Source organism: Streptosporangium sp. NPDC006930, from assembly GCF_040635605.1.
In the GTDB taxonomy this organism is placed as follows: domain Bacteria; phylum Actinomycetota; class Actinomycetes; order Streptosporangiales; family Streptosporangiaceae; genus Streptosporangium.
In genome coordinates this window covers 228,771-281,927 of record NZ_JBEYID010000001.1, presented here as the reverse complement: position 1 = coordinate 281,927, position 53,157 = coordinate 228,771, and the positions used below count along the sequence as shown (strand labels likewise).

The window sequence follows — 53,157 nt, the reverse complement described above, 5'->3', positions numbered from 1 at the left end:
CACCAACCCTCAGGGGCGGCTCCGCTTCACCCACGACCACTACCTGAAGATGTGGGCGCTCACCCGGCCCACCCTTCCCGCCGACCTGATCTTCCTCGACGAGGCGCAGGACGCGAACCCGGTCATCGCCGCGATCGTCGACGACCAGGACTCGCAGAAGATCCTCGTCGGCGACGAGTCCCAGGCCATCTACGGGTGGCGTGGCGCGGTGGACGCGATGGCCTCGTTCTCCGGGATGCGTCTCTCCCTGACCCAGTCGTTCCGGTTCGGCCAGCGCATCGCGGACGAGGCCAACATGTGGCTCGACCTCCTGTCCGCGCCCCTGCGCCTGACCGGCAACCCGGCCAAAGACTCCCGGCTGGAGCAGATTCCCGCCCCTCAGGCCGTCCTGTGCCGCACCAACGCGGGCGCCATCGGGCAGATCATCGCCGCCATCGGCGCGCAGCAGCGGCCCGCCCTCGTCGGCGGAGGCGACGACATCCGCCGTCTCGCTGAAGCGTGCCGGGACCTGCGCACCGGCCGCGGCACCATGCACCCCGAGCTGATGGCGTTCACGTCCTGGCAGGAGGTGAAGGACTACGCCGAGCACGACGCCGGCGGCCAAGACCTCAAGACGCTGGTGAAGCTCATCGACTCCTACGGGCCCGACGCCGTCATCAAGGTCGTCGACCAGCTCGTCGACGAGCACAACGCCACCATCATCATCTCCACCGCGCACAAGGCGAAGGGCCGCGAGTGGGGGACGGTCCGGCTCGCCGCGGACTTCGCGCCGCCGTACGACAAGGACGGGGACCTGATCCCGGCTGAGGCGATGCTCACCTACGTCGCGGTGACCCGGGCGAAGGACGGCCTGGACCCGATCGCGCTGCCCATGTATGGCGGTGGCGGACTCACCGTGCCTCTCCCGCCCGTCGACCAGCTGCCGTTCGACGTGCTCATCCCGGACCCGGAGCCCATCCCCACCGACCTCCCCCCGGCCATGGTCGGGTGGCTGGGCATCCGCAACGAGGCCGCCAGCAACGAGAAGCGATGGAAGGAGATCCGCGAGCAGGCCGAGGAGAAGCTCAAGGAGCACCTCGGCGAGCGGGAGGAAGCCACCGTCAACGGGCGGCCCGCGATCTCGTGGAAGACCTCCAAGCCCGGCACGCAGCTCAACAGCAAGGCGCTGGAGAAGGACCACCCCACCATCTACGCCGCCTACCTCGTCGAGAAGAAGCCCGCCAGGCCCTTCAAGATCCTGGGGGACCAGTGATCGACCCTTCCCGCATCGAGCGCCTCCTGGAGCAGTGCGATCGCGAGGACAAGCACAACCCTCCGGAGCGCCGATTCCTCTACACCTCCGAGATCCGCTACCTGCTCGGCGTCGGCCCCGGCCCCGACTACAGCGAGCTGGAGAAGCTCGTCACCGGGGACCAGCCGTGACGGCCTTCACGCAGCCCGCGGCCGGATGGGCAGCCACCCCGCTCACCGGCCTCGCCGGAGCCATCGCCACCAGCGTCGTCAGCACCGTCAAGCACGCCGGAGCCAACGCCCCCCGATCCCTGCAGAAGGTCATCGGCCCGTCCGGCATCGGCATGCCCTGCACCCGCCGCCTCGCCTACACCCTCACCGACCAGCCGCCCATCAACACCGGCGGCGACCCCTGGGCGTCCATCATCGGCACCGCCGTCCACGCCTGGATGGCCGACGTCTACGAAGCCGAAAACCGGCGCCTCGGCGCCGAGCGGTACCTGGTTGAAAAGCGGCTTCACATCCGCGGCAACATCTACGGATCCTCCGACCTGTTCGACCGGGGCACCGGGGCCGTCATCGACTGGAAAGTCGTCGGCCCCGACCAGCTGAAGAAGTACGCCAAGCAGGGCCCCGGCGACCAGTACCGCACCCAGGGCCACATCTACGGCCTCGGCCAGGAAAACGCGGGTGAGGTCGTCAACGACGTCGCCATCGTCTTCCTCCCGAGGGGCGGCCGGATCGACGGCCTGCACGTCTGGTCCGAGCCCTACGACCGCTCCATCGCCCTCGCCGCGCTGGAGCGCATGGACAACGTGCTCACCGCACTGTCCGCCCTCGACCCGCCCAACAACCCGGACGCGTGGGGCCTGTTCCCCGCCACCGAGTCCTACTGCACCTTCTGCGACTACTTCCTCCCCGGATCCACGGATCTCAACAAGGGGTGCCCCGGCACCTCCACCAAGTAAAGGATCATCATGTTCAAGCAGCCCAGCGCCGGTTCCGACTTCAAGGCCGCCGACCACATCGGCCACCTGATCATCTTCTACGTCCGTGAGCTCCGCGAGGGGATCGTCACCTCCTTCGGCACCTCGGACGCCATCAGCGTGGACCTCGTCGTCCTCACCGACCCCAAGGGGCCCCGGCCGGAGACGCAGGTGCTGCTGTTCCAGAAGCCCCTCATCGGGTCGCTGCGCACCAGCATCGGCGGCGAGCCCGTCCTGGCCCGCCTCGGCCAGGGCACCGCGAAGCCCGGCCAGTCCGCCCCGTACATCCTGCAGCCGTTCAACGAGCAGGACGCCGCGTTCGCCACCCAGTACCTGAACAGCGTCGGCGGCAACCCGTTCCAGTCCACGCCCACCTTCGCCGCCCCCGCCCCGGCGCCGGTGGCTCAAGCCCCGGTCGCGCCGCTCCCCCAGGCCGTCCCCCCGCAGGCCGCGTACCCGGCCCCTTCTCCGGCTCCGGCCGCCTACCCGGCCCCCCAGGCCGCCCCGATTCCGGTTCCGGCGCCCGCCGGTAACCAGCAGGCCGAAGCCATGGCCGCCATGCAGGCGCTCGGCATGACCGTCCCCCCGCCCGCCCCCGTCCCGGCCGCACCCCACGCGTAACCGGCCCCAGACCGGCCCCGGGCCCCGCTGTGGGGAAGCAGCAGCCCGGGGCCACCCCTCCAGCCCCCTCACGCGCGCCGATGGAAGCGACGCGACGTGAGGGGGCTGCCCCCATCCACACCACCAGCAGCGGGGACGATAGATCTTGAACGACAGCGGGATTCGGCAGGCAGCACGTGACCTCTACGAGGCGGGCCTGTGCGTCCTCCCCGCCGCGGCTGACGGCACCAAACGACCAGCCGGCAACTGGAAGCAATACCAGCACGCCCGGCCCGACCCCGTGCTCATCGAAGCGTGGTTCGCCGAAGACGCCCACGGCGTCGGCGTCGTCACCGGAGCCGTCTCCGACAACCTCGAAATGCTGGAACTGGAAGGCCGCGCCGTCCGCGAAGGCCTCCCCGCAGAGCTCACCGCGCTCGCCGACGCCTCCGGACTCGGCGACCTCTGGCGCAAAGTCACCAGCGGATACCTCGAGATGACCCCGTCCGGCGGAATCCACATCCTTTACAAAGTAGACGGACCCGTCGCCGGGAACACGAAGCTCGCCCGCCGCCCCTCCACCGCCGAAGAGCTCGCCGCCTGGAAAGCGGACCAGCAGGCCAGCATCGACACCGAAGACGACCCGGCCATCCGGGCGAAGCGGCAGGAAACCCTCGACCGCGTCACCCGGGGCGAGCAGGTCCCCCAGGTCCTCGCCGAAACCCGGGGGGAAGGCGGCTGGGTGGTGCTCGCCCCCTCGGCCGGCCCCGTCCACCCCACCGGCGGAGCGTGGTTCCTCGCGGCCGGTGGACCCGCCACCATCGCCACCGTCACCCCGGAAGAGCGCGACGCCCTCCACCACCTCGCCGGGGCGTTCGACCAGATGCCCACCGGCACGACACAGCCCCCGACGGCCCCTGCCGCACCCGCCCCGGCCGGGACACTGCTCTTCACGCAGCCCACCCCCTTCGACGACGGCAGCATCTCACCGGGCGACGACTACAACGCCAAGACGACGTGGGACGAGATCCTCACCGTCCGCGGCTGGACGAAGCTCTACACCGACTCGGCCGGAGTCACCTACTGGCGACGCCCCGGCAAGAAACTCGGCCTGTCCGCCACCACCGGGAAGAACGACGCCGACAACCTCTACGTGTGGACCACGTCGACGGAGTTCGAAGCTGAGCGGCCCTACGACAAGTTCGGCGCCTACGCCCACCTGGAACACGGAGGCGACCACAGCGCGGCCGCACGAGCGCTCCAGGCCGCCGGATACGGGCACCGGGTCGAACCCACCCGCGCCGCCCCCGCACTCGTCCCGCCGCCCCTCGTCGACGGCACCCTCGCCACCGTCCACCAGCTCCCCGCAGCCGCCCCGCACCTGACCGTGGTGGAGCAACGCACCTACGCCCAGTCCGACGACGGCCTGGCGCTCGACCTCGCCGACCACTTCGGCAACGTGGTGCGCTACTGCCCCGACCGCGGCCGGTGGCTCGCCTGGGACGGCCACCGCTGGGAATGGCAACCCCAAGGCGGCGGCCTCGTCCGCGAATACGGCAAGCAGATCGCCCGAGGCCTCCCCGAAGACGACAAGCCGTCCGTCAACCACAAGAAGAGGGCGCTGTCCGCGCTCGGCACCACCGCGATGCTCACCCAGGCCCAGACCGACGTGCGCCTCGTCGTCGCCTTCGACGAGCTCGACGCGCAGCCGTGGGAGCTCAACACCCCCGCCGGGATCGTCGACCTGCGCACCGGCACCCTCGGCCCATCCGACGCGTCCCGGCTGCACACGAAGGTCACCGCCGTCAGCCCCGACACCGGCGCCGACGTCTCCCGCTGGCAGGAGTTCCTCGCCGACACCTTCGGCGGCCACGAGGAGCTCATCGGCTACCTGCAACGCCTCGTCGGCTACTCCGCCACCGGATCCGTCGCCCGCCACGTCCTGCCCTTCGCCGTCGGATCCGGAGGCAACGGCAAAGGCGTGTTCCTCGAATCCCTCGTCGCGGTGCTCGGCGACTACGCCACCACCGCCCCGTCAGGTTTCCTTATGGCGAAATCCCACGCCGGACACGAAACAGAAATCGCGCGCCTCGCTGGAATGAGAATGGTCGTCTGCTCAGAAGTCGCGGACGATGACCGCTTTGATGAAGTGAAAGTCAAGCAGCTCACGGGCGGTGATTCTTTGACCGCACGATTCATGAGGCAGGACCATTTCACGTTCACTCCGACGCACCATTTGTGGCTGATGGGAAACCACCAGCCGTCGGTCCGGGCGGGCGGCCGGAGCTTCTGGAGAAGGTTGCGGCTCATCCCGTTCGAGCACGAGGTGCCTGAAGAGAAGATGGTCGATGACCTGCAAGGAATCCTCGCCCGCGACCACGGGCCCGCCCTGCTGGCCTGGATCGTCGCCGGGGCCGCCGAGTACGCCGCCCACGGCCTGATGGAGCCCGAAGAGGTCAAGGCCGCCACCGCCGGATACGCCGCTGACCAGGACACCGTCAGCCGCTTCGTGGCCGATGCCTGCCACCTCGGCGGCGGCGTCCACGTCCAGATCAAGAAGACCGCCCTGCGCGAGGCGTACGAGCGGTGGTGCTTCTCCGAAGGCGAGACCCCCGTCTCGGCGAAGAAACTCACCATGGAGCTTGTCCGCAAGCACGGTGTCGGGGAGGACCGGACGGGGGCGAGCCGGTTCTACACGGGCATCACACTCCTCCAGATCGAGGATGAGGATCCGTCATCCGGGGCCGCGGATCCGTCACAGGGCTTCACGCAACCGTCACACCCGACAACCACCCCCGAGAGCGATTCATCCGATAAGCCCGAATGGGAGTCGGACAAGATCGGCGGGCCAGGATGGTAACCAAGATCGCCGATGACAGATCGGTGACACATCCGTCATCACCCCGAAAAGCTGGGATGAGCTGGGAAAACTCTCCACAAGCGATCATGGTCCTGACAGATGACAGATTTTCTCCCATTCCCCCCTTACGCGTGTGCGTGCGCGCGCATACGTGCGCGCATCAACGGTGGAACCGGAGAAAAACTGTCATCTGTCACAACCGTCATTCGGCGGTGTCCCCATGATCGACATCCCGGCCGTCCTCGACCGCTGCCGCACCTGCGGAGCGCAGATCCTCGACGCCACGAGCGACGGCGTTCGTGTCCGAACCGACGTCGCCCCCCTCGACCTTAAGGAGGAGCTCGCCGCGATCCTCGACGGCCGCCTCACCTTCGACGTCCAACCCCTCGGCCTCCCGAAGAAACCGTTCCTCCACCACCGGTGCTCATTCCGAATCCAGGCCGGGCGGAAATGGTCCGTCGTCGCCACCCACCGATGCCCACCCGGCCCCCATTTCCCCCAGGTGCGACAAAAGCCAATCGCCCTCATCATTCCGTCCGGCGCCCCAATCCCCGACCAGCCACCATTCTGAGGAGACCGCATTGAAAAACGAAGTGGTGGCAGACCTCGAATGGTGCATGGCGTACTGGCCCGACCTCGTCGAGGCCCGTCTCCCCATGGCGACCAAACGCCCATGGCGGCAACCTCAGCTCTCGCCCGAGGCCAAGCTGAAGCGGGACTGGGACGCGCGCATCGACTGGGCGCTCCGCAGCCACAACGCGCTCGCCGAGGCGCCGGCCCCCGTCGACGTCACCGTGCTCCAGGCCGCGCTCGACATCCTCGTCGACGCCGACGACCTCGCCGCCCGCGTCGCCGAACATGTCGGGATCCCCGTCCTGCCGCCGCCGGACCTCAGCACGCTGGACGCCTGGCCGTACCTCGCCTACGCCGCAGCGCACATGACCTTGGCAGACGACTGGCTCGCCCGCTGGGCCGAACCGATCACCCGCCGAATGGTCGCCAAGATCGCTCAGAGCCTCTGCATGGTCTACGACGGGCAGACCCTCGCGGTCACCTGCCCCTGGTGCGCCGAGACCGGCGTATGGCGTGTACAGGAGCTCCCAGGCGGCCAGGTCGCGATCGTGTGCCACGGGGTGTGTGAGCCGCCCGCGAAGGAGGTCGGCACCTGGTGGGGCGGACAGCCCGTGTGGCCCCTGCCAGACTGGCCTCGGCTCGCGAAGCTGGTCCAGGCCGCCGATATCAAGCGCGCGAAGAAGGCGTCATGACCTGGCTTGACACGGGTTATCCACAGGCCCCATGATCGAGGCGCGCGAAGCATGCGCGCATACGGCCCCGCGAACACCTGCGGGGCCTTCGTCATTTCTCCGGGCGTACCGCAGCCTCCAGAGCCGCGAGCCGCCTCCGAACCTCGGCGAGCTCCTGGCGAAGCGCTGCCAGCTCCTCCGCAACCCCGGTTGGCCCATCCGCGGGCACCTGATGGACGAACACACCCTTGCCCTGCTGGCCGATCACCACGCCCTCGGTGCGCAGCACGCTGATCGCGGCCTTCACCACGCTCGCCGAGACTCCGAAGCGCTCGCACAGCTGGGCGATCGACGGCAACGCGGCACCAGGCGGCAGCTCACCGGCACGGATCTGTCCGCGCAACTCGTCGACGATCTGCAGGTAGGCCGGTCGGCCGGATTTCTCCACCATCATTCGCGTCACGGTATCGGCCAGGGGGTGAGCGCGTGTGCCTGCACCCTTGTCCGATGAGAAGCGCGCCGCGATCCTCGACGCCATCAAGGCCGGCGGGAAGCGCAACGAGATCGCCCGCGCGCACGGCGTCGGAGCAGGCACCGTCACGAAGATCGCCCAAGAAGCTGGGATCGCCTTCGACCGGTCAGTCACGAAGAACGCGACTGAGGCGAAGAAGGCCGACAACGCCGCGTTGCGCGCGTCGACGTCGCGCCGTCTGCTGGTGAAGGCCAACGAGTTCCTCGACCAGATGGACGCCGAGCACGTCGCGTTCAACTTCGGCGGCAAGGACAACACCTACAACGAGAAGCGCCTCCCCCGGCCGCCGGTGTCGGATCTACGGAACCTGATGACGGCCGCGGCCGTGGCGATCGACAAGCACCTCGTCATCGAGAAGCACGATTCCGGAACCGGAGCCGAGCAGGCCGCGAGTCTCCTCGGCGCGATGTTCGCCGACATGCAGGAGCGCCACGGTGCCACCCCGGCTGAGTGACCTCCAGGAACGCTCGATCGCTCACAGCACGGCGCGCATCAACATCTGGTCCGGCGCCGTCCGATCCGGCAAGACCATCTCGTCCCTGCTGCGCTGGCTCATGTACGTCGCCCAGGCCCCGCGCGGCGGCGCCCTCGTCGTGTCCGGCAAGACCCTCGACACCGTGGGCCGCAACATCCTCGGCCCCCTCCAAGACCCCGCCCTGTTCGGCGACGTCGCCCAGCACGTCCACTACACCCGCGGCGCCTCCACGGCCACGATCCTCGGCCGCCAGATCGAGGTCATCACCGCCAACGACGCCCGCGCCGAAGGACGCCTCCGAGGCCTCACCGCGGCCGGCGCCTACGTCGACGAGCTCACCCTGCTCCCCGAGGCGTTCTTCGCGCAGCTGCTCGCCCGCCTGTCCGTGCCCGGGGCCAAGCTGTTCGGCACCACGAACCCCGACGGCCCCTCGCACTGGGTGCGGAAGAAGTTCATCCTGCGCGCGGGCGAGCTCGACCTGCGCCACTGGCATTTCACCCTCGACGACAACCCCGCCCTCGACCCGGCCTACGTCGCCTCCTTGAAGCAGGAGTACGTCGGCCTCTGGTACCGCCGCTTCATCAAGGGCGAATGGTGCCTCGCCGAGGGCGCCGTCTTCGACGCGTGGGACGAAGCCCGGCACGTCGTCGACGCCCTGCCTCCCATCGAGCAGTGGATCGCCGCCGGTGTCGACTACGGGACCACGAACCCGTTCGCTGCCCTGATGCTCGGACTGGGCGCCGATGGCCGCCTGTACCTGACCCGCGAGTACCGGTACGACTCCAAGCTGAACAGGCGCTCGCTCACGGACGTCGAGTACTCCGCGCGGCTGCGGACCTGGCTAGACGGCGGCGGCCACGCGCGCCCCCAGTACGTCGTCGTCGACCCCTCGGCCGCGTCGTTCCGCGTGCAGCTCCACCAGGACGGCGTGACATCGACGCTCGGCGACAATGAGGTCCTCCCGGGGATCCGCACCGTCGCCTCGCTGCTGGCCACCGACCGCCTCAGGGTCCACCGCTCGTGTGCGGGGTGGATCGAGGAGGTTCCCGGCTACTCGTGGGATGACGAGAAGGCGGAGAAGGAAGGGATCGACGCCCCGATCAAGACGGCCGACCACTCGTTGGACGGTGGCCGGTATGCGATCCACACGACGCGTTCGATGTGGAGGTACCGGCTCGCTGAGCCTGTCCTTCTGGCGGCCTGAGCACTGCTCTACTAGTCGGTAACTTGTGGGAATAGTCATTCCCGGTAGTTGCAAAAGATGATCTACCTACCCCCTCAGGAGAGATCCGTGAGTCAGATTCCGAGCGTTGGTCGCATCGTCCACTACGTCAGCCACGGCACCCCGCCCCGGCCTGACGGTACGCAGGCGTTCACCTCGCAGTGCCGCGCCGCGATCGTCACCGCCGTGCAGGGCCAGCTCGTCAACCCCGCCGACGGCGAGAACACCGACACGTGGATCGCGGACCTCGCGGTAATCAACCCCACCGGCCTGTTCTTCCACGAGGGCTGCGAGCACCACGACGGCGCGGAGACTCCCGGCTCCCCCGACTGCCCCAACTCCGAGTCGCATGGCAGTCCGCACCGCTATTGCGCGTGCGGGTGGATGGAGGCGTCGCCTCGGGGCGGCACCTGGCACTGGCCGGAGCGTGTGTGATGACTCCGGAGCAGGCTGCCGAGCAGGCCGCCCACGTCCTCAAGCAGGCCACCGCATGGGCCGACAAACCCGAGACGGTGTCCGGCTTTGTGCAGGTAGCTGACGCCTGGACGCGGCTTCACACCGCGCTCGCCCACGCCCCCAAGACCATCGACCCCGCGCCGGGTGAGCCTGCTGAGATCGCCGGGCTGCCCGCCGAGGTACGCACCCTTGTCCACGCCGTCGACCGGATGCGCGAGGACTGGGCCGAGGCCAACGAAGCGGGGAAGCGGGAGTTGTGGCAACGCCTGCACGACGCCAACGACAAGGTGTGGAACCGCTGATGTCCGGCTTCCCGGGTCACATCGAGATCGATGGCTTTGAGGTTCTGCGCATCGAAGCGGCCAGGAGCAACATCGACCGGAGCACTGGCATTGGCCGTCTCACCCTCGACCTAAGGGTGCGCGAGACCGAAACCGCAGACGGCGAGCACATCCCCACCACCGCCGAGCGGGTGACCGATGCCCTGATCGCACTCGGCTGGACCCCACCCGCCCCCTGAGAGGACGACCTCATGCCGCTGCCGAGCGGCGGCACCTGGCCGCCCCACCACCTCACCCCCATCTACCAGGAGTACGCCGTCCACAACGCGTGGTACGTCGGCAACCCCGACGACCTCGCCCGCATCTACGAAGGACACACCGGCACCCGCCCCGCCAACCGGCCCAGCACCTACCGGGGCGGCGTGGTCGGCACCCTCGCCCGCATGTTCTGGGGCGCCCCCACCCCGCAGGGCGAGAAGAACACGAAACTCCACGTGGGCGTCGCCTCTGACATCTGCGCCATGTCCAGCGACCTCCTGTTCAGCGAACCACCCTCCATCACCGTGGAGAACACGGGCACCCAAGAGCGGATCGAGGAGCTCGTCGAGACCGGCCTCCAGGCCACCCTCCTCGAAGGGGCCGAAGTCGGGGCGGCCCTGGGCGGCTACTACCTGCGCGCCGTCTGGGACCAGGCCGCCACCAAGAAACCGTGGCTCGCGGTTGTCCACGCGGACGCAGCCGTCCCGGAGTTCCGGTGGGGCAAGCTCAGCGCGGTCACCTTCTGGCGCATCGTCGAACAGGACGACAACCACACGTTCCTGCGCCACCTGGAACGCCATGAGCCCGGCCGCATCCTGCACGGCCTGTACAAGGGCGAGTCCGGCACCCTCGGCCAACCCATGGCGCTCACCGCGCACCCGGAAACCTCCGGGCTGAAACCGGTCGTCGAGACGCGCATCGACAAGCTGACCGCGGTCTACGTGCCCAACATGAAGCCGAACCGGGAGTGGAGGAACGTCCCGGCCGGCGCCAATCTCGGCCGGAGCGACCTGGCCGGGGTGCTCGGCCTCATGGACGCCCTCGACGAGGTCTACACGTCGTGGATGCGTGACGTCAGGTTGGCCAAAGCGCGCTTGATCGTGCCGTCCTCCTATCTGCAGGGCAACGGTCCTGGCCGCGGCGCCTCCTTCGACTACGAGCGTGAGCTGTACGAGCCCATGTCGGTGCTCGGCGGCGATGACCGCATGGAAATCTCGGCCAACCAGTTCGACATCAGGACGGCCGACCATCGCGACACCGCGGCCGAGCTGCTCGCCGCGATCCTCCGCAGCACCGGCTACTCCGCGCAGTCGTTCGGCCTGGGCGGCGACGTCGCCATGACCGCAACCGAGGTGGCCGCGAAGGAACGCCGGAGTCTGATCACCCGCGGCCGGAAAGCGGTCTACACGGGGCCGGAGCTCGCGGACGCGGTCGAGATGCTTCTCCTCCTGGAGGCCACGCTGTTCTCCTCCGGGGTCGTGCCGGAGCGGCCTACTGTTGTCTTCGGCGACAGCGTCTCGGCGGACATTCAGGCGCTGGCCACCACCGTGGAGCTCATGCGGCGCGCGGAGGCTGTGTCGGATGAGGTCGCGGTTCGGATGCTGCATCCGGACTGGGATGAGCCCGCAGTCCTGGAAGAGGTGGATCGGATCGCGGAAGCCCGGCCGAAGCAGGTGATGGACCCGTTCGCGCTGCCCGGCGAGATGACCGGGTCTGGTGACGAGGATCCGGACGCCGAGCAGGACGACGGGCCACCCGAGGAGTAGGGCAACTATCAACTCTGAGTTGATAGTTCGGCGAGGAGGTCCCCGCCGTGGCTGTGGACCAGGACCTCCTCGACCAGATCGCCGGCACCGTCGCCGACCTCTACCGCGAAGTCGAATCCTCGCTGGTCAAGGTCATTGCTGACGAGCTCAAGAAGGACCTGCCCGCGCCGACGGCCGAGGTGAAGCTCGACGCAATCCGACGCCTGCGCGCGGCCGCGGTCGCTGTGCAGCAGCGCCTCGCGAAGACCAAGTCCGCGGCGGTGCGGGAGGCCATCCGCATGGCGTACCGATCCGGCACCGCCTCGGCGCTCACCTCGATCCCGACCGACGCCCTCACGAAGCTCCAGGCGAAGACGGCGATGGAGCAGGTGCCGAACGCCGCGCTCATGGAGAACCTCGCCCAGGCGCTGCACCGCGACCTGGGCCGCGTGGAAGGCAACATCCTCCGAGCCCCCGAAGACGCGTACCGGGCCGTTCAGGCAGCCACGGCCGCGCGCATCGCGACCGGTACGGCGACCCGGCGGCAGGCGTCTCAGGCGGCGTGGCAGCGGCTCATGGACCAGGGCATCACGAGCTTCACGGACACGGCCGGACGCCGGTGGAGGCTCTCCTCCTACGCGGAGATGATCGGCCGAACCAACGTGGCGCGCGCCGCGGTGCAGGGCCAGATGGACCGCCTCGCCTCGATCGGCCTCGACCTGGTCTACATCTCCGACAACTCGCAGGAGTGCAAGGTCTGCAGGCCGTACGAGAGCAAGGTGCTGCGCCGCGACTCCGGCCCCATCGGCAAGATCCGGGTCGAGCACAGCACCCGCGACGGGGAGCTCGTCACCGTCGACGTCCTCGACACGTTGGACGGCGCCAGGGCGAAGGGCCTATTCCACCCGAACTGCCGCCACAGCGCGAGCGCCTACCTGCCCGGGATCACGAAGCTCAAGGAAGCCACCGCCGACCCCGAGGGCGACGTCGCGAGGCAGAAGCAGCGCGCCCTGGAGCGGAAGATCCGCGCCGCGAAGGAGCAGGAGCTCGGCGCGCTCACCCCCGAGGCGAAGAAGGCCGCGAACGCGGACGTCCGAGCCGCTCAGGCCGCACTCCGCGACCACCTCGCCAAGCACCCCAAGCTGAAGAGGCTGCCATATAGGGAGCAGATCGGCGCCGGCAACCACCCGGGCAGCGGAGGTCCGAAGGGCGGACCCGTCGGCGACCTCACCCCGCCCGCACCCTCGGACGACGCCCCCAAGGCGAAGAAACCCGCTGTGGATCCGGCGAAGAAGGCCGCCGCGGCGAAGGCCAAGGCCGACAAGGCGGCAGCCGAGAAAGCCGCCCGGGAGGCCGCCGAGCGGGCCGAGGCCGAGCGGCTCGCCCAGGAGGCGGCCGCGCGGGAAGCTGCCGAGCAGGCCGAAGCCGAACGGCTCGCTCAAGAGGCCAAGAAGAAAGCAGAAGCTGCCACGGCTGAGAAGGCCGCCAAGAAGAAGCTCTCGGCCGCAGCGAAGCCCGGCAAGAAAGTCGGTGTAGACGCCCGCAACGCCGTGCTCCGCGAAGGTGACGAGGTCACCGTCTCAGGTAAGCCCGGCAAGGTCGTCGGCAAGGGCAAGTACGGCGCGATCCGGGTGAACGTGAACGGCCAGGAGCGGGATGTGTCCTCGGTGGACGTCCGTGCCGTGCACGGCGCCGAGGCCTCGAAGGCATCCGAAAAGGCTGCCGCAGCAGCTGCCACGGCAGCAAAGGTGAAAACGCTGGAAGACCTGTACGGCAACCGGCTGAGAATCCAGAAAGGCTCCCAGGCCGGACCGAAGCACGCTGAGGATTTCACCAAGATCCCCGACGCTTTCCACGACACGCTCGCCCAGCATGTGCGCGGCATAGACCTCGGCGACGGCGCCATCCCCGACTTCATGCCGGAACTACGTGGAGTGCAACCGCGCGGCTGGGCTCCGGGGAAAACCTGGGACGCAGTCACAGGCGCGTACGATCCGAAGTCGCGGCGCGTCATGGTCGGGAGCGGCCACGGACACGGGTCGACCTCGGTCTGTTTGCACGAGACGGGCCACGCGCTAGATCACGCACTAGGCCGTGCTGCTTCCAGTCCGGAGTGGCGCTCCCTGCACGCTGACGCGGTCTCTCATGGTGTCAGCCCGTACTACGCGCAGGCCGGTGAAGCGGGCCGACAGGAGATGTGGGCTGAGGCCTTCGCTGCGTGGACCATGCATCGAGACAAATCTCCCGCGATGCGAGACATGGAGATCGGCCTGGCTATGGGCCTTCCAAGCCGGAAAAGGGTCGAAGTGGGCGGTCGGTTGTCTGCGTACTTCGATAACCTGCTCGCCAAGGAGGACAGCTGATGGATGCTACCCGCAACGCCGATGGCACCATCACCATCCCCCGCCGCGCCGAAGGGCCTGGAGGGATCGTCGGCGACGGCATGGTGACCATCGGTCCGGACGATCCCGAGTACGCGGCTTGGGACGCTTGGCTCAACAGCCAAGAGAGCTGATCTATCTAGTTGGGGATCTTCGTCCGATGCCGGGGGCACAGGCCCACGATGGCCGCGCCCGCCACGTACGCGGACGTCTCCAGCCCGAACGCCTCCACCCCAGACGTTGCGACGGTGGTGAGGCTGTGGCCGTCGTCCAGCGCCTTGCACATCGACCGGCCCAGCTTCACCAGCTTCGCGCTGTCGGCGTTCCTCAGCGCGTCCTGCTGCTTCACGGTGGCCACGAACAGCGCCTCCCGGTCCGCACGCGTCAACCCTGTTGAGGTCGGCTTCGCGCTCGGCTTCTCCTCTGGCTCGGCTTCCCGGCTGGGCTCGGCGGACCGTACCGCGGAGCTCGCTGACGGCGTGGCCGTCGTCGTCCCTGATACTCCGCGCATCAGCATGGACAAGGCGACCATCATGGCGAACGCTCCGAGGATCCCGCCGAGCACGGCGAGGATCCGCCGGCCGTTTCGCGGAGGCTGAGGCGGGGGCGGGCCCATCGGCGGCCGCCACCCAGGAGGCGGCGGTCCCTGCCAGTTCTGCGGCGGCGGGCCCGGAGGCGGCGGCCTCCATCCCGGCGGCGGGCCGACTGGCTGCGTGTACTGCCGGGTCGGCTGACCGTACGGCCCCTGCTGGGGCTGCTGTGGAGGGTGCATCCGCGCACCATACGACGCAACCACGACACTTCCTCCCGCATCGCCGGGATGGACGCCCGAAAAGGCCTGCACAGGCCACCCCAATCCCGCACGGGAGACACCATGCAGCACATCTCGATCACCCCCGGCGCCATCATCGGCTGGACCCGACGCGGCCCCATCCGCATCCAGGCCGGCGGATCCGAGAACGCCCCGGAGATCACCCCCACCGCTGAAGGCACCCCGACCGACCCGGCCGCACCTCCTGCACAGGAGACGGAAACGGATTGGAAGGCCGAGGCCCGCAAGTGGGAGAAGCGCGCCAAGGACAACTCCACCGCTGCCGAGCAGCTGGAGAAATACAAGGCCGCCAGCATGTCCGAGCAGGAAAAGGCCATCGAGAAGGCCCGCAAGGAAGGCGAGAGCACCGCGACCATCGCGGCCGCTAAACGCCTGGCCAGGGCCGAGTTCAAAGCCGCGATCGCCGCGAAGGGACTCGACCTCGGCGACGCCCTGGAGCTCATCGACACGGCGAAGTTCGTGGACGACAAGGGCGAGGTCGACGAGGACGCCATCAAGAAGGCCGTCACCCGACTCGCCAAGATCGCCGCCGCGAAGGCTCCGCCTGGACAGTCCGGCGGCGACTTCACCGGCTCCGGCGGCACCCCGCAGGGCCGCCCGGCCAGCATCCACGAGGCATTCGCCCGCAAACAAACCTAACCAGTACGGAGAGTGAGCAATGACCATCACCCTCGCGGACGCCATGCGTAACGCCGCGTCGGACGTCGATTACGCGGTGATCGACGAGACCCGGCGCACGTCGTGGCTCCTTGACCAGATCCCGTTCGACGACACCGCGAACCCCACGGGTGGTGGCACGCTCACCTACACCTACAGCCGCCTCACCCAGACCCGCGGTGGCCAGTTCCGCGCGTACAACACCGAGTACACCCCGTCCGAGGCGAAGCGCGAGCAGATCACCAGCTCGCTCTACCCCTTCGGCGGCGCGTACAACCTGGACCGCGCGCTCGCCCACCTGGGCCAGGCCCGCACCAACGAGATGGCGTTCCAGACCTCGGAGCTGATCAAGGGTGCGCGGACCACGTTCGCCGACCAGCTCGTCAACGGCGACCACGCCAGCAACGTGCTCGGCTTCGACGGCCTCGACGTCGCCCTCACCGGCAGCGTGACGGAGTTCTTCCCGAACACGAGCACGTACTACACCGACTGGTCCGCGGCCACCGTGGACACCGCCGAGAAGTCCATCACCGTCAGCGACCAGCTCGACGAGTTCCTGTCGCTGCTGGACGACCAGCCGTCCGCGCTGCTCGGTAACCGGCTGATCCTCACCCGCATCAAGGCCATCGCCAAGCGGGCCGGCCTCTATACCAAGCAGTCCGACCAGCTCGGCCGCACCATCGAGATGTACGGCAACGCCGTCCTGGTCGACCTGGGCACGAAGAACAACGACTTCGGCGGTAACGACTACGTGATCCCGGTGGAGACGCGGGACCCGGACGGCGCGGGCGGCGGCAGCAACATCACGAACTTGACCGACCTGTACGCGGTGCGTTTCGGGCTCGACGCCCTGCACGGGGCCAGCGTGGCCGGAAAGCCGCTCATGCAGACCTGGGACCCGGACTGGACCACCAGCGGCGCGGTGAAGACCGGTGAGCTGGAGATGGGTCCGGCGACCCTCGTCCTCAAGCACGCCAGGAGCTGCGGCGTGTTCCGGAACATCAAGGTCAAGTAGGGAGACGGGCAGATGACCATGAGGTATTTCGAGATCCGGTCCCCGCGCGCGGACTTCACCGGCAAGGTCGGCGCCGTCGCGTTCGCCGACGGCGTGGCCCGGGTGTCGTTCGACGACACCCGCACCGACGGGGAATGCCTGGCCGACGAGAACGGCGTCCAGGTCGGCCGCAGCGCGGTGCTGTTCGCGCAGCGGCGGCCCGGCTACACCGTGACCGAGACCGACGAGCTCGGCCGGCCACTGCCCGAGCCGGAGGAGAAGCCGAAGCGACGCACCCCGGCCAAGCAGCAGACCCCCGCCAAGGAGTCCGAGCAGAAGCAGGGCGACAACACCAAGAAGGAAGGCGATCAATCGTGACTGTGCTCGGCCGCTACTACGAGGGCGTCCTGGCCGACGCCGCCGCACTCGACGCCCCGTTCAACGCCCTCCCCGGCACCGACCAGAGCGCGTTCGTGAGGAGCAACATCCCCGCCTGGGCCTGCACGAGCGACTTGGCCGCCACCGCTTCCGGGGTCGCGATCGGCACCCGCGTCTGGCTCCGCAAGGGCGACGTCGTCACCAACCTGGCGTTCGTCGCCGGGAACACGGCGGAGAACACGCCGACGCACCGGGCGCACGCCCTGTACGACCCGGACGGCAAGCTGCTCGCGCAGACCGCCGACCAGCTGACCGCGGCCTGGGCGGCCAACACCGCGAAGAAGCTGCCCCTCTCGTCGCCGGTGACCATCCCGAAGGACGGCTGGTACATCGTCGCCACCACCACGACCGCGACCACGACGGTGAACACCCTGATCGGGTGCGCGCCGATCGTCACCGCGTCCGCGGCGGCGGGCGGCAAGGCGCTCGGCTTCACCTTCGGGTCGGGCCTGGACGGTGTGTTCCCGGCCACGACCGGCTCTCAGACGGGCGTGGCGAAGTGCCCGCTCGCGATCGTGAGCTGAGCTGACCTATGGCGCGTGCTGCTCTCACCCCCGCCCCGCTCGGCGGCACCGGCGTCCTCCTCCAGGACATCGACACCGCCGCCGAACTCACCGACGGCAACAGCTTCCCGTGGCGGAAGGGCCGTCGCCTGTACGTCGCGAACGGCGACGACGCATCCCTCACCGTCACGATCCCGACCCCGGGCACGGTCGGCGCTCAGGCTCTCTCGATCGGCGACGCGACGTTCACCATCGGCGCCGGCAAGTCCTGGCTCAGCCCGGAGCTGGGCCAGGAGTACCGGCAGTCCGACGGATCCGTGCACTTCAACTACTCGGGAACCACGCCAACGAACATCATGGTCGCGGCGCTCGACCTCTGATCGCGCGGGCAGGCGGCTGGCACTGGAGGGGAGCCGGCTACCTGCCCGCGTACCAACGGACGGTGAGGAGGGGCGATGGCGCACGCAACCGCCGAGGAGTATGAGGACTACACCGGGGAGTCCCCGCCTGCGGACATCGGGCTCCGGCTCACCCGGGCGTCTCGGCTCGTTAACCGGGCCACCATCACCGCCCAGTACGACGTCGACGAGAACGACATCGCCACCGACCCGAAGATCCTGACCGCCTTCAGGGAGGCCACCATCGAGCAGGTCGCCGCCTGGGTCACCTCCGGCACGGAGGACGGCACCGGGGCCGCCCCCGTCTACCAGGACGTGCAGATCGGCTCTGTCCGGCTGGGTCGTGGGGCCACCAGCGGCGGGGCGGCCGGTGGAGGCTCGGCCGCCGACCGCCTCGCCCCCCAAGCCCGCATGGTCCTGGAGGAGGCTGGGCTGCTCGGCCAGGCCCCCCGAACGTATCCGGCGAGGTGCCCGTGAGCGCGCTCCCCGACGAGCTGCTCGTCCACACCGTGCTCGTCGAGCCCGCGCAAGGTGAGGGCCCGTTCGGCATGGAGTACGGCGAGCAGGTCCCTGTCCGCTGCTTCGTCGACGACAAGCGGCGCCTCGTCCGGGCCGCGACCGGCGCGGAGGTCGTCTCTGAGAGCACGTTCTACGCGCCGCTCGACACCGTGTGCCCCGTCGACTCCCGGGTCACCGTCAACGGCCGCACCACCACCGTCCTGGCTTCGTCCCGGCGGGACGGCGGCGGCCTTCCGGTCCCCGACCATCTCGAAGTCGCACTCCAGTGAGGAGGTGCTCATGCCGCAGCGCGCCGAGCTGAAGATGAACCTCGGCAAGATCCTGAAGTCCGAGCGTGAGGGCGCAGTCAAGGGGCTCCAGGTCGCTGTCGAGCACCTCCTACAGGTATCCCGTGAGCAGGTGCCACATGAAGAAGGCACCTTGGAGCGCTCTGGAGACCCGGACGAGCGCCCGGGCGCTGCGAGCGTGGACGAAGGGGAGTTGCGCGCGGCCGTCTCCTTCGACACTCCATATGCGGTTCGCCAGCACGAAGAGCTGACCTGGCAGCACGACGACGGCCGCAAGGCGAAATACCTCGAAGATCCGATGAACTCCGAGCAGAGCACGATGCGCGATCTCATCGCCGCGGAGATCCGGCGGTCCCTCCGGTGACGCTCCTGGAAGAGTTCGCGCAGCTCGCCGCAGACCTTGGCCTCGGCACCTACCCGGGCAGCATCTTCCTCACGAAGATGCCGACCGCTCCGGATACCTGCCTGGTGGTCGCCCGCTACGGCGGCCCCGAATCGTCCCTGGGCGACGACTACGACGAGCCCAGCATCCAGGTGCGGGCGCGCGGGCCCGCGACCGACGTCCGCGTCGCCGAGCGCAAAGCCGAAGACGTCTACACCGCATTCAACGGTCTCGGCCGCCGCTACCTGGCTGACGGCACGTGGCTACAGCTCATGGTCGGCAACCAGGCAGGCCCCATCTTCATCGGCGTCGACCAGAACGGTCGCCCGGAGTTCACCGTCAACCTCCGCGCCGAAGTGCGCCGGACCAGCACGAACAGGAGCTGAACAGTATGGCTCAGGCGAAGGTCAACGCCCGGGACCTCATCGTCGAGGTGCTCGACGATGACGACACCACGTGGCACCGCATCGAGAACCTCAAGAACGCGACCCGCAACCCCGGCGAGAACGAGGCGGTCGCTGAGACGACCGACTTCGACAGCGAGGGCGCCTACGAGGAGGAGGTGATGCAGCGCGGATCGTCCCTCACCCTCGTTGGCGACGAGATGGAGGACGACGCGACCGGCGCGGTTCCGGTCGGCCGGGCCCGCATCGAAGCGCTGGCCGGCGAGGACGCGTTGGGCTCCGACAGCGTCGGCAAGATCCGGTTCCGGTACCCGACGCACACGAACTGGAAGGTGTGGAACTGCACCGTACGTCTCACCGGGACGGGCGGCGACACCAACGTCAAGTCGGCGTGGGGTGCGACGATCCGTAAGTGCGGTAAGACCACTCTGGTGGCGGTGAGCTGACGTGACGATCTCCGAGCCGATCGACCACGACGACCTGAACGACGCTGGCTTCGACCAAGAGCGAGCCCTCGGCTACATCGACGACGAGGAAACTCAGTCCTGGGACTCCTTCTGGTCGGAAATCCAGGCCGAGGAAGCCACCGAGCGCGGCGAGCAGGCCACCGAGGTCATTCGCGGTGTCACCGTCGCCATCCCCCACGACCTGCCTCTGCGCTTCGACCGCCGCCTGGAGCAGCTCTCCGGCTCCAGCACGGGCGAAAGCGTCAAGACCCTGGTGGCGGACCTGTTCGGCGACGACGTCCTGGAGCAGTGGATCAACGCCGGGATGACGCAGCTGGAGTTCCGCGTCGTGCTCATGTGGGGCATCGCCCACGGCCGCGGCAAGCCATTCAGTTTCCGTGAGGCGTACGACATCGTCCGGGAGCAGAACCAGGGAAAAGCGAAGCCGGACTCGACGCCCACGAGCAGCAAGTCCGCCGGTTCTGGTGGGCGATCGAAGCGGACTTCCGCCGCGAATACCGGCTCACGCCAGGCGAGATCGCGGACCTGAACCACCGGCAGTTCACCGTCCTCCTGGTCGGCCTGTCCCGCGATTCCGTGTACCGGCTCGCGGTCGCGAACTACGTCCCCGAACTGACCTCCGAGCAGGCTGAGGCCGCGATCGACACATGGTGAGAGGCAGGTGACCTCTCGTGTCTCTCACCATTGGCGAGCTGGTCGGTTTCATCGACCTGGAGGACAAGGGCTTCGCGGCGGGGCTGGCAGGTGCGGGCCGGGACATGTCCCAGCTGCAGTCGAAGACCTCCTCCTCGATGGCGTCGATGGAGTCTTCGGTCGTCAAGAGCCTCGCGGAGATCGAGAAGTCCATCAGCGACGGCCTCGATCCCACCGAAGCGATCCGGGACCTCGACCGGCTGGAGCGCGAACTCGACGCCGGGCTGGACGAAATGCTGGCCGAGGCCGACCGGTTCGCCGCCGAGCTGGAGGCGACGATCGACGAGGCGTTCGACCGGCTCGACGACGACGCCCAGCAGTCCGGGAAGCGCGCGGGTGACGAGCTCGTCGACGGCCTGCGCGCCGGGGTGCGTGACGCTGAGCGGGTAGCGCGCGACGCGGGCGAGGACGCGGGTGATTCCTTCGGCGACGGCGTCGAGTCCGAGGGCCGCGGCCGCATGTCCGGCGTCGGCGACACCCTCATGTCCGGGCTGAAGAGTGCCGGCATCGGGCTCGCCCTGGCGGCCGGGGCCGCGATCGGTGCGGCGCTTGTGTCGGGCATCCAAGGAGCCCTGGAGAAGGAATCCCTCGTCGCGAAGCTCGGCGCGCAGATCGGCGCGTCCGAGGCGGAGATGGGGCGGCTCGGCAAGGTCGCCGGATCCGTTTACGCCGACGGGTACGGCGAAGGCCTCGGCGACGTCACCGAGGCGATCCGTGGCCTGGTGCAGAACGTCGACGGCATCCGAGAGGCCAGCGATGAGGCACTCGGCAGCATGTCCAAAAGAGCGCTGGACACGGCGACGATCCTGGATGAGGACGTCTCCAAGGTCACCCGCTCCATCGCGAAGATCCTCAAAACCGACCTGGCCAGCAGCGCCGACGAAGCGTTCGACATCCTCGTCCGCGGCGCCCAGCTCGGCGGCAACGAAGCCGAAGACCTCCTCGACACCTACAGCGAGTACTCCACCCAGTTCCGAACCCTGGGCCTGTCCGGGCAGCAGGCCATGGGCCTCATCGTCCAAGGCCTCCAGGCCGGGGCGCGGGACGCCGACGTCGTCGCCGACGCGATCAAAGAATTCACGATCGAGGCCGTTCAGGGCGGCGACCGGGTCCGCGGCGGCTTCAAATCCTTGGGGCTGGACGCTGACGAGATGGTCGGCAAGTTCGCCAAGGGCGGGCCGACCGCGGCGAAAGCCTTCGATCTGGTGCTCGACAAGCTCCGCAACATCGAGGATCCGGCCAAGCGGAACGCGGTCGCGGTCGAGCTGTTCGGCACGAAAGCGGAAGATCTTGGTCAGGCCTTGTTCGCGCTGGACCCGTCAGCCGCGGTCGCGAAGCTGGGCGACGTCGGCGGGGCCGCACAGAAGGCCGGCGACACCCTGCACGACACCGCAGAAAACAAGCTCACGTCCTTCAAGCGGTCGCTGGAGACGAACGTCGTCGACTTTCTCGGCGGGACGGTCATCCCGGCTGTGGAGACCTTCGCGGACGACTTTTCCCGCGGCTTCGAGCTCACAGGGGTCTCCGAGAAGGTGCAGGAGTGGAGAGACGAGCTCGGCGAAATCTGGGATTCGATTGTCGCCGACGTCCAGGAATGGGTGGCCGCGAACGGCGAGATGATTGACGAGTGGAAGGGAAAACTCGAAGAGGGTTTTGAATCCGCGAAGACGACCGTCGATGACGCCTTGGCCCTCATCAAGGAATTGTGGGACGAGTACGGTGACGACGTCATCGAAACCGTCACCTGGCTGGTCGACACTTTCCTCAATATTTGGAACACCTTCTGGGGTGTCGTTGGTGGTGCCGTAAAAGTCGCGAAAGGCATCCTGACCGGTGATTTCGAGGAAATAAAAGAAGGGCTCACTCAGATCTGGGATTCCCTCTGGCAGGGAATCGAGGACCAGATCACCAGCACCCTCGATCTGGTCAAAAAAATCGCGTCGGAAACCTGGAACAATCTGAAGAAAGACGCCGAGGCAGCCTGGGATCGACTGTCAAAAGCGGTCTCGGACAAAATTGATGAAGTCGTACGCGATGTAAAAAACCTTAAAACCGGTATCGAAACCGTTTTCGCCAGTGCGAAAACCTGGCTTCTGCAGGCCGGAAAAGATTTGATCCTCGGCTTCATTAATGGCATTAATGCCATGGCGCAAGAGGTCGTTGACACCGTTTCGGGCATTTCGAAAAAAATGGTGGATGCGGCGAAACGGGTCATCGATTCTCACTCGCCGTCGCGGGTGTTTGATCAGATTGGCCGTTGGACGATGCAGGGCCTGATCCAGGGCCTCACTGCAGAAGGCGCGAACGTCACCTCCACGGTCGAGAAGATGGTCACCGACATCAAGAAGGCTTTCGAGTCACGGCCCGATGTGGCTGACGGGCTGATCGATTTCGTCAAGGTCGGCAACAAGAACCTCGAGGATCTCGCTCTGCAGCGTCAGGCGCTTGTCCAGGCCCTGGCGGACGCCAAGGAAATGGCTAAGCGTGTCGCGGGCACCGCACAGGAGTGGGCGGACATTACCGGGTTGAAGCCGGAGGACATCACCGGCGCCGGGGACATGGCGTCCGAACTCCAGGGGAAAGCCCGCGCGATCAACGATTTCGCGAATAACATCCAAACCCTCGCCAAGCGTGGCCTGAATAAGAAAATCATTCAGGACATCATTGACGCCGGGGTGGAGAAGGGCGCTTCTTTCGCGGAAATGCTGGTTGGCTCCGACGGTTCGGAAATCAAAGCCTTGAATAAGGCGCAGGCTGCTGTGGACAAGGCGTCCAAAAAACTCGGCAAGGCCAGCGCGGATGCCATGTACGACGTCGGCAAAAAGTCGGGCGAGGGATATCTGAAGGGGCTCGAAGCGAGCCTCAAGGATCTCGATAAGGAAATGAAGAAGATCGTCGATGCCCTGGTGAAGGCGATCAAGAAGGAACTGAAGATCAAGTCTCCGTCGCAGGTGATGGCGGAGATCGGCCAGTTCACCATGGCGGGCTATATCGAGGGCATCCAGTCCATGGAGTCCAGCACCCTGGCGGCGATGACCGGCCTCGTCGGCAAGGCGGTTTCCGCGACGTCGGACGCGGCGATCGGCTCCGTGGGTAAGGCGGCGACGTCCACCATCGGCAAGCAGCAGATCCTGAATGCCACGTCGGGCACTGCGGGCGTGGCGTTCGATGGTCCGCTCTACGGCGGGCCGAAAGCCGGCGCCCAGGCCGCGCCTCCGGCTGGCGTCACCGTCAACGTCGACATGTCCGGCTCCACCATCCGCGACCCCGTCGACGTGGCCCGGGTCGGCCAAGAGTTCGGTTACGAGCTCGCAGTCCTCAGCTGACAGAGAGGTGAACCATGCCCCACAACCCCGAGACGGACGGCACGTTCGGCGCGTACCTGCGTGGCGGTGCTCCGCTCGGCGGCCGCGGCCCGGACGTCATCGTCGACGAGCCGACCTGGCGCACCCGCGACCAGATCGACGAGGGCCGCACCCCGGAGGGCGGCAAGTACAAGGCGACCACGGACGGCAACGGCCACACGGTCACCGAGGAAACCACGCCGAGCGGCCATCAGCGCAAGCACGTCAAGATCCGGATCCGGAGCGGAAGATAGGAGCGCTGGCGAGTGGCGATCACGCGCAGTTTCCAGTTCGTCTGGCCCCAGGTGCAGCTCTATAACGGCGAGCTCACTCTCGACTATGGGGACACCACCCCGGGGGCGTGGATGGGCGCCCTGTGGACTGGCGCCGTCACTCCCCTCCCCAGCCAGGCCACCCCCACCTACGGGGTCGCGCCGTGGGACTCCGGCGAGGTGAGCGGGTCCGCGCCCGGATACGACACCGGCGGCGTGCCGTTGGATGTCATCAGCTTCGGCGAGCTCGCCGGCACCCCGGGCAAGTCGGCGTGGCTCGTCGACCCGATCCTGCTGACCGAGGCGACCCTGTCCGCGGAGGGCCTCCTCGTCTACCGGTCGTCTGACGACCTGGCCGTCGCGCTCTTCGCGTTCGGCGGCCTCTACGACAGCTCCGACGGGGACTTCGAGATCGAGCCGGATCCCGTCGAGGGGCTGCTCAGGCGTTCCCACCTCGGCCCCACCTTCTGACCCGACCCGACCCGACTTCGCCCCCGCCCTCGGTGGGGGCTTTCGCATGCAAGGAGAGTGAGCCGGTGTCGAGCAGGTACACCGTGGAGACCAACGGCGACATCGCCCTGAGCGCGGCGACCGCGAAGACCATCATGAACGCGATCAACGGCAGCAACAGCGTGACCAGGCTGATCGAGCTGGGAGTGTTCGCCGATGGCACGACCGCGAACGCCGAGCCTCTCACCATCGAGCTGTGCAAGAGCACCCAGGCCGGTGCGGGCTCGAACACGGGCCACACGATGGCGCAGTCCGGCGGGCCGACCCGCACCGCGCAGGGCACCGCCGCGAGGAACTACACGGCCGAGCCGACCGTCCTCACCGTGATCAAACGCTGGCTGATCCATCCGGCGGGCGGTGGCCTGCTGCTGCAGGGACCACAGGGACGGGAGATCGCCGAGCAGATCGCCAGCGCCCAGGGACTCGCCGTGCGCTGCACCGCCCCAGCGGGCGTGAACGTGCAGGGCTACATGGAAGTGGAGGAAGGTTGATGGCGATGGTGACGCTGCACTGGCGGTGGAAGGACAGCGACGAGCACGACGAGCGTAAGGCGCCGTACGCCAGCCTCGACGACGCCCAGGCGCAGGCCGACCACGACCTGGCGCTGTGCGTGGAGTCCGATGACTACTCCTCGGCGCCGGTGCGGATCGAGAACGGCGAGGGCGTCGCGGTGTGGACGGCGCCCATCCCTGATGGCCGGTGACCAGCCCGCAGATTCGCGGCTCGGCGACGACCGCGAACTCCACCAGCACCTCCTACAGCTGCAACAAGCCGACAGGGGTTGTGCAGGACGATCTGATGCTGATGCTGCAGTTCGCCGACGTCGGCATCGGCACCATCACCAGCGGATGGACACAACTGCAGGCGCTGACCACCGCAGACCTCAGATCCCGGGTCGGGATGAAAGTCGCCGGCGGCAGCGAGGGCGCGAACTACGCGCTGACGCAGACCAGCGGATCGGACGGCGGAGCCATCATCCTGGCCCTGTCCGACATCCTCGCCGGACAGACCCCGGTGTCCGACACCTCTACCGCCGGATCCGGCGCCACCATCACCACTCCCTCTGTCACCCCGCTCGGCGGCGACGACTTCGAGATTCGGTTCGTGGCCGCGCTGGCCGTCACCTCCTTCACGGCGCCCGGAGGGTGGACTGAGCGGGCGGACGTCGCGTCAGGATCCGCCTGTGCAGGCACGTGCGCCACCCGTGTCCTGTCCTCCTCGGGCGCGACCGGGACGGCGAACTTCACCGCGAACACGACGGCCATCGACCGGCACGGCTACACCATCACCGTCTCCGGCAAGCCTGACGCCTCCGGGCGGCGCCTGCTGGTCGCATCGTCCGTGGCCGTGCACCGCGGCACCTGGTAGAGAGGGGCGGTAGCGCATGGCGCGTCTTGGCTTCCGGGCACCGTTCCGGCCCTCCCTGCTGCCCCGGCGCCGGTTCAGCATCCCCGCGCGCGTCGTGCTTCCTCCGCTGGAGGATGCCGACGAGTTCCCCGCGCTGTCCATCTCCACGCCGAACGCGCGCGTCGTGCTTCCTCCGCTGGAGGACGTCGACGAGTTCCCCGCCCTGTCGATCAGCTGGGGCCGCCACTTCGTCCTGCCGGTGCTGGAGGATGCCGACGAGTTCCCCGCGATCCGGGTGGACACGCCGATCCTGCCCGGGGACGCCATGGACGGCAGCCCCGGACAGCTGGAATGGAACGGCTTCCTCCTCGGGAGGACGACCCCGTATCGGTGGATCGGCCTGCGTGGCTGGCGGGAACGGCCGCCCAACACCGCGCAGAACGTGCCTGAACCATCCAGCCACGGCACGTTGGCGGTGCGCCCCCTGCTGGATCAGCGCACCATCCAGTGGACCAGCAGAATCCGGGCGCCCCGAGACGAGATCGAGGCGGTCGTCGACGCGCTCGCCCAGGCCACCCCGACCCTGGAGACCGCCGAGGAGTGGCCGCTGGTTATCAACGATCTGGGCACCCCGTACCTGGTCATGGCACAGATCAGCCGCCCCGGCCTGGAAGTCGTTGACCAGCTGCTCCGCCTCGGCCACGGCAAGTTGGTCATGGAGTGGATCTGCCCCGATCCCCGCAAGTACAGCTTGAGCAGGACCGGCGTGAATCTGCCGGTCGGTCAGACCACGGTCTTGCTGAACGCCGGGAATGCGTCCTCGCCCCCGCTCATCCGCATCCCTGGGCCCGCGGCGAACCCCAGCCTGCTCAACACGGCGCTGAACCGCCAGCTCGGGTTCAACTTGACGGTCGACGAGGGTGAGCAGCTGGTCATCGACCCGAAGAAGAAAACCGCGTACATCGGGACGGACATCGTGATCGGTGACCGGACGCTCAGCAGCGTGCCGATCCCCGCCTGGGTGCTCGGCCGCGGCGCGAATCCGATCCTCTACACCACGACGAGCGGCGGCGGCACGGACGCGATCGCCCTGTATCGGGACGCGTGGACATGGTGAGCGGAGGTGCGCGGTGACCGCTCAGGTGAGGAGTCACAGCGTCGCCTCCGGCAACGGCCAGGCGGTCGCGGACAGGCCTTCAGGGGTCAGGGGCGGCGACCAGCTGTGGGCCATCCACTTCGTATTCGGCGTCAACGAGCTCGGCGACATGACCGCGCCGCCCGGGTGGGCGCCAGCCCCGAACGGGAGCCTGCAGGCCGAGATCCTCGCCATGCGTATCTGGCGGCGCAACGCGGGCGGCGCCGAACCTGGTAACTACGTGTTCGGTCATGCTGGTGAGGGCATCGTCCACGTGATCGCTGTGAAGGATGCTTCCACCACGATCAGCGCGCGTATCACGGCCATGCAGGGCGTCGACACCGTGGTACCCACCCCAGCCGTGCCCCCGGCGTCCCCGGCCACCGTGGAGATCCGCGCCGCCTGCGTCTACACCTACCCGGGCACTGTCACCTGGCAGACCCCGGCCGGGTACACCAGCCGCGGCCAGGTGCAGGCGGCGGATCTCTTCAGCTCGGCCGCCGCGTCCCGCACGGTCAACTCCTCCAGCTCCGGCCAGCAGACGTTCACCCTGTCGCCGGTCGACAACCGGTTCGGCGTCGGCGTCAGCATCTCGATCGCGTCGGCGGAGGTGGCGCCGGACCCCGACCCGCCACCGCCGTACTCTCCGGGTGTCGGTGACGCCCTCTACACCTACTCGTTCACCCGGCTGCTCGACCGCTCCTACCTGGGTGACCTCGACCTCACCGGCGTGTCCTTTGAAAAGCGGATCAACCGCGCCGGACAGATCAACAGCGGGCCCTTCAGCGGGCGGATCGCAATCACCTCGCCTGAGGTGAGTAACCTCGTCAACCTCGTCGTTCCCCGCGACCCGCTCGACCTCACCCGCGGCCCCGGGGTGATCTGCTGCGACATCCTGCGCGGCGGCGACCCAGCCGGCCAGTACTGGATCATCGGCGCCACCGTCTCCAAGACCCGGCGCGGCGTCCCGGTGCTCGAACTCAGAGGGTTGGAGATCGACGCGTACTGGGCATTCGTTGAGCTGCAGGAGGCGATCGGCGAGCTCGGCGGCGACCGCGAGGACATCGCCCGGGAACTGCTGTACCACCTCGCCTCGCAGCCACACGCGAACCTCGGCCTGGTCCTGCAAGCCGGTTCCTCCGGCAGCGCGGTGAACCGCACGTACACCGATGAGGCGCAGCGCACCTACGCCGCGCACCTCGCCGAGCTCACCGAGGGGGTCGACGGGTTCGAGCACGTCGTGGACATCGTCGCCGGGCCGGGCGGGCTGGAGCGGCACTGGCGGCACGGCGCACCGCTCGGCGACCCAGACGCCAAGCACAGCGTGGTGGAGTCGCCAGAGGGCGGCGACATCCTCGACTGGAAGTTCGAGATCGCGCCGCTTCGCAACGCCACCCGATGGCGGGCGCGCGGTGACGCCCCATCGGGTGACGCCTCTACCACCGCGGTCCCGCTCGTCTCGACCGTTCACGAGTCGACGGCGCACCTGAACGCGGGGTGGCCGAGGATCGACCGCACGGTGGACCGGCCCGGGGTGCTGGATGTGGAAACGCTGGAGGACTACGCGGCTCGGTGGGCAGCCACTTCGAGCGGCGCGGTGCGCATCTGGACCATCACCATCCTGGCCGGGGAGAAGTCGACGATCACCATGAACTCCATGGGTGACGGCATCGGAGTCTCGATGATCAACGAGTATTTTCCGCAGGTTGGGAGCGGCTCCGGATATGAGGCGCGTCAGCGGATGCTCGGTATCAAGGTGATCCCTGTCGGGCGCGAGAACGGTGCCGACGAGTTCGAACTGATCCTGGCGGAACCTCAGGTGGTGGAGTAATGGACGGCCTACCAGCGAGCGGGCTGCGCGACATCCGGGAGCTGCAGCGCGGCCTCACCGAGGCGCAGCGGAACGCAGCCACCGGCCGGGAGCTCACTGAGGCGACGAAGGGCTGGATCCTGCGGGCCATGCCTACGCCGGACGTGACCAAGCTCGAAGCCGGGGACGTGTGGATCTACGCCGAGGAGGGCACCGGCCTGCTCCGCGCGCTCAGCCAGGACAACGACATCCCCTTGGTGGAGTTCGTTCGGGGCGCCGCAGTGGCGGATCCTGCGTTCCCGTTGACCAACGCCACCGCTTCGTACAACCAGGGGCAGGCGCAGACGGTCGTCGACACCGTCGAAAACCTCTACAACGCGTTCATGGATCTGAAGTCGTCGCTGGAGAACGCGAACCACATCGCGTCCTGACCCCTGAACTGCCGTCCGCGCGTGCGGGTTGAATGCGCCCCCAAGGGAGGCGCGCGGACGGCACCCCTCACCTGCGATGACACATCCGTCATCGACCGATCCCGGCTTTGAGCTGGGAAAACACACCTACCGACCGGCCCGTGTGACGGATGACAGTTTTTCTCCCAGTGCACCGCTATACGCGTACGCGCGCGCCTGCATGGCGTTCATACGGAGCCAAGCGTCACATCTGTCATCCGTCACGGGCTGGTCGTTCATCTTGACCTTGGAGGCCTGCGTGCCCGACATCCTCGCCATCAGCATCGCCTTGGCCGTCCTGGCCGGAGGCGGCGCTGTCGTCGTCAAGCTCCTCGCTCTGATCAAGAAGGGCGGCGACATCCTCGACGACTGGAGAGGCGAGCCCGGCCGCCCGGGTGTCCCGGCCCGCCCTGGGGTGATGGCCCGGCTGGAGGCGATTGAGGCGCAGCTGAAACCGAATGGCGGTCATTCCACGAGGGATGTGGTGAACCGGGTGGAGCAGTCCGTGCGCCGCGTGGAGGACACGCTCGGGGTGGCGCTCGGTGAGCGAAGGGAGGACTGATCATGGCCAGGATGCCCCAGGCAGTTTGGAAGCCCATCCCCATCAACTTCACGGCCGGCGGGCAGGTCGAGGTGCGTGGTGTGGTGCTGCACATCATGGCCGGAACGCTGCCGGGCAGCGACGCGTGGTTCCGCAACCCGAAGGCTCAGGCCTCATCGCACTTCGGCACCGGCCGCGGCGGGCAGCTCGTCCAGTGGGTCGACACGAAGGACAAGGCGTGGACGCAGGGCACGGGCAACCGGTCCTGGATCAGCATTGAGAACGAGGGCAAGGGCGGCGACGAGCTCACAATCCACCAGCTGGAAAGGTGCGCCCAGATCCTGGCCTGGGCCCACGCTGAGCACGGTGTCCCGCTGCAGGTGACTTCGGATCCGGATGGGCGGGGCCTGGGCCATCACGCGATGGGCGGCAAGGCGTGGGGCGGCCACTCGATGTGTCCCGGCAGCCGGATCATTCTGCAGAAGCCTGAGATCGTCCGTAGGGCTCGGATCATCGCTGGGCAGGAGTCCGGGCCGGTGCCGTGGCCGGGACGTCTCCTGCGCTACCAGACGGGCGTGCCGCTCATGTACGGCCAGGACGTCCGCACCTGGCAGGCCGCGCTCACCGCGGCGAAGTTCCCGGTGAAGATCGACGGCTACTTCGGCTCGAAGACCCGCACCGCAACCCGGGCGTTCCAGCGCGATGAGCGGCTGGTGGACGACGGGATCGTCGGCCCGGTCACGTGGCGCGCAGGCGTCCAGAAGTAACCCCCTTATCCGTGGCCGCCGTCCTGGTGGCCCTGACCTCTCCGGAGGCATGCATCATGCAGATCTCGAAGTACTGGAAGAGCGTCCTGGCCACGCTCGGCGCCACCATCGTCGCGGCCGAGGCCATCGTCGACGACGCCGTGGTGACCGACAACGAGTGGGTGAACCTCGGCATCGCGATCTTCACCGCCGTGGGCGTGTACCTGGTGCCGAACAGGGAGGCGAAGGAGAACGGTCACCCGGGCGCGCACGCTGGCCGGGACCTGCACGGCCTGTAAACCCAGTTCACGACATACCCCCGCTCGCCTCCTCCGGGAGGTGGGCGGGGGCGTTTTCGTCATTCCCCGGCCTGCTCCTGAGGCTTCACGAACGTGCCGCGTCCCTGCACCGCGACCACCAGGCCCTCCTCGCGCAGGATCGCGACGGCCTTGCGCACGCTGTCGCGGCCGAGGTCGTGGATCTGCATGAGCCGGGATTCGGCGGGGATGGCTCGGCCTGGCGGGAGTTCTCCGGAGGCGATCTGGGCGCGCAGCAGGTTGGCGAGCTGCCGGTAGACGGGGACGGCGCCGTCGTGGTCGATCGTCATAGCCACGGAAATTAGATGTCCGCCGTCATGGCCCTTCGACCGCCCACGTCTGCAAACAGGTGCAGACGTCTGGCAACCTTTAGCGTACTGTGGTGCATGAGGGTCGCTTAAAGTGACGGCCCCGGCAGGCGCTGTAACGCCGTACCGGGGCCTTGATCAGGAATGAGGTCCTGACCCATGGATCAGCGTACGACCACAAGCACGCCCCCGCTGACCGACGACGAAGCGGCGACGCTCGCCCGGGTGATCGGCCACGCCTTCCCCAGGTGGGCGGTGTGGGAGTTGAACGGTCACTGGTATGCGGCGGGCCCGTACCCGAACAGCATGTGCTCGCGCACCCTGCACGCTGACGGGCCGGGGAATCTGTGCCGCCAGCTCGACCACTGCGAGCAGCTCCCCCTGCAGAAGGCGCCGCTATGACGCCCGACCCCCACTGCCAGGCATGCGGGACACCGCTCGACAGGCTGTGGAGCCTCTACGTCGGCAACTACTGGGGGGCCCGCGAGCTGCAGTACATCAGCGGCCGAGCCATCGATGTTGGGAAATGCCCTGCGGCGCGAGGGGTCTTCGGTCTCAAGGCGCACACTCCGCCTTCCTGATCTTCCGTCCCGGCGCAGACTCCTGGCGAAGCCTCGGCTCGGGAGGCGGGACGGAACGCGGCGCCCCCAGACCTGGAGGGGACTGGGGGCGCCGTTCCATGTCTCTTGCGCGGCTGCGCGCGTGGGGGTGCCACGAAAAAAGTTGATCTTGCCGCCACGGGTGCCACCCCAGGCGCCACGAAGGGGTGCCACACCCCGTGGCACCCCTCCTGACCTGTAACCCCCTCACACGTGGCACCCCCACCCCTCCGCGAGGGTGCCACCCCCGCTACACCTCGGGCCGCTCCGGCATCAGGTACCGCTGCTCCCCGTCGTCATAGCCCAGCACCCCGGCGTCGACGAGCTTCTTCAGGTTCTTCTGCGCCCAGGCCCGGCTCATGTCCGTGCTCTCCCACAGAGGCCTCAGGTCCCGTGTGGCGAAGTCCCGGCCCCCTGCGTCCCACAGCTCCTGAAGACGGGCGAGGAGGGCTGCTCCGCGCTCCGCAGCCGTCATCTCAACCGCAGGCGGCGCGAACTCCCACGGCGGATCCCCCTCCGGCAGATCCGGGATCTCGTCGTCGAGCCCACCCGTGATCTCTGGGTCCGGATCGTCGATGCTCTGGTACTCGGCGGCCACGTCCTCCACCTCCTCTTCCTCCTGGTCGTCGTCGCTCTCGAGGTGCTCCACCTCGGAGAGGCGGGCCAGAGCCGCAGTGCCCTCGTCAACCTGCTTCGCCGAGGCCGGCCACTGGGCGGCGTGTGCGCGCATCGCCTCGTTAGCCCGCTCGTCGTCGAACTCTCCGGCCGCGTCGATGCCCCAGGCGTAGGTGCGTTGCGGCATCGCGATCCGCGCCTCGGAGATGCTCGGAGCGTCCAGGTACGCCATGCCGGGCTGCTTGTTCGACCAGATCTCCGGGCGGGCGCCCGCGTCCTGCTGCGACTCCGACAACCCGAAGGCGGCGTCGGCGCCGGACTCCACGCCGAAGCACAGCTTCGCGAGCTGCCCCCGGGCGAGGGTCGGCATCTGGGTGTAGTCGGAGCGCTGCAGGCTCAGCACGACGGTGCCGCCTGCGGACCTGATGGCCTTGAGTAGGCTCAGGAAGGCGTCCATCTCCTTGTCTGTCAGCAGGTCGAGGATGTCGGGGCACTCCTCCAGCCACAGCACCCAGTAGGTGAGGCCGCACCCTTCCTTCCACTTCTGCAGGCCCATGGCGGCGAGCTGGTCGGTGCGCTCCTTGACCTGCGCCTGCATCTCCCGGATCAGCGCCTTCGCCCCGGCCTTGCTCGTCTCGAAGCGGTGCAGCGCCTGCGCGAGTGGGCCGAGCGTCTGCTCTCCCTTCGTGACGTCGATCGCGAACACCGCGGCGTCGTAGCGGGTGACGATCTCGGCGATGTAGTTCCACGCCCCGCCGATGCTTTTGCCGGATCCGGTCTGCCCCATGATCTGCACGTGGTGGCCGACGATGATGTGCGCCACCTCGTCGAGGTCCTGCCACAATCCGGTTCGTAGCGCCTGCGCGATCGACGCCCCGGGCCGGGATGGTCCTGGCCACGGGATCGGCTTCTTCATGACGCGCGGGTCCGAAATGGTGATGTGCGCCTTGCTCGCGTCGTCGGGGTCGATCGAGGCAGTGATGGATCCGGGCGGCAGCGGGATCCCCGACTCGATGTAGGGCACCTTGCGCTGTAGGTCTTCGGCGGTCTGCTTGCCCTGCTCCAGCTGCACCACGCCTTCCACCTTGTGCTCGGTCGCGTTCGTGGTCTTGGCTTCGATCGCCAGGCCCGCCCGCTCCGCGCCCTGTCCGAAGAGCGCGGTGAGCGGGTCGGCGGCGACCGCGGCGACGTCGACGCCCTTCAAACGGATGATCGTCCTGATGTTCCAGGTGAGGGCGAGGGTGAGACCGCCGATCAGCGCGAGCCGCCCGGTGACTACCGTCAGCGGCCCGTTGATCGTGGCCGCGGTCACCCACAGCCCGGACAGCAGCATCGTGACCGTGGTGTGGGTACGCCCCCACACTCCCCGGGCGTGCGACTGACCGTAGGTGACTCCGGTGAGGATGAGCACGGCCGCGGCGAGGAGGAACATCGTCCACGCGACCACCTGCGGGTCGTCAGAGGCGAGGATGGCGTGGAACGCGGATCCGACGCCGAACGTCAGCGTCCCGACCACCCAGGGCGCGGACAGGGTGACGAGCTTCGACACCTCCTTCGCCGCGACCTTCGACATCGACGATTCGTGGTCGACGGTGGCGAGCTCCTTCGTGCTCGCACGGCCGGCCATCACACGTCATCCCAGCGGAACTCCGAGCGCTTCTCCGGCTTGGCCTGCGGCAGGATGTCGACGAACTCCTTACGGAACTGGGCGTGGAACTTCACCAGCTCCACCCCGGCACCGCGCTGCAGCTCAGCGGCGCGCTGCAGGCGGCGAACCACGCGGCGAGCCCGGAGGCGAACATCAGGGGCGCCCAGGAGGGCGAGGACCGGGTTGCCCTTGAAGCTGCGGATGAGGACCGCGTACAGCTCGTCAGCGCCCAGGTTGAATTCCTCGCCGAGGTCGCGGGCGAGAGCGCGGCCGACCTTCGCGTAGTCGGTGATCGCGCGGGGCCCCTCCCACGGGATGTTGGACAGCTCGGGGATCCGGGACCGGCCCGGACGGTCCGTACTCACAGCTCGTCCTCCTGGCCGTCGATGACGTCGCCCTCGTGGACGTGGTTTTTGCCGGTGCGGTACGCGTCGCCGACCACCTGGGCGAAGTCGGCGACGTTGTAGCGGATGGGTCGGGTGCCGGCGACGGCGGCGAGGAAGTCGTCGACGGCGGTGAGGAGGAGTCGGGCGACGGCGCGGAGGCCTGCCCAGGCGCTCGGTTCGGGGCGGCTCACGCGGGGTCTCCCTTCAGGGCGTCGCGGACGGCGCTGGCGGGGCCGGTGCCGCATCCGAGCGCCTGCCGGATCCGGGTTGCGCTGGGCTGCTCCGGGAGCTCCCCAGCTGCGATCAGAGCTCGTGCGCGGGCAGTGAGAGCGTCGACGTTTGCCCTGTACGATCCGCCAGTAGCCCCCCTACCGGTAGGGCCGCCGTGGTCGAGGCTGGAGAACGCGGCGAGGATGATCGGTAGTGCAGTGACGATGGCTACTGTGACGATCGGTCCGAGCATGTGCAGCATGAGCTGAGACACGCTGAACTCTTCGAAGCTCGGTACCGCCAGGTGCGGCCAGGCGTTCATGCTGAGGGTCAGGGCGAGGAACAGCCACTCGATCCGGACCAGGGTGGGTGAGTCGATGGGTTGGCCGTTGGCGCTGGCGTAGGCGCGAGCACCGACGACGACCATCAGGGCGAGCGACAGGAACGGCTCGACGAGCCACGCGATGATCCATGTGGGTGTCCAGGGGTTGGCTCCATCTGCCGCGAAGCGCTGGACGCCGACGGTGGACCAGGCGAGTGCGAGTGCGAGCGCGACCATGGCGCCGGTGACGAGGAGGCGCCGCATCCGCGAGGCCTGCCAGGCGCGCATGGTGGGGTCCTGGGCGAGCTGGTGGAGGCGCGCAGCTTCCCCGGCCTGCTTGCGGCGCTTGCGGACCTTGACGGTGTCGAGCAGGAGCGGCGTGTCGTCTTCCTGCAGCTGCGCGAGGAGGTGCGCTTCGGCGACCTCGGCGCGGAGCTGGCGGACTCTCTTCGTCTCGCCGAGGGTGGTGTCGACGACGGGGGCGGCCGGGGTGGCGTTGGCGAGGAGTTCGAGTTCGGCGAGGCCGCGGGCGACGTCGTCGGGTGCGGGCTCGGGGTTGGGGGTGGTGGTGCTCATCGGGCGTTCACCGCCTGGTGGACGTCACAGGCGGGGGTTGGCGCAAGTACGGGCGTACCCGTAGGGTTCAGCATGGCGAGGACTCCAAGGTCTAGTTGGTGTCTGAGCTGGTAGAAGGCCTCGTCCGGTTGGCGCCGGACGGGGCTTTCTGCGTTATGGGGGATGTCAGGTTGCGGGGGCCGGTGCAGGTGGATCTGCACCGACCCGTGCCGTCATCATGCCACGGCTGCTACACCCTGCTCCATGGGTACACAGGTGTACTCATGTGTACATCCGCGTCAGGGGGTGCCGGTGTGGGCCTCTAGGGTGCGGTTTCATGATCGAACTTCGCGCCGATCTGCCGAAGTGGCAGCAGGTCGTCAAGGTGATCCGGACGCGCATCGAGACCGGCGAACTGCCCCCGGGCGGCAAGATCACCGAACGTGGCCTCATCGAGGAGTTCGAGGTAGCCGGCGGCACCGCGCGGAAAGCGATCAAGGCGCTTCGCGAGGCGGGGCTGATCTACACGCGTGTCAATCTGGGGTCGTTCGTCGGCCCAGAACCTGACGATGACGACAGCTGATTTTGCTGTGTTAATTTTCTGCGGCACTGTCCGCACATGTCCGCGCTGACCTGGGTACTCTGGGCTTTCCACACTGTCACCGACTGCGTAATTGCGCTTTACCGGGATTTCACCGCCGTGACAGGACGTGGCGGCGCGGACACCGCGCCATTTTTTATCCTGACAAATCAGCAAATTTCGTGATATTCACTTCGGAACGCGTCGGTATACCCGCAGGAAAGGGGACACCGATGGCCGCTTCTCCCCCGTTCGTACGATCCGCACCACCTGGAAACCAGCACGACATCGACGTGCAACATCATGGAAACCGCCGGTTCCTATGGTCCGGGAATGCGGCTCACACCACACGAGCAGGAACGCCTGCTCATCCACGTCGCCGCCGGTCTCGCCCGCGACCGCAGGTCACGGGGCCTCCGGCTCAACCACCCCGAGGCCACCGCGATCATCGCGTCCTTCCTCATGGAGGGCGCCAGAGACGGGCGCACCGTCGCCGAGCTGATGGACGCGGGCCGCAAGGTGCTCTCCCGCGACGACGTCATGGAGGGGGTGCCCGAGATGCTGTCGTCGGTCCAGATCGAGGCCACCTTCCCCGACGGCACCAAGCTCGTCACCGTCCACCACCCGATCCCGTGAGCCCCGGCCGATCTCATGAGAGCCCACGACTTTCCGCCGGCCCCTCACATCCCAGGAACGGTGAGCGCCGATGACACCCGGTGAGATCCAGTACGGCGACGCGCCCGTCCCGCTCAACCCGGGCCGCGAGCGCGTCACCGTCCGCGTCGTCAACACCGCCGACCGGCCGATCCAGGTCGGCTCGCACTACCACTTCGCCGCCTGCAATCCCGGCCTGGAGTTCGACCGCGAGGCGGCCTGGGGCACCAGGCTCGACGTCCCCGCCGGCACGGCGGTGCGGTTCGAGCCCGGTGTGGAGCGCGACGTGACCCTCGTACCGATCGGCGGACTGCGGATCGTCCCCGGCCTCCGCCCCGAGTGGGCCGGACCTCTCGACGGGAGCCCCGGTGTTCATTGAACGATCGCGCTACGCCGCGCTCTACGGCCCCACCACCGGCGACCGGGTCAGGCTGGCCGACACCGACCTGTTCATCGAGGTCACCGAGGACCTGTCGATGGGCCCTTCGGGAGCGGGTGACGAGGCCGTCTTCGGCGGCGGCAAGGTCATCAGGGAGTCGATGGGCCAGGCCAGGACCACCAGGGCCGAGGGTTCGCCCGACCTGGTGATCACCGGCGCGGTGATCCTCGACCACTGGGGCGTGGTGAAGGCCGACATCGGGATCGGCGACGGCCGCATCGTCGCGATCGGCAAGGCGGGAAACCCCGACACCATGGACGGCGTCCACCCCGACCTGGTCATCGGCCCCTCGACCGAGATCCTCGCGGGCAACGGGAAGATCCTGACCGCCGGGGCGATCGACTCCCACGTCCACCTGATCTGCCCGCAGATCCTCGACGAGGCCCTCGCCGCGGGGGTGACCACCATCGTGGGCGGCGGCACGGGACCCGCCGAGGGCACCAAGGCCACCACCGTCACCGGCACCTGGTACCTCGCGCGGATGCTGGAGTCGCTCGACTCCTACCCGATCAACGTCGCGCTGCTCGGCAAGGGCAACACGGTCAGCCGCGAAGGGCTGCTCGAACAGCTACGCGCCGGGGCCTCGGGGTTCAAGCTGCACGAGGACTGGGGCACCACCCCCGCCGCGATCGACGCCTGCCTCTCGGTCGCCGACGACACCGGCACCCAGGTCACGATCCACACCGACACCCTCAACGAGGCCGGGTTCGTGGAGTCGACGCTCGCGGCGATCGGCGACCGGATGATCCACGCGTACCACACCGAGGGGGCGGGCGGCGGCCACGCGCCGGACATCATCCGGGTCGCCTCCTACGGCAACATCCTGCCGTCCTCGACGAACCCGACCCGCCCGCACACCGTCAACACGCTCGACGAGCACCTCGACATGCTGATGGTCTGCCACCACCTCAACCCGTCCATCCCCGAGGACCTGGCGTTCGCCGAGTCCCGGATCCGGCCGTCCACGATGGCGGCCGAGGACATCCTGCACGACATGGGCGCGATCTCGATGATCGGCTCGGACTCCCAGGCGATGGGCCGGGTGGGCGAGACGATCATCCGCACCTGGCAGACCGCGCACGTGATGAAGCGCCGCCGGGGCGCGCTTCCCGGTGACGGCCCCGCCGACAACCTCCGCGCCCGGCGCTACGTCGCCAAATACACGATCTGCCCGGCCGTGGCCCACGGCCTGGACGGCGAGGTCGGCTCGGTGGAGGTCGGCAAGCTGGCCGACCTCGTCCTGTGGGACCCGGCCTTCTTCGGCGTCAAACCGGACCTGGTGGTCAAGGGTGGTGTCATCGCGTACGCCCAGATGGGTGACGCCAACGCCTCCATCCCGACCCCGCAGCCGGTCATGCCGCGCCCGATGTTCGGCGCCGCCCCGCTCACCGCCGCCGCCACGTCGGTCCACTTCGTCGCCCCCCTCGCGATCGAGGACGGCCTCGCCGACCGGCTCGCCGTACGCAGGCGCCTGCTGCCTGTCGCCGACGTGCGTCGCAGAGGCAAGGAGAGCATGCCGCTCAACGACGCGATGCCCAGGATCGACGTCCATCCCGACACCTTCGCCGTCAGCGTCGACGGCGAGGTGATCGAACCCGCCCCCGCCGAGACCCTGCCCATGACCCAGCGCTATTTCCTGTTCTGACCAGTTCTTGATCGACCGCCCCGCTGTCCCGTCCAGCCGAAGGTGAGGCCCCGTAGCGCATGAACGCCGCGTTGCTGCTCCTGGCCGACTCCCGGTTGCCCGCCGGGGGTCACGGCCACTCCGGAGGCGCCGAGGAGGCGGTCAGGATCGGTGCGATCCACGACCTTCCCGGCCTCGCCGCCTTCCTGCGGGGCCGCCTCGCCACCGCGGGCCTCGTGACGGCCGCCCTCGCCGCCGCGGCCTGCGAGCTCGGCACGGCCCACTTCTCCGCGAGCCTCTCACCTCCGGCGGGCGGCCCTCCGGTAGAGGTTCCCACGCGGGCGGACGGCCTCCCCCAGACTGACGGCGCCGCTCTCGTGAACGGTCCGGCTCTCACGCCCGAGAACGGCCCCGCTCCCGCGAACGGCTCGTCTCCGGATCCGGAGACGAGCCGTTCGCTCTGGATACGGCTGGACGCGGAGGCCGACGCCAGGATCTCCTCGCCCGCCCAGCGGGAGGCGAGCCGCACGCAGGGCAGGCTGCTGCTGCGTACCTCGCGGAGAATCTGGCCCTCCCCGGTGCTCGACGCGCTGGCCGGGACTGTCACCTCGGGGGTCCATCACCCTCTCGCGCTCGGCGCGGTGGCGGCGGTGGCGGGCTGCTCCCCCGCCGAAGCCGCCCTCGCGGCGGCCTACACCTCCGTCACCGGACCCGCCACGGCGGCGGTACGGCTACTGGGACTCGACCCGGTGGCCGTCCACCGCCTGCTCGCCGAACTCGCTCCGGCCCTGGAAAGGGTCGCGGCCACCGTCCCCATCGGGCAGGCGTCGCGGTCCCGAGAGCCCGAGAAGCCCGGGAAGTCCGGAGAAACCGGAAAGTCCCGGGAGCCCGGGATGTCATGGGAGCCGTGGGAATCGTGGGAGTCACTGCCCGCGCACGCCGCCCCCGCGCTCGACCTGCTCGCCGAACAGCACATCCGCGCAGATCTGAGGCTCTTCGTCTCCTGACGACCATCTGGAAGGACGGTGACCCCCATGGGCGCCAACCACGACGACCACCACCACGCCGCCGACCCTCACGGACGAGCACTGCGTCTGGGCATCGGAGGCCCGGTCGGCAGCGGCAAGACCGCGCTGACCGCGGCCCTGTGCCGGACGCTCGGCCCCTCGATGCGCCTGGGTGTGGTGACCAACGACATCTACACCACCGAGGACGCCGACTTCCTGCGCAGAGCGGGCGTGCTCCATCCTGAGCGGATCGTCGCCGTCCAGACCGGATGCTGCCCGCACACCGCCATCCGCGACGACATCGCGGCCAACCTCGACGCGGTGGAGAGCCTGGAGGAGCGGTTCGGCCCGCTCGATCTGGTGATCGTGGAGAGCGGCGGGGACAACCTCACCGCCACCTTCAGCAGGGGCCTGGCCGACCGGCAGATCTTCGTCCTGGACGTGTCGGGCGGCGACAAGGTCCCGCGCAAGGGAGGCCCCGGCGTGACGACGGCCGACCTGCTCGTGGTCAACAAGACCGACCTGGCACCGATGGTCGGCGCGGACCTCACGGTGATGTCGCGCGACGCGGCGGCCGTACGGGAGGGCAGGCCCGTGCTGTTCACCTCGATCAGGGAGGACCCGAGCGCGCACGCGGTCTCGGAATGGGTCACCGGCCTGGTCTCGTCCTGGGCCCACGAACACTCCGGCGTCTGACCTCATGTCCGTCACCGACTCCGCTCCCGCGCCCGCCGACAACGCCACTGCGCCCGCACGGCCCGCACGATCCCTACGACCCGAGCCTGGGCGGGCCGGGCGGCGGTCGATGAGGGCACGGGCGGAGATCGTCACCCGGCGGGACTCCGGCGGCCGGACCGTCCTGGCCACCATGCGTTCTGGACCGCCGCTCACGGTGCGGGCGACCGCGCCCGGCCGGGTGCACCTGGTGTCCACCGCCGCGGGTCCGCTGGGCGGCGACGACCTCGCCCTCGGCATCGAGGTGGCACCGGGCACCGCGCTTGAGGTGCGGTCGGTCGCGAGCACGCTGGTGCTGCCCGGTTTCACGGGGGCCGAGTCGCTGATGACGATCACGGCCAGGGTCGGCGCGGGCGCCTCGCTGCGGTTCGCGCCGGAACCGACGGTGCTCGCGGCGGGTTGCCTGCACCGCATGGCCGTCCGGCTGGACCTGGCCGAGGACGCGCGGGTGTTCTGGCGCGAGGAGATCGTCTTCGGCCGGTACGGCGAGCGGCCCGGGCGTTGCCACTCGCGCTTCGACGCCGTTCTCGGCGGGGTGCCGCTGCTGCGGCAGGAGTTCGTGGTCGGCGACCCGGAGATAGACGGCAGCTCCGCCGTCTACGGTGACGCCCGCTGCGTGGGCAGCACCCTGATCACCGGACGGGCGCCGGAGACGGTGGTGGGGGACGGCTGGGCCGTCCTTCCGCTCGCCGGCCCGGCCACCCTGGTCTCCGCGCTGGGCCGCGACGCCGTCGAGCTGCGGCGGCGGCTCGGGCACGGCGAGGAGGCGAGCGCCCTCGAGGTGGCGGTGACGGGTCCCGGATCTTAGACGCCCAGGCCGCGGAGCCGCTTCGTGAAGCGCTTCGGTGTCGCCCTCAGTCGTAGAAGCCCAGGCGGCGGAGCTGCTTGGGGTCGCGCTGCCAGTCCTTGGCGACGCTGATGCGCAGGTCGAGGTAGACGCGGGTGCCGAGAAGCGCCTCGATCTGCCCGCGGGCACGGCTGCCGACGTCCTTGAGCCGGGCGCCCTTGTGCCCGATCACGATGGCCTTCTGCGACGGACGCTCGACGAACATGTGCGCGTAGATGTCGAGCAGGTCGTCGCGGCCCTCCCTGGGCATCATCTCGTCGACGACAACCGCGATCGAGTGCGGCAACTCGTCGCGTACGCCCTCCAGGGCCGCCTCGCGGATCAGCTCACCCACCAGCACCTGCTCGGGCTCATCGGTGAGCCGGCCTCCCTCGTACAGCGGCGGGCTCTGTGGGAGGCGCCGGACCAGCACGTCGGCGAGCACGTCGAGCTGCTCGCCCGACTGCGCGGAAACCGGGACGATGTCGTCGAAGTCGGCGAGCTGGGAGATCGCGAGCAGCTGCGCGGCAATCTGCTCGCGGGTCGCCAGGTCGCACTTGGTCACCACGGCGACCACCGGGGTCTTCTTGATGCCCGCGAGCTTCTCCGCGATGAACCGGTCGCCCTTGCCGATGGGGTCGTTGGCGGGCACGCAGAAGCCGATCACGTCGACCTCGGTGAGGGTGGAGAGCACCAGGCTGTCCAGCCGCTCGCCCAGGAGCGTGCGGGGCCGGTGCAGCCCGGGAGTGTCGACGATGATGAGCTGGGAGTCGGGGCGGTGCACGATGCCGCGGATGGCCCGGCGGGTCGTCTGGGGCTTGGAGGAGGTGATCGCCACCTTCGTGCCGACCAACGCGTTCATCAGCGTGGACTTGCCGACGTTGGGCCGGCCGACGAAGCAGGCGAAACCGGCATGGAAATCAGCAGCTGAGGAACTCACGTCAACCATTGTCCCCGATACCGGACTCAGTTCTGACGCGGTGTCCCGTCGGGACCGGCCACGAGCACGGTCCCACCGCCCAGGTCACGGACCGCCCCCGTGTCGGCATCGGAGGGGCCTTCACCCGCCGTGACCAGTGCGGCGGCCTCCAGTGACTCCGCTCCGCTGGAGACGGCCATCGCCACGGCGACCTGGAGCGCGGAGAGGGTCAGTGACGGCAGCGCCACGTTGGTCGCCGAGTAGGTCCTGCCGGTCTCGTCCCGCACGGCGGCCCCCTCCGCGGCGCCGTTGCGGGCACGGGCCGAACGGGCCAGCACGATGATCTTCTTGTCCTCGGGATCGAGGGTCGCGTCACTCACGGCACAAGGGTATTCAGCCATCGCCCCTCACCGCGACCCGGGCTCGCCCCGGCGGGGTTCTCCTGGCGAGCGGCGGCCGCCCCCTGCCGGTGCCCCCGCTCGTACGGCGCCCCCTTTCACGCGCCGGCCTCGTCGACCAGCAGGCGGGCGAGCTGCCCGGTACGCGTGGCGTCGACCTCCCTCACCCCGGCGTGCACCAGCGAGATCAGGGTGTGGCCGCTGAGCGCGAACACCAGGTGGATCTCGTACGGGTATCCGTCCAGCCTGCCGTTCAACCGCCTCGCCCGCACCCCGTCACCGACCCCGCTCAAATCCAGGTCCAGGTCGGAGACCCTGAAGGCGGTGCCGCGACCCGCCGTGGGCGTGCGCACGACAGGGCAGCCGCCCAGCGCCTCGGCGAGCTCACCGAAGTGGAGTGCGGCGTCGTCACCCTCGTAGGAGGCCAGGCCGAACCCGGCCAGCTCCCCGACCCCGTCGCCCTGGTAGGTCACGGCGGCCCGTGCTCCCAGCGCCCGCTTCGGCGGCCTGCCTCCGGCGGCGTCGAGGACGAGCCTGCAGTCCTCGTCGACGGCTTTGAAGGGGGCGTGCCAGCCGGCGCGCGGGCGCGCCGTGAACCCGTCCGGCAGTCCTCGTGCCTCGCCGAGTACCGCCCGCAGTCGGTTCAGCTCTGCGGCGCGGTCCGGCACACCGTCCTTTTCCTCCTCGCCGCACCCGACCAAAACACCCGACAAAAGTCCACACAACGCTACAAAAACGACAAAACTCATCCCCCGTGTCATGACCATTCCCCCGATGTCATGTGCGAGGCGTCCCCGTCCCCACCGACCCGCTTTCTTCCCCATCGGCAAAAGCGGCAATCATTCGATAAACGCCTAAGGGTGCCCTCAACCGCACTTCACGGTCGAGAACACCCTTGTGCGAGTCACGCAGAACAGCCTCGGAGCTCTGCGTGACTCTGTCTCCCCTTGAGGCCGATCCCTCGCACCGCGAACCCCTCCGGGCACCGGGACCTTCCCCACCGACTCCCGCGCGACCGGGTGCCGTGAGAGAAGAGTCGCGCGTCCCGGTTGCGAGAAGCTTGCGAACGGCTTGTAAACGGATAATCCACCCGAGACGCATGGGGCGCCTCCCCGGGCCACCACGGCGGCCCGGGGCCCCTCACTGGTCGGCGGAGGCCGAGACCGAGTCGGGCTCGGCGGGAACGGCCCTGGTGACGAGGACCGTGCCGATCCGGTTACGACGCCCGGCGAGGCTCTCGGCCGTCAGGCTGAGACCCTCCACCACCGCGTGGGAACCGGCGATCGGCACCCGGCCCAGCGCGTGCGCCAGCAGCCCTCCGACGGTCTCGACGTCGTCGACCTCGAGCTCGATGCCGAACAGGTCTTCCAGGTCGCTCACCGGGAGCCTCGCGGTCACCCGGACCGCGCCGCCCTCCAGCGGCTCCACCCTGGGCGCCTCCTGGTCGTACTCGTCGGTGATCTCACCGACGATCTCCTCCAGGATGTCTTCGATGGTGACCAGGCCGGCCGTGCCGCCGTACTCGTCGATGACGATGGCCTGGTGGATCTGGCGGGCCTGCATCTCACGGAGAAGCTGGTCGATCGGCTTGCTCTCCGGCACGTAGGTGGCCGGGCGCATGAGGGACTCCACCGGCTCGGCACGCCCCTCGTCACCGGTGTCCTGCACCCGGCGCGCGATGTCCTTGAGGTAGGCGATGCCGATGACGTCGTCCTCGTTCTCACCGACCACGGGGATCCGCGAGAAACCGCTGCGCAGAGCGAGCGACAGGGCCTGGTTCAGCGTCTTGCCGCGCTCGATGAACACCATGTCGGTGCGGGGCACCATGACCTCACGGGCCAGGGTGTCACCGAGCTCGAAGACCGAGTGGATCATCTCCCGCTCGTCGGGCTCGATCACCCTGCGCTCCTCGGCCAGGTCGACCAGGTCGCGCAGCTCGGCCTCCGAGGTGAAGGGCCCCTCACGGAAGCCCTTGCCGGGCGTCACGGCGTTGCCGAGCAGGATGAGCAGCTTGGGCAGGGGACCGAAGATCCGGGTCAGCCCGTAGACCAGGGGCGCGCTCGCGAGCGCGATCGGCTCCGCGTGCTGACGCCCCAGCGTGCGCGGGGAGACCCCGACGATCACGTAGCTGATGACGATCATGACGACCGCGGCGGCGGCGTAGGCACCGCCCCGGTCACCGAGCCAGTCGATGAAGAGCAGCGTGGCGATCACCGTGGCGACCAGCTCGCAGCTCAACCGGAGCAGGAGCAGCAGGTTCAGGTAGCGCGGCGGGTCGGCGACGATGGCCTGCAGGCGCTCGGCGCCCCGGCGGCCTTCGCGGCAGAACTCCTCCGCGCGAACCCTTGAGATGCGGGTCAGGGCCGTCTCCGCGCTGGCGATCAACCCGCCGACCACGACGAGGACGACGGCCGCGAACAACCACCCGTTGGCGAGGTTCACCGCTGGGGGCGCACCTCCCGCCACGACTCCAGAAGCTCGCCCTGAAGGCCGAACATCTCCTTGTGCTCCTCGGGCTCGGCGTGGTCGTATCCGAGCAGGTGGAGGATGCCGTGCGTGCACAGCAGCTCCAGCTCGGCCTCGGTGCCGTGCCCGGCCTCGGCCCCCTGCTTGGCGGCCACCTGCGGGCAGAGCACCACGTCGCCGAGGAGCGCCGGGTCGGTGGGCGCGTCGCCCTCCTGCCTCGCCCCCGCACCTGGCCCGGGGCGCAACTCGTCCATCGGGAAGGCGAGCACGTCGGTGGGGCCGGGCTCGCCCATCCACTGCTCGTGCAGCACCGACATCGCCTCTTCGTCGACGACCAGGATCGACAGCTCGGCGAGCGGGTTGATGCCCATCCGCTCCAGCACATGCCCCGCGAGCGAGACGATGAGCCCTTCGTCGATCTCGACACCGGACTCGTTGTTGACCTCGACGCTCATCGGGCGCTCCCCGCTCCCCGCTCACCACGCGGCCGGCTCGTGCCCCGCGCCCCGATCGGTTTCCCGCGCCGGAGTCGCTCCACGCTCATCGCTTCTCGACCGGCCGTTCTCATGATCTCCCTCGGGGACGTTTGACCACGCCCTTGATCTGCTCCACCGCGCTGCTCTGGCGCTGCGTCTCGTCGTAGCGTCCGTACGCGTCCACGATGTCTCCCACCAGCTTATGCCGCACCACGTCGGCGCTGGTCAGGCGGCTGAAGTGGATGTCGGAGATGCCGTCGAGGATGTCCTGGACGACCCGGAGGCCGCTCTGCGTGCCGTTCGGCAGGTCGACCTGGGTGACGTCACCGGTGACAACGATCTTCGAGTTGAAGCCCAGCCGCGTCAGGAACATCTTCATCTGCTCCGGCGAGGTGTTCTGCGCCTCGTCCAGGATGATGTAGGCGTCGTTGAGCGTACGGCCGCGCATGTAGGCCAGGGGGGCGACCTCGATCGTGCCCGCGGCCATCAGCCTGGGGATCGAGTCGGGGTCGAGCATGTCGTGCAGCGCGTCGTAGAGCGGGCGCAGATAGGGATCGATCTTCTCGTAGAGCGTGCCTGGCAGGAAGCCCAGCCTCTCGCCCGCCTCGACGGCGGGGCGGGTGAGGATGATCCGGTTGACCTTCTTCTCCTGGAGGGCCTTCACGGCCTTCGCCATGGCGAGGTAGGTCTTGCCCGTACCGGCCGGACCGATGCCGAAGACGACGGTGAACTTGTCGATCGCGTCGACATAACGCTTCTGGTTCACGGTCTTCGGGCGGATGGTCCGGCCCCGCGAGGAGATGATGTCCAGAGAGAGCACCTCGGCGGGCCTGTCGGAGGTCATCCGCAGCATCGCGATGCTGCGCTCGACCGCGTCGGCCGTGAGCTGCGCGCCCCCGCGGACGAGTTCGGACATCTCCTCGAAGAGCCGCACCACGGTGCTGCTCTCCTCGGGGCTGCCGGTGACGGTGATCTCGTTGCCCCGGACGTGGATGTCGGCGCGGAAGGCGCCCTCGATGACGCGCAACAACTCGTCGCGCGAGCCCAGCAGGCTGACCATCGACTGATCGTCCGGAATAACCACCTTCGCCTGGGTCCGGCTGGCACCCCGGGACCTCTGCGGCGTTCTGCTGGAATCGTTTGTCTCGGACATGAGCGGGCCTTACGGCCTGTTCGCCTCCAGATATAGGCGCGGAACTTCAACGCCATGCTATCCGCGATCGTCAAGATCACGCCTACCGGTTTTCAGCCGGGCGGCCACTGCAGGCCCCGCCCGCCGATCACGTGTCCGTGCACGTGGAAGACGGTCTGGCCGGCACCGGGCCCGGTGTTGAACACCAGCCGGTAGCCCGACTCGGCGACCCCCTCCAGCAGGGCGACCTCGTGCGCGGCCTTGATCACCTCGTCGGCCAGGCCGTGGTCGGCCGCGGCGAGGGCCGCCGCGTCCCTGTAATGGTCCTTGGGGATCACCAGCACGTGGGTCGGCGCCTGGGGATTGACATCGCGGAAGGCCAGCGCGCGATCGGTCTCATAGACGATCTCCGCGGGAATCTCCTTGGCCACGATCCTGCAGAACAGGCAGTCGGCTTCGCTCACCATGACAGGCACCATACCGCTGAGGACGTTGTGAATCGGTGATGGTTCCCGTCCGCAAACAAAGATCCGCCCGGATATGGTGGGTGTGCAAAACTTCAACCACGACAGCCCTTTGCGCACAGCAATATATGGCCGCCTGGCGAGGACACGACTGGGTCATGCCCCCTAATGAACCGGAAGAGCGTAAACCCTCTGGGAAGGCCAAGCGTCCCACTGATGTGACCACCGAGACCCTCGTGGCCGACAGGTCGCTCGGGGCGGTGCCCGTCGGATGGGATGCCGACATGGCCGTTACCGCGCTCTACAGCGCGCACTATCGGTCTCTTGTCCGTCTCGCCGTCTTGCTCGTCCGCGATATGGCAACCGCGGAGGAGGTCGTGCAGGACGCGTTCGTCGCCATCCATGGCGCCTGGCGCCGACTGCGCGACACCGACAAGGCACTGGCCTACCTGCGACAGTCGGTCGTCAACCGATCACGTTCGGTGCTTCGGCATCGGGCGGTCGTCGAGAAGTACGCGCCCAAGGGCATGCCCGACGCGCCGAGCGCCGAGAACGGCGCGATCGGCGAGTTCGAGCGTTCCGCCGTCATCGAAGCGCTGCGCGGGTTGCCCGCACGCCAGCGGGAGGCCCTGGTCCTGCGTTACTACGGAGACCTGTCCGAGGCGCAGATCGCCCACGCGATGGGCATCAGCAAAGGCGCGGTCAAGAGCCACACGGCTCGTGGCATGGCCGCCCTACGAACCTCACTGGAGCAACTGTCATGACCGACTCCCCGGATGAGTACGGCGAGCTGCTTCGCCGCGCGCTCAGCGCGGAGGCGAACTCGGTCGTTCCCTCCCCGGACGGGCTGGAGATAATCCGCGGCCGCATCGAGCGGCGGGGGCTCCGCGGGCTGATGTGGTGGCGTGCCGGAGCCTCCGTCGCCGGTGCGGTCCTCGTCGCGGCGACCGTCGTCATGGTGGTTCCCCAGTTCCGCGAACAGGTGATCCCCCAAGTGAGCACCGAAGGGGTCAAATACGCCGAGTCGACTCCTCCCGTCGACGGGTCCGCCACCTCTCGCCCCCCTGCGGCCTCCTCGCAGCCACCGTCCGCCCACGCCCCGCTTCCCACTCTCGGCAGGTCGGGCGACCCCGACGCCACCATGCTCCCGCCGACGCCCACACCGTCCAGGAGCGCGGCCTCCAGCACCCGGCCGTCCAGGACCGGCTCCGCGCCGACGCCCCGGCCGGCACCGACGCCGACGCCCACCTGCCCCACTCCCCCCGACAGCCCTGACGTCGAGCCCAGCGGAATCATCAGCAAGTGCGAGGAGATCGAGGCGACCCCGACGCCGTCGCGATCGAGGCCACCGGCCCCCTCGGAGAGCCCGTGCTCGCCCGACGAGTGCGCCCCCTCGGGCGACGTGTCGCCCCCCATGCCGACGGAGGCGAACACTTTGGCTCCGGCCCCCATCCAGAACTAGCGCGGTAACCGGTCACGGCGAGCCCTGACCGGTTCTTTGTCTCACGGCTCCCGAGACCTCACGGCGCGGATCCCCCGGGACCCGTGGCCGCCGTGGGGTCGACCGCGCGCCGGCAGGGGCGCCCTACCAGCGGCCACTGCGCGTCTGGAGCACCGCCGCCGCGACGACCCCGGCCGTCGAGGTGCGCAGCACCGTCGGCCCGAGCAGCGCAGGCACCGCCTTGGCCTCGCGGAACGCGGCGATCTCCTCCGCCGACACCCCGCCCTCGGGTCCGACCACCACGACGATGTCGCCCCCCGCGGGGAGAGGCAGGCCGGACAGCGGAGAGGCGGCCTCCTCGTGCAGCACGACGCCCAACGCCGCCGCCGAAAGCAGGCCGGCCACCTTCGCGGTGGACGCGAGCTCCGTCACCTCCGGCAGGTGAAAGCGGCGCGACTGCTTGCCCGCCTCGCGCGCCGTGGAGCGCCAGCGGGCCAGCGCCTTGGCCGCCCGCTCGCCCTTCCACTGGGTGACGCACCTCGCCGCGGCCCAGGGGACGATCACGTCGACCCCCGCCTCGGTCATCATCTCCACGGCCAGCTCGCCCCGGTCGCCCTTGGGCAGGCCCTGGACCACGACCAGGCGCGGCGACGGCACGGGCACCTCGTGGCGGCGCAGCACCTCGACCCGGAGCGAGTCTCTGCTCGCCTCGGTCACCACACACTCGGCGACGGAGCCCGCCCCGTCGGTCAGGTCGAGCCGCTCACCCGCCCGCAGCCGCCGTACGGCCGCCGCGTGGCGTCCTTCGGGACCGCCGAAGACGAACTCCGGCCTGGCCAGGTCGGCCGGGTCCGCCAGGAAGACCGGAACGGTCATGGGCCGTCTGGGCGGACCGCGCCGAGGTGTCCCCGACAACGTGACCGGGATGAGGCCTCGGGACGGACCCGACGCCCCGGCCGGGAGCCTGCCGCGAAGACACGACCGGGCAGGGTGCGGGCCGGACCGTGACGACGCGACCGGGAGCGGAGCGGAGCGGCGGCCGTTGAACCCTGGTCAGCGGCCATTGAAAGCGTCCCGCAGGCGGGAGAAGAAGCTCTGCTGCCCGGGGGCGAACTTACCGGGCGGGCGCTCCTCACCGCGGAGCCTGGCGAGCTCCTTCAGGAGCGCCTCCTGCTCCGCGTCGAGGCGGGCGGGGGTCTCCACGTTCACATGGATCAGCAGGTCGCCTCGGCCCGTCTCGTTCAGCCGTTGCACGCCCCGCCCGTAGAGGGGAATCGTCTGCCCGGACTGCGTGCCGGGACGGATGTCGAGCTCCTCGGCGCCGTCGAGCGTCTCCATGGTCAGGATGGTGCCGAGCGCGGCCGCGGTCATCGGGATCTGCACGGTGCAGTGCAGGTCGTCGCCGCGCCTCTCGAAGATCTCGTGGGGACGCTCGACGATCTCCAGGAACAGGTCTCCGGGCGGACCCCCGCCCGGGCCGATCTCGCCTTCGCCGGCGAGCTGGATGTGGGTGCCGTCCTCGACGCCGGCCGGGATGCGGACCTTGATGGTCCGCCGGGTGCGGACCCGGCCGTCACCCGAGCACTCCTGGCAGGGGTTGCGGATGATCGATCCGAAGCCGCCGCACTGGGGGCAGGGGCGGGAGGTCATGACCTGGCCGAGGAAGGACCGGGTGACCTGGGACACCTCTCCCCGGCCATGACACATGTCACAGGTGTCGGGGTGGGTGCCGGCCGCGGCCCCTGAGCCCGTGCAGACCTCACAGACCACGGCGGTGTCGACGACCAGCTCGCGGGTGGTGCCGAAGCCCGACTCGCGCAGGTCGAGCTCGACCCTGATGGTCGCGTTGCGCCCGCGGCGGGCACGGGAGCGGGGGCCTCGGCCACCGCCTCCACCGGCCGCGCCGAAGAAGGCGTCCATGATGTCGCTGAACGGGAAGCCGGCGCCGAAGCCTCCGGCGCCCGCACCGCCGCCCGCGGCGAACGGGTCGGCACCCATGTCGTACATCTGCCGCTTGCCGGAGTCGGACAGGACCTCGTAGGCCTGCGTGATCTCCTTGAAGCGCTCCTGAGTCTCAGGATCGGGGTTGACGTCGGGATGCAACTCGCGTGCCAGGCGGCGGTACGCCTTCTTGATCTCTTCCGCACTGGCGTCACGGCGCACCCCGAGGGTGCCGTAGTAGTCGCTCTTAGCCACTTTTCGTTGACCTCTTATGATGCAGCCAGAATCTGGCTGACGTAGCGTGCCACCGCGCGCACCGCGCCCATCGTGACCGGGTAGTCCATTCGCGTCGGGCCCAGCACACCGAGCCGGGCGAGTTGCTTGTCCCCGGAACCGTATCCAGCGGCGACGATGGATGTGCCCTGGAGTCCGGTGTAGGGGTTCTCCGAGCCGATCCGCACGGTCAGCGCGGAAAGGTCCGAGGTCTCACCGAGCAGTCGCATGAGCACGACCTGCTCTTCCAGGGCCTCCAGCACGTCGCGGAGCCCGACGGTGAAGTCGGCTCCCGCGAGGTTGGCGGCCCCGGCAAAAACGATCTTCTCATCATGCCTGTCCACCAGGGACTCAAGCAGTACGGACAGGATAGTGGCCGCGAGCGGCCGATCCTCCGCGGGCAACCGTTCCGGCAGATCGGCGACCCTGTCGGGAACGCTGGTGAGCCCGCATCCGTCGAGGGAGGCGTTGAGCATCGCGCGCAGGTGTGCCACGCGCTGCTCGTCGATGACGTCGGGCACCTCGATCACGCGCTGCTCGACCCTGCCGGTGTTGGTGATCAGCACGAACATCAGCCGGCGCTCGCTCAGCGGCACCAGCTCGACGTGCCTGACCGTCGAGTGGGTCAGCGTCGGATACTGCACCACGGCGACCTGCCGGGTGAGCTGGGCCAGCAGCCGCACCGTCCGCATGACGACGTCGTCGATGTCCACGGCGCCCGCGAGGAAACTCTCGATGGCCTTGCGTTCCGCGCTCGACAGGGGTTTCACCTGCGAGAGCCTGTCGACGAAGAGCCGGTAGCCCTTGTCGGTGGGCACCCGGCCGGCGCTGGTGTGGGGTTGGGCGATGTAGCCCTGCTCCTCCAGCATCGCCATGTCGTTACGGATCGTCGCCGGGGACACCCCCAGGTTGTGCCGGTCCGCGAGAGCCTTCGACCCCACCGGTTCGTTGGTGGACACGTAGTCCTCGACGATGGCGCGGAGCACGGCGAGCTTGCGGTCGTCGACCAACGTGGTCACCTCCCTGCCTGCGTTCAGAGGGAAACACGAGGCTTGGCACTCTGTGTTCCCGAGTGCCAAGTGTACGGCCCCCGCACGGAAGGCGCGATAAGCGAAAGCGGTGAATGATGACGGCAAGCCTTTGTCAAGTCAACTGCTATCGCGATCCAAGCAGTACCCACCACAATTTGCACATGTCCAACGATTTCGGTTCTTATCCGGGCGACGCCTCCCGCGGCCCCGGTCACGGCGGCCCTCAGCAGCCGTATGGCCAGCAGTACGGCCAGCAGCAGCCCGGCCAGCAGTACGGCCAGCAGCCGTCCGGCCAGCAGTACGGCCAGCAGTACGGCCAGCAGCCCCCCTCGTACGGTTACGCGCCTCCCGGTTACGGCGCCCCGCAGGGACCACCGCCCAGCGGAAAGATCAAGCCTGGTATCGGGTGGATCGTCGGAGTCTGGCTGCTCGCCCTGGTCAGCATCATCGTCGGCATCGGCGGCTTCGCCGGTGGCATCCTCGGCGCGGTCACCGACGCGGCCCCGACGCGGACGTTCGCCCCCGGCGAGACCGCGACGGTCGCGCTCGACCCGGCGGACAAGCCGGCGATCTACGTCGCCACCGGCGGGCCCACCAAGTTCGAGTGCACGCTCACCGGCGGTACGAGCACGCCTCGCCTGCAGAAGCCGGACGTCCAGCAGACCGTCGCGGGATCCGACGGCGTCACCTGGGAGATGGGCCTGCGGGTCGGCGTGGACCAGGCGGGCGACTACCAGGTCCAGTGCTCCGCCGACCCCGCCGACGGCACGACCTTCGGCGTGGGCAGGGAGTTGTCCGCCGACTCGCTGGTGGGCGGGGTGGCCGCCCTGTTCTTGATCCCCGGCATCGGGATCCTGCTCGCCATCGTCGTGACGATCGTCGTGCTGGTGAAGCGGAGCGGTGCCCGCAAGCGCCAGGCCGCCGCATCGTCGATGGGACAGTGGGGACAGCCGGGACCCTACGGCAGGTGACCCCGGTGTTTGCTAGCGTCCCACCTGATCCCCGGCGAGAG

General features: G+C 68.8%; 68 protein-coding genes (1 of these 68 cut by a window edge). 50 read left to right on the top strand and 18 right to left on the bottom strand.

Annotated features, from left to right (window positions below; all coding sequences use genetic code 11):
• The 5 genes from ABZ664_RS01305 to ABZ664_RS01285 form a co-directional block, all read left to right on the top strand.
• A protein-coding gene (locus tag ABZ664_RS01305; protein WP_362501464.1) for a UvrD-helicase domain-containing protein crosses the window boundary here: on the top strand, positions 1–1,252 show its 3' portion. The gene continues 572 nt to the left of window position 1, outside the view; 1,252 of the gene's 1,824 nt are visible here — the last part of the coding sequence; the start codon falls outside the window, past its left edge; its stop codon occupies positions 1,250–1,252.
• Positions 1,249–1,422 (top strand): hypothetical protein, encoded by a 174-nt coding sequence (locus ABZ664_RS01300; RefSeq protein ID WP_362501462.1) that lies wholly within the window; start codon positions 1,249–1,251, stop codon positions 1,420–1,422. Before ABZ664_RS01305 ends, ABZ664_RS01300 begins: the two co-directional genes overlap by 4 nt.
• On the top strand, positions 1,419–2,198 hold the full coding sequence (locus tag ABZ664_RS01295) for a hypothetical protein (protein ID WP_362501460.1): 780 nt from the start codon (positions 1,419–1,421) through the stop codon (positions 2,196–2,198). Before ABZ664_RS01300 ends, ABZ664_RS01295 begins: the two co-directional genes overlap by 4 nt.
• Before the next feature lie 9 nt (positions 2,199–2,207).
• Positions 2,208–2,837 carry a hypothetical protein gene (locus ABZ664_RS01290; RefSeq protein ID WP_362501458.1) on the top strand — a complete coding sequence of 210 codons (630 nt, stop codon included), beginning with the start codon at positions 2,208–2,210 and terminating at the stop codon, positions 2,835–2,837.
• 145 nt (positions 2,838–2,982) lie between these two features.
• Entirely contained in the window at positions 2,983–5,676 is a 2,694-nt protein-coding gene (locus tag ABZ664_RS01285; protein WP_362501456.1) for a phage/plasmid primase, P4 family, read from the top strand.
• Positions 5,677–5,878: 202 nt separating this feature from the next.
• Here the strand turns inward: ABZ664_RS01285 and ABZ664_RS01280 are convergent, their stop codons facing one another.
• Positions 5,879–6,094: a hypothetical protein gene (locus ABZ664_RS01280; protein ID WP_362501454.1), complete on the bottom strand. Its 216-nt coding sequence runs from the start codon at positions 6,092–6,094 to the stop codon at positions 5,879–5,881.
• Positions 6,095–6,257: 163 nt separating this feature from the next.
• On the opposite strand from ABZ664_RS01280, the gene ABZ664_RS01275 reads away from it, so the two are divergent.
• A complete protein-coding gene (locus ABZ664_RS01275; RefSeq protein WP_362501452.1) occupies positions 6,258–6,941 on the top strand; it encodes a hypothetical protein in 684 nt (227 codons plus the stop codon).
• A gap of 91 nt (positions 6,942–7,032) precedes the next feature.
• Here the strand turns inward: ABZ664_RS01275 and ABZ664_RS01270 are convergent, their stop codons facing one another.
• Positions 7,033–7,374: a winged helix-turn-helix domain-containing protein gene (locus ABZ664_RS01270; RefSeq protein WP_362501450.1), complete on the bottom strand. Its 342-nt coding sequence runs from the start codon at positions 7,372–7,374 to the stop codon at positions 7,033–7,035.
• Between the two features lie 34 nt (positions 7,375–7,408).
• On the opposite strand from ABZ664_RS01270, the gene ABZ664_RS01265 reads away from it, so the two are divergent.
• The 8 genes from ABZ664_RS01265 (at position 7,409) to ABZ664_RS01230 (ending at position 14,185) form a co-directional block, all read left to right on the top strand.
• Positions 7,409–7,906, top strand: coding sequence for a hypothetical protein (locus ABZ664_RS01265; protein ID WP_362501448.1), 498 nt, complete (start codon positions 7,409–7,411; stop codon positions 7,904–7,906).
• Positions 7,887–9,131 carry a terminase family protein gene (locus tag ABZ664_RS01260; RefSeq protein ID WP_362501446.1) on the top strand — a complete coding sequence of 415 codons (1,245 nt, stop codon included), beginning with the start codon at positions 7,887–7,889 and terminating at the stop codon, positions 9,129–9,131. Before ABZ664_RS01265 ends, ABZ664_RS01260 begins: the two co-directional genes overlap by 20 nt.
• Before the next feature lie 87 nt (positions 9,132–9,218).
• Entirely contained in the window at positions 9,219–9,584 is a 366-nt protein-coding gene (locus ABZ664_RS01255) for a hypothetical protein (protein ID WP_362501444.1), read from the top strand.
• On the top strand, positions 9,584–9,907 hold the full coding sequence (locus ABZ664_RS01250) for a hypothetical protein (RefSeq protein WP_362501442.1): 324 nt from the start codon (positions 9,584–9,586) through the stop codon (positions 9,905–9,907). The genes ABZ664_RS01255 and ABZ664_RS01250 overlap by 1 nt, the downstream gene beginning before the upstream one ends.
• Positions 9,895–10,125 (top strand): hypothetical protein, encoded by a 231-nt coding sequence (locus ABZ664_RS01245; protein ID WP_362501440.1) that lies wholly within the window; start codon positions 9,895–9,897, stop codon positions 10,123–10,125. The genes ABZ664_RS01250 and ABZ664_RS01245 overlap by 13 nt, the downstream gene beginning before the upstream one ends.
• 12 nt (positions 10,126–10,137) lie before the next feature.
• Positions 10,138–11,691, top strand: coding sequence for a hypothetical protein (locus tag ABZ664_RS01240; protein WP_362501438.1), 1,554 nt, complete (start codon positions 10,138–10,140; stop codon positions 11,689–11,691).
• Positions 11,692–11,738: 47 nt separating this feature from the next.
• Positions 11,739–14,033, top strand: coding sequence for a phage minor capsid protein (locus ABZ664_RS01235; protein WP_362501436.1), 2,295 nt, complete (start codon positions 11,739–11,741; stop codon positions 14,031–14,033).
• Entirely contained in the window at positions 14,033–14,185 is a 153-nt protein-coding gene (locus tag ABZ664_RS01230; RefSeq protein WP_362501434.1) for a hypothetical protein, read from the top strand. The genes ABZ664_RS01235 and ABZ664_RS01230 overlap by 1 nt, the downstream gene beginning before the upstream one ends.
• A gap of 5 nt (positions 14,186–14,190) precedes the next feature.
• Here the strand turns inward: ABZ664_RS01230 and ABZ664_RS01225 are convergent, their stop codons facing one another.
• Positions 14,191–14,823 carry a DUF732 domain-containing protein gene (locus ABZ664_RS01225; protein ID WP_362501432.1) on the bottom strand — a complete coding sequence of 211 codons (633 nt, stop codon included), beginning with the start codon at positions 14,821–14,823 and terminating at the stop codon, positions 14,191–14,193.
• Between the two features lie 102 nt (positions 14,824–14,925).
• On the opposite strand from ABZ664_RS01225, the gene ABZ664_RS01220 reads away from it, so the two are divergent.
• The 23 genes from ABZ664_RS01220 (at position 14,926) to ABZ664_RS01110 (ending at position 31,078) form a co-directional block, all read left to right on the top strand.
• Positions 14,926–15,522, top strand: a complete 597-nt coding sequence (locus tag ABZ664_RS01220; protein WP_362501430.1) for a hypothetical protein — start codon at positions 14,926–14,928, stop codon at positions 15,520–15,522.
• 19 nt (positions 15,523–15,541) lie between these two features.
• Complete coding sequence (locus tag ABZ664_RS01215; RefSeq protein WP_362501429.1) at positions 15,542–16,555, top strand: major capsid protein; 1,014 nt, start codon at positions 15,542–15,544, stop codon at positions 16,553–16,555.
• A gap of 12 nt (positions 16,556–16,567) precedes the next feature.
• Entirely contained in the window at positions 16,568–16,912 is a 345-nt protein-coding gene (locus ABZ664_RS01210) for a hypothetical protein (RefSeq protein ID WP_362501428.1), read from the top strand.
• Entirely contained in the window at positions 16,909–17,496 is a 588-nt protein-coding gene (locus tag ABZ664_RS01205; protein WP_362501426.1) for a hypothetical protein, read from the top strand. The genes ABZ664_RS01210 and ABZ664_RS01205 overlap by 4 nt, the downstream gene beginning before the upstream one ends.
• A gap of 8 nt (positions 17,497–17,504) precedes the next feature.
• Complete coding sequence (locus ABZ664_RS01200; RefSeq protein WP_362501424.1) at positions 17,505–17,855, top strand: hypothetical protein; 351 nt, start codon at positions 17,505–17,507, stop codon at positions 17,853–17,855.
• A 75-nt stretch (positions 17,856–17,930) separates the two neighbouring features.
• Entirely contained in the window at positions 17,931–18,350 is a 420-nt protein-coding gene (locus ABZ664_RS01195) for a hypothetical protein (RefSeq protein ID WP_362501422.1), read from the top strand.
• On the top strand, positions 18,347–18,661 hold the full coding sequence (locus tag ABZ664_RS01190) for a hypothetical protein (protein WP_362501420.1): 315 nt from the start codon (positions 18,347–18,349) through the stop codon (positions 18,659–18,661). Before ABZ664_RS01195 ends, ABZ664_RS01190 begins: the two co-directional genes overlap by 4 nt.
• Before the next feature lie 10 nt (positions 18,662–18,671).
• A complete protein-coding gene (locus tag ABZ664_RS01185; RefSeq protein WP_362501418.1) occupies positions 18,672–19,043 on the top strand; it encodes a hypothetical protein in 372 nt (123 codons plus the stop codon).
• Positions 19,040–19,447, top strand: a complete 408-nt coding sequence (locus ABZ664_RS01180; RefSeq protein ID WP_362501416.1) for a minor capsid protein — start codon at positions 19,040–19,042, stop codon at positions 19,445–19,447. Before ABZ664_RS01185 ends, ABZ664_RS01180 begins: the two co-directional genes overlap by 4 nt.
• A gap of 5 nt (positions 19,448–19,452) precedes the next feature.
• Entirely contained in the window at positions 19,453–19,911 is a 459-nt protein-coding gene (locus tag ABZ664_RS01175; protein ID WP_362501414.1) for a hypothetical protein, read from the top strand.
• A gap of 1 nt (position 19,912) precedes the next feature.
• Complete coding sequence (locus ABZ664_RS01170) at positions 19,913–20,461, top strand: hypothetical protein (RefSeq protein ID WP_362501412.1); 549 nt, start codon at positions 19,913–19,915, stop codon at positions 20,459–20,461.
• A 142-nt stretch (positions 20,462–20,603) separates the two neighbouring features.
• Positions 20,604–23,951 (top strand): phage tail tape measure protein, encoded by a 3,348-nt coding sequence (locus ABZ664_RS01165; RefSeq protein ID WP_362501410.1) that lies wholly within the window; start codon positions 20,604–20,606, stop codon positions 23,949–23,951.
• Between the two features lie 14 nt (positions 23,952–23,965).
• Positions 23,966–24,223: a hypothetical protein gene (locus tag ABZ664_RS01160; RefSeq protein ID WP_362501408.1), complete on the top strand. Its 258-nt coding sequence runs from the start codon at positions 23,966–23,968 to the stop codon at positions 24,221–24,223.
• Positions 24,224–24,235: 12 nt separating this feature from the next.
• Positions 24,236–24,712, top strand: coding sequence for a hypothetical protein (locus tag ABZ664_RS01155; RefSeq protein ID WP_362501406.1), 477 nt, complete (start codon positions 24,236–24,238; stop codon positions 24,710–24,712).
• Positions 24,713–24,777: 65 nt separating this feature from the next.
• The gene (locus ABZ664_RS01150) at positions 24,778–25,242 is read left to right on the top strand and encodes a hypothetical protein (protein WP_362501404.1); all 465 of its coding nucleotides are present in this window, start codon (positions 24,778–24,780) and stop codon (positions 25,240–25,242) included.
• Positions 25,242–25,454: a hypothetical protein gene (locus ABZ664_RS01145; protein WP_362501402.1), complete on the top strand. Its 213-nt coding sequence runs from the start codon at positions 25,242–25,244 to the stop codon at positions 25,452–25,454. Before ABZ664_RS01150 ends, ABZ664_RS01145 begins: the two co-directional genes overlap by 1 nt.
• Positions 25,451–26,119: a hypothetical protein gene (locus ABZ664_RS01140; protein WP_362501400.1), complete on the top strand. Its 669-nt coding sequence runs from the start codon at positions 25,451–25,453 to the stop codon at positions 26,117–26,119. The genes ABZ664_RS01145 and ABZ664_RS01140 overlap by 4 nt, the downstream gene beginning before the upstream one ends.
• Positions 26,120–26,135: 16 nt before the next feature.
• On the top strand, positions 26,136–27,215 hold the full coding sequence (locus ABZ664_RS01135) for a hypothetical protein (protein WP_362501398.1): 1,080 nt from the start codon (positions 26,136–26,138) through the stop codon (positions 27,213–27,215).
• Positions 27,216–27,228: 13 nt separating this feature from the next.
• Complete coding sequence (locus ABZ664_RS01130) at positions 27,229–29,064, top strand: hypothetical protein (RefSeq protein WP_362501396.1); 1,836 nt, start codon at positions 27,229–27,231, stop codon at positions 29,062–29,064.
• Positions 29,064–29,474: a hypothetical protein gene (locus tag ABZ664_RS01125; protein ID WP_362501394.1), complete on the top strand. Its 411-nt coding sequence runs from the start codon at positions 29,064–29,066 to the stop codon at positions 29,472–29,474. The genes ABZ664_RS01130 and ABZ664_RS01125 overlap by 1 nt, the downstream gene beginning before the upstream one ends.
• A 277-nt stretch (positions 29,475–29,751) precedes the next feature.
• Positions 29,752–30,054, top strand: a complete 303-nt coding sequence (locus ABZ664_RS01120) for a hypothetical protein (RefSeq protein WP_362501392.1) — start codon at positions 29,752–29,754, stop codon at positions 30,052–30,054.
• An 11-nt stretch (positions 30,055–30,065) separates the two neighbouring features.
• On the top strand, positions 30,066–30,800 hold the full coding sequence (locus tag ABZ664_RS01115; RefSeq protein WP_362501390.1) for an N-acetylmuramoyl-L-alanine amidase: 735 nt from the start codon (positions 30,066–30,068) through the stop codon (positions 30,798–30,800).
• Between the two features lie 56 nt (positions 30,801–30,856).
• Positions 30,857–31,078, top strand: a complete 222-nt coding sequence (locus tag ABZ664_RS01110) for a hypothetical protein (RefSeq protein ID WP_362501388.1) — start codon at positions 30,857–30,859, stop codon at positions 31,076–31,078.
• A gap of 59 nt (positions 31,079–31,137) precedes the next feature.
• Here the strand turns inward: ABZ664_RS01110 and ABZ664_RS01105 are convergent, their stop codons facing one another.
• The gene (locus tag ABZ664_RS01105; RefSeq protein ID WP_362501386.1) at positions 31,138–31,386 is read right to left on the bottom strand and encodes a winged helix-turn-helix domain-containing protein; all 249 of its coding nucleotides are present in this window, start codon (positions 31,384–31,386) and stop codon (positions 31,138–31,140) included.
• 177 nt (positions 31,387–31,563) lie between these two features.
• On the opposite strand from ABZ664_RS01105, the gene ABZ664_RS01100 reads away from it, so the two are divergent.
• Together ABZ664_RS01100 and ABZ664_RS01095 are read left to right on the top strand one after the other, a co-directional pair.
• Entirely contained in the window at positions 31,564–31,806 is a 243-nt protein-coding gene (locus ABZ664_RS01100) for a hypothetical protein (RefSeq protein ID WP_362501384.1), read from the top strand.
• Positions 31,803–31,985: a hypothetical protein gene (locus ABZ664_RS01095; protein ID WP_362501382.1), complete on the top strand. Its 183-nt coding sequence runs from the start codon at positions 31,803–31,805 to the stop codon at positions 31,983–31,985. The genes ABZ664_RS01100 and ABZ664_RS01095 overlap by 4 nt, the downstream gene beginning before the upstream one ends.
• A 268-nt stretch (positions 31,986–32,253) precedes the next feature.
• On the opposite strand, the gene ABZ664_RS01090 is transcribed toward ABZ664_RS01095, so the two are convergent.
• Genes ABZ664_RS01090 through ABZ664_RS01075 form a run of 4 tightly spaced genes read right to left on the bottom strand, consistent with a single transcriptional unit; the run spans position 32,254 to position 35,760 of the window.
• Positions 32,254–34,245 (bottom strand): hypothetical protein, encoded by a 1,992-nt coding sequence (locus ABZ664_RS01090; RefSeq protein ID WP_362501380.1) that lies wholly within the window; start codon positions 34,243–34,245, stop codon positions 32,254–32,256.
• Entirely contained in the window at positions 34,245–34,631 is a 387-nt protein-coding gene (locus ABZ664_RS01085; protein WP_362501378.1) for a hypothetical protein, read from the bottom strand. The genes ABZ664_RS01090 and ABZ664_RS01085 overlap by 1 nt, the downstream gene beginning before the upstream one ends.
• On the bottom strand, positions 34,628–34,843 hold the full coding sequence (locus ABZ664_RS01080; RefSeq protein WP_362501376.1) for a hypothetical protein: 216 nt from the start codon (positions 34,841–34,843) through the stop codon (positions 34,628–34,630). The genes ABZ664_RS01085 and ABZ664_RS01080 overlap by 4 nt, the downstream gene beginning before the upstream one ends.
• On the bottom strand, positions 34,840–35,760 hold the full coding sequence (locus ABZ664_RS01075; protein ID WP_362501374.1) for a hypothetical protein: 921 nt from the start codon (positions 35,758–35,760) through the stop codon (positions 34,840–34,842). The genes ABZ664_RS01080 and ABZ664_RS01075 overlap by 4 nt, the downstream gene beginning before the upstream one ends.
• Before the next feature lie 316 nt (positions 35,761–36,076).
• Here ABZ664_RS01075 and ABZ664_RS01070 point away from each other — a divergent pair, with 316 nt between their 5' ends.
• The 8 genes from ABZ664_RS01070 to ABZ664_RS01035 all read left to right on the top strand — a co-directional run bounded on the left by ABZ664_RS01070 (position 36,077) and on the right by ABZ664_RS01035 (position 41,586).
• On the top strand, positions 36,077–36,322 hold the full coding sequence (locus tag ABZ664_RS01070; protein ID WP_362501372.1) for a winged helix-turn-helix domain-containing protein: 246 nt from the start codon (positions 36,077–36,079) through the stop codon (positions 36,320–36,322).
• A 36-nt stretch (positions 36,323–36,358) separates the two neighbouring features.
• Entirely contained in the window at positions 36,359–36,505 is a 147-nt protein-coding gene (locus ABZ664_RS01065; protein WP_362501370.1) for a hypothetical protein, read from the top strand.
• 147 nt (positions 36,506–36,652) lie between these two features.
• Positions 36,653–36,955, top strand: coding sequence for an urease subunit gamma (locus tag ABZ664_RS01060; protein ID WP_362501368.1), 303 nt, complete (start codon positions 36,653–36,655; stop codon positions 36,953–36,955).
• Positions 36,956–37,025: 70 nt separating this feature from the next.
• Positions 37,026–37,352, top strand: coding sequence for an urease subunit beta (locus ABZ664_RS01055; protein WP_362501366.1), 327 nt, complete (start codon positions 37,026–37,028; stop codon positions 37,350–37,352).
• Positions 37,342–39,057, top strand: a complete 1,716-nt coding sequence (locus tag ABZ664_RS01050) for an urease subunit alpha (RefSeq protein WP_362501364.1) — start codon at positions 37,342–37,344, stop codon at positions 39,055–39,057. The genes ABZ664_RS01055 and ABZ664_RS01050 overlap by 11 nt, the downstream gene beginning before the upstream one ends.
• A gap of 59 nt (positions 39,058–39,116) precedes the next feature.
• Positions 39,117–40,043: an urease accessory UreF family protein gene (locus tag ABZ664_RS01045; protein WP_362501362.1), complete on the top strand. Its 927-nt coding sequence runs from the start codon at positions 39,117–39,119 to the stop codon at positions 40,041–40,043.
• Between the two features lie 27 nt (positions 40,044–40,070).
• A complete protein-coding gene (ureG, locus tag ABZ664_RS01040; protein ID WP_350944549.1) occupies positions 40,071–40,739 on the top strand; it encodes an urease accessory protein UreG in 669 nt (222 codons plus the stop codon).
• A gap of 109 nt (positions 40,740–40,848) precedes the next feature.
• Entirely contained in the window at positions 40,849–41,586 is a 738-nt protein-coding gene (locus ABZ664_RS01035) for an urease accessory protein UreD (protein WP_362501360.1), read from the top strand.
• A gap of 46 nt (positions 41,587–41,632) precedes the next feature.
• Here the strand turns inward: ABZ664_RS01035 and era are convergent, their stop codons facing one another.
• From era to ABZ664_RS01000, 7 genes are all read right to left on the bottom strand, one after another.
• On the bottom strand, positions 41,633–42,553 hold the full coding sequence (era, locus tag ABZ664_RS01030; RefSeq protein ID WP_362501358.1) for a GTPase Era: 921 nt from the start codon (positions 42,551–42,553) through the stop codon (positions 41,633–41,635).
• A gap of 17 nt (positions 42,554–42,570) precedes the next feature.
• Positions 42,571–42,924, bottom strand: coding sequence for a cytidine deaminase (locus ABZ664_RS01025; RefSeq protein WP_362501356.1), 354 nt, complete (start codon positions 42,922–42,924; stop codon positions 42,571–42,573).
• A 95-nt stretch (positions 42,925–43,019) separates the two neighbouring features.
• Positions 43,020–43,589 (bottom strand): hypothetical protein, encoded by a 570-nt coding sequence (locus tag ABZ664_RS01020; RefSeq protein ID WP_362501354.1) that lies wholly within the window; start codon positions 43,587–43,589, stop codon positions 43,020–43,022.
• A gap of 472 nt (positions 43,590–44,061) precedes the next feature.
• Entirely contained in the window at positions 44,062–45,363 is a 1,302-nt protein-coding gene (locus ABZ664_RS01015) for a hemolysin family protein (protein WP_362501352.1), read from the bottom strand.
• On the bottom strand, positions 45,360–45,842 hold the full coding sequence (ybeY, locus tag ABZ664_RS01010) for an rRNA maturation RNase YbeY (protein ID WP_344742683.1): 483 nt from the start codon (positions 45,840–45,842) through the stop codon (positions 45,360–45,362). The genes ABZ664_RS01015 and ybeY overlap by 4 nt, the downstream gene beginning before the upstream one ends.
• 109 nt (positions 45,843–45,951) lie before the next feature.
• The gene (locus tag ABZ664_RS01005; protein WP_362501349.1) at positions 45,952–47,016 is read right to left on the bottom strand and encodes a PhoH family protein; all 1,065 of its coding nucleotides are present in this window, start codon (positions 47,014–47,016) and stop codon (positions 45,952–45,954) included.
• Between the two features lie 92 nt (positions 47,017–47,108).
• Positions 47,109–47,459: a histidine triad nucleotide-binding protein gene (locus ABZ664_RS01000; RefSeq protein WP_350944844.1), complete on the bottom strand. Its 351-nt coding sequence runs from the start codon at positions 47,457–47,459 to the stop codon at positions 47,109–47,111.
• 284 nt (positions 47,460–47,743) lie between these two features.
• On the opposite strand from ABZ664_RS01000, the gene ABZ664_RS00995 reads away from it, so the two are divergent.
• Both ABZ664_RS00995 and ABZ664_RS00990 read left to right on the top strand, forming a co-directional pair.
• Entirely contained in the window at positions 47,744–48,223 is a 480-nt protein-coding gene (locus ABZ664_RS00995) for a SigE family RNA polymerase sigma factor (RefSeq protein ID WP_043655278.1), read from the top strand.
• Entirely contained in the window at positions 48,220–48,921 is a 702-nt protein-coding gene (locus tag ABZ664_RS00990; protein ID WP_362501347.1) for a hypothetical protein, read from the top strand. The genes ABZ664_RS00995 and ABZ664_RS00990 overlap by 4 nt, the downstream gene beginning before the upstream one ends.
• A 123-nt stretch (positions 48,922–49,044) precedes the next feature.
• Here the strand turns inward: ABZ664_RS00990 and ABZ664_RS00985 are convergent, their stop codons facing one another.
• From ABZ664_RS00985 to hrcA, 3 genes are all read right to left on the bottom strand, one after another.
• Positions 49,045–49,776: a 16S rRNA (uracil(1498)-N(3))-methyltransferase gene (locus ABZ664_RS00985; RefSeq protein WP_362501345.1), complete on the bottom strand. Its 732-nt coding sequence runs from the start codon at positions 49,774–49,776 to the stop codon at positions 49,045–49,047.
• Between the two features lie 177 nt (positions 49,777–49,953).
• Positions 49,954–51,096, bottom strand: coding sequence for a molecular chaperone DnaJ (gene dnaJ / locus ABZ664_RS00980; RefSeq protein ID WP_350944566.1), 1,143 nt, complete (start codon positions 51,094–51,096; stop codon positions 49,954–49,956).
• A 14-nt stretch (positions 51,097–51,110) separates the two neighbouring features.
• Positions 51,111–52,124 carry a heat-inducible transcriptional repressor HrcA gene (gene hrcA, locus ABZ664_RS00975; RefSeq protein ID WP_362502214.1) on the bottom strand — a complete coding sequence of 338 codons (1,014 nt, stop codon included), beginning with the start codon at positions 52,122–52,124 and terminating at the stop codon, positions 51,111–51,113.
• Between the two features lie 182 nt (positions 52,125–52,306).
• On the opposite strand from hrcA, the gene ABZ664_RS00970 reads away from it, so the two are divergent.
• Positions 52,307–53,116 (top strand): hypothetical protein, encoded by an 810-nt coding sequence (locus tag ABZ664_RS00970; RefSeq protein WP_362501343.1) that lies wholly within the window; start codon positions 52,307–52,309, stop codon positions 53,114–53,116.
• The last annotated feature ends 41 nt before the right edge of the window (positions 53,117–53,157 follow it).

What these genes read in the sequence shown, in the direction of transcription:
- ureG (WP_350944549.1), top strand. Translation starts at nt 40,071, where the DNA reads ATGGGCGCCAACCACGACGACCACCACCACGCCGCCGACCCTCACGGA.
- ABZ664_RS00995 (WP_043655278.1), top strand. Translation starts at nt 47,744, where the DNA reads ATGGCCGTTACCGCGCTCTACAGCGCGCACTATCGGTCTCTTGTCCGT.
- ABZ664_RS01005 (WP_362501349.1), bottom strand. Translation starts at nt 47,016, where the DNA reads ATGTCCGAGACAAACGATTCCAGCAGAACGCCGCAGAGGTCCCGGGGT.
- ABZ664_RS01185 (WP_362501418.1), top strand. Translation starts at nt 18,672, where the DNA reads ATGCCGCAGCGCGCCGAGCTGAAGATGAACCTCGGCAAGATCCTGAAG.
- ABZ664_RS01100 (WP_362501384.1), top strand. Translation starts at nt 31,564, where the DNA reads ATGGATCAGCGTACGACCACAAGCACGCCCCCGCTGACCGACGACGAA.
- ABZ664_RS01105 (WP_362501386.1), bottom strand. Translation starts at nt 31,386, where the DNA reads ATGACGATCGACCACGACGGCGCCGTCCCCGTCTACCGGCAGCTCGCC.
- ABZ664_RS01215 (WP_362501429.1), top strand. Translation starts at nt 15,542, where the DNA reads ATGACCATCACCCTCGCGGACGCCATGCGTAACGCCGCGTCGGACGTC.
- ABZ664_RS00985 (WP_362501345.1), bottom strand. Translation starts at nt 49,776, where the DNA reads ATGACCGTTCCGGTCTTCCTGGCGGACCCGGCCGACCTGGCCAGGCCG.
- ybeY (WP_344742683.1), bottom strand. Translation starts at nt 45,842, where the DNA reads ATGAGCGTCGAGGTCAACAACGAGTCCGGTGTCGAGATCGACGAAGGG.
- ABZ664_RS01125 (WP_362501394.1), top strand. Translation starts at nt 29,064, where the DNA reads ATGGACGGCCTACCAGCGAGCGGGCTGCGCGACATCCGGGAGCTGCAG.
- ABZ664_RS01270 (WP_362501450.1), bottom strand. Translation starts at nt 7,374, where the DNA reads ATGATGGTGGAGAAATCCGGCCGACCGGCCTACCTGCAGATCGTCGAC.
- ABZ664_RS00990 (WP_362501347.1), top strand. Translation starts at nt 48,220, where the DNA reads ATGACCGACTCCCCGGATGAGTACGGCGAGCTGCTTCGCCGCGCGCTC.
- ABZ664_RS01240 (WP_362501438.1), top strand. Translation starts at nt 10,138, where the DNA reads ATGCCGCTGCCGAGCGGCGGCACCTGGCCGCCCCACCACCTCACCCCC.
- ABZ664_RS01060 (WP_362501368.1), top strand. Translation starts at nt 36,653, where the DNA reads ATGCGGCTCACACCACACGAGCAGGAACGCCTGCTCATCCACGTCGCC.
- ABZ664_RS01110 (WP_362501388.1), top strand. Translation starts at nt 30,857, where the DNA reads ATGCAGATCTCGAAGTACTGGAAGAGCGTCCTGGCCACGCTCGGCGCC.
- ABZ664_RS01250 (WP_362501442.1), top strand. Translation starts at nt 9,584, where the DNA reads ATGACTCCGGAGCAGGCTGCCGAGCAGGCCGCCCACGTCCTCAAGCAG.
- ABZ664_RS01220 (WP_362501430.1), top strand. Translation starts at nt 14,926, where the DNA reads ATGCAGCACATCTCGATCACCCCCGGCGCCATCATCGGCTGGACCCGA.
- ABZ664_RS01145 (WP_362501402.1), top strand. Translation starts at nt 25,242, where the DNA reads ATGGCGATGGTGACGCTGCACTGGCGGTGGAAGGACAGCGACGAGCAC.
- ABZ664_RS01225 (WP_362501432.1), bottom strand. Translation starts at nt 14,823, where the DNA reads ATGCACCCTCCACAGCAGCCCCAGCAGGGGCCGTACGGTCAGCCGACC.
- era (WP_362501358.1), bottom strand. Translation starts at nt 42,553, where the DNA reads ATGGTTGACGTGAGTTCCTCAGCTGCTGATTTCCATGCCGGTTTCGCC.
- ABZ664_RS01045 (WP_362501362.1), top strand. Translation starts at nt 39,117, where the DNA reads ATGAACGCCGCGTTGCTGCTCCTGGCCGACTCCCGGTTGCCCGCCGGG.
- ABZ664_RS01135 (WP_362501398.1), top strand. Translation starts at nt 26,136, where the DNA reads ATGGCGCGTCTTGGCTTCCGGGCACCGTTCCGGCCCTCCCTGCTGCCC.
- ABZ664_RS01195 (WP_362501422.1), top strand. Translation starts at nt 17,931, where the DNA reads ATGGCGCACGCAACCGCCGAGGAGTATGAGGACTACACCGGGGAGTCC.
- ABZ664_RS01200 (WP_362501424.1), top strand. Translation starts at nt 17,505, where the DNA reads ATGGCGCGTGCTGCTCTCACCCCCGCCCCGCTCGGCGGCACCGGCGTC.
- ABZ664_RS01070 (WP_362501372.1), top strand. Translation starts at nt 36,077, where the DNA reads ATGATCGAACTTCGCGCCGATCTGCCGAAGTGGCAGCAGGTCGTCAAG.
- ABZ664_RS00970 (WP_362501343.1), top strand. Translation starts at nt 52,307, where the DNA reads ATGTCCAACGATTTCGGTTCTTATCCGGGCGACGCCTCCCGCGGCCCC.
- ABZ664_RS01115 (WP_362501390.1), top strand. Translation starts at nt 30,066, where the DNA reads ATGCCCCAGGCAGTTTGGAAGCCCATCCCCATCAACTTCACGGCCGGC.
- ABZ664_RS01175 (WP_362501414.1), top strand. Translation starts at nt 19,453, where the DNA reads ATGGCTCAGGCGAAGGTCAACGCCCGGGACCTCATCGTCGAGGTGCTC.
- ABZ664_RS01160 (WP_362501408.1), top strand. Translation starts at nt 23,966, where the DNA reads ATGCCCCACAACCCCGAGACGGACGGCACGTTCGGCGCGTACCTGCGT.
- ABZ664_RS01055 (WP_362501366.1), top strand. Translation starts at nt 37,026, where the DNA reads ATGACACCCGGTGAGATCCAGTACGGCGACGCGCCCGTCCCGCTCAAC.
- ABZ664_RS01290 (WP_362501458.1), top strand. Translation starts at nt 2,208, where the DNA reads ATGTTCAAGCAGCCCAGCGCCGGTTCCGACTTCAAGGCCGCCGACCAC.
- ABZ664_RS01095 (WP_362501382.1), top strand. Translation starts at nt 31,803, where the DNA reads ATGACGCCCGACCCCCACTGCCAGGCATGCGGGACACCGCTCGACAGG.
- ABZ664_RS01230 (WP_362501434.1), top strand. Translation starts at nt 14,033, where the DNA reads ATGGATGCTACCCGCAACGCCGATGGCACCATCACCATCCCCCGCCGC.
- ABZ664_RS01210 (WP_362501428.1), top strand. Translation starts at nt 16,568, where the DNA reads ATGACCATGAGGTATTTCGAGATCCGGTCCCCGCGCGCGGACTTCACC.
- ABZ664_RS01025 (WP_362501356.1), bottom strand. Translation starts at nt 42,924, where the DNA reads ATGGCTGAATACCCTTGTGCCGTGAGTGACGCGACCCTCGATCCCGAG.
- ABZ664_RS01090 (WP_362501380.1), bottom strand. Translation starts at nt 34,245, where the DNA reads ATGGCCGGCCGTGCGAGCACGAAGGAGCTCGCCACCGTCGACCACGAA.
- ABZ664_RS01075 (WP_362501374.1), bottom strand. Translation starts at nt 35,760, where the DNA reads ATGAGCACCACCACCCCCAACCCCGAGCCCGCACCCGACGACGTCGCC.
- ABZ664_RS01065 (WP_362501370.1), top strand. Translation starts at nt 36,359, where the DNA reads ATGTCCGCGCTGACCTGGGTACTCTGGGCTTTCCACACTGTCACCGAC.
- ABZ664_RS01035 (WP_362501360.1), top strand. Translation starts at nt 40,849, where the DNA reads ATGAGGGCACGGGCGGAGATCGTCACCCGGCGGGACTCCGGCGGCCGG.